Genomic DNA, 57671 nt, shown 5'->3' with positions numbered 1-57671 from the left:
TCGTCGACGAGGGCCTCATCGACATGGACGAGGCGGTCACCCGGGTCACCGGAGACCAGCTCGCCCACCTCATGTTCCCCCGGTTCGCCGCCACGGGCGGCGGTCACCGGCTGACCACCGGCATGAACGCCTCGCCAGGGGCCGCCGCGGGCCGGGCCGTCTTCAGCTCCGAGCGGGCCGTCGAGGTGGCCGGGCGGGGCGAGGCGGTCATCCTCGTGCGACGCGAGACCAACCCCGACGACCTGGCCGGGATGATCGCGGCGCACGGCGTGCTCACCTCCCGGGGCGGCAAGACCTCGCACGCCGCCGTGGTCGCCCGCGGCATGGGCAAGACCTGCGTGTGCGGGGCAGAGGAGCTGGAGGTCGACCCGCACGCCCGCCGTTTCACCGCGCCCGGCGGGGTCGTCGTGAACGAGGGCGACCTCATCTCGATCGACGGCAGCACCGGCGCCGTCTACCTCGGGGAGGTGCCGGTGACCGCCTCGCCGGTGGCCCGCTACTTCGAAAGTGGGCTGGTCGAGGACGAACTGGTCCGGGCCGTCGACCGCGTCATGACCCACGCCGACGCCGTACGCCGGCTGGAGGTGCGGGCCAACGCCGACACCCCCGAGGACGCCGCCCGCGCCCGCCGCTTCGGCGCGCTCGGCGTCGGACTCTGCCGTACGGAGCACATGTTCCTCGGGGAGCGGCGGCGGCTCGTGGAGGACCTGATCCTGGCGCCGGGCGGCAAGGAGCGGCAGGTCGCGCTGGACGCGCTCGAACCGCTCCAGACGGCCGACTTCGCCGGCATCTTCGGGGCCATGCGCGGCCTTCCTGTGACGATCCGGCTGATCGACCCGCCGCTGCACGAGTTCCTGCCCGACCTCACCGACCTCGCCGTCCGGGTCGCCGTGGCGGGCGAGCGGGCCGGCGACCGCGACCGCAGGCTGCTGGTGGCGGTCCGGCGCCTGCACGAGCAGAACCCGATGCTCGGCCTGCGCGGCGTCCGGCTGGGCCTCGCGATCCCCGGACTGTTCGCCATGCAGGTGCGGGCCATCGCCGCCGCGGCCAGGCAGGTCGAGGGCGCGCGGGCGGAGATCATGATCCCGCTGGTCGGCGCCGTGCAGGAGCTGGAGATCGTCCGGGAGGAGGCGACGGGAATCCTTGCGGAGGCGGGCGTGGAGGCGGCGATCGGCACGATGATCGAGGTGCCCCGGGCGGCGCTGACAGCCGGGCAGATCGCCGGGGCCGCCGACTTCTTCTCGTTCGGCACCAACGACCTCACCCAGATGACCTGGGGGTTCTCCCGTGACGACGTGGAGAGCGCCTTCTTCGGCAGATATCTCGACCTCGGGGTCTTCGGCGTCTCGCCGTTCGAGTCGATCGACCGGGACGGCGTCGGCCGGCTGATGCGTATCGCGGCCGAGGAGGGCAGGCGGGCCCGGCCCGGCCTGAAGCTCGGCATCTGCGGAGAGCACGGCGGCGACCCCGACTCGGTCCACTTCTGCCACGAGATCGGGCTCGACTACGTCTCCTGCTCGCCGTTCCGCGTCCCGGTGGCCCGGCTGGAGGCGGGCCGCGCCGCGCTGGCCCGCACGGGTTCCGACAGCCGGTGAGTTGAAATTCCACAGAACATCCGGACTGGTTGTGGAACATCCAGTTCATGATGCGGGTGATTCACCGGGCCGCGCGACACGGTCCGGTGAACGTTGATCCCGGCGGCCTGACTGATCACTCTACGTACCTACCGCAAGGGAGGGCGTGGAGTGAGAAGACGTCTGTACCCGCCGGCGCTGGGGATCGCGGCCGTGCTGCTCGGTGTGGTCCCCGCCGTGCTCGGCGCCGCCGCTCCGCCGGACGCCTCGGCGGCCGGACCGGCCGGATCGGCGAGGGTCGCCCCGGCGGTGCGGGCCGTCGATCCGGCGCCGTCGAGGCAGTACCAGGTGGACGGCCCCGCCGACGTCGCCCAGCGCAGCGCCGTCGCCCGTACGGGCGCCGCCATCGACGAGGTCCACGGCCGGAGCCTGGTCGTCACCGCGACGCCCCGCGAGGTCGCGGCCATCCGGGCGCTCGGGTTCAAGGTCACCGAGCTCGCCCCGCCCGCCGACGAGAGCGGGCCGCAGACCTTCGACTTCCCCTCGGGCGACTCCGGCTACCACAACTACGCCGAGCTCAGCACGCTGGTGGACCAGGTCGTCGCCGCCCATCCCGCGATCGCCCGCAGGTTCAGTTACGGCCGGTCGTACGAGGGCCGCGACATGATCGGCGTCAAGATCAGCGACAACGTGGCCACCGACGAGAGCGAGCCGGAGGTGCTGTTCACCGCGCACCAGCACGCGCGCGAGCATCTCACCGTCGAGATGGCGATCTACCTGCTGCGCCTGTTCACCGACGGGTACGGCAGCGACGCCCAGATCACCGGCCTGGTGAACACCCGGGAGATCTGGATCCTGCCCGACCTCAACCCCGACGGCGGGGAGTACGACATCGCCACCGGCTCCTACCGGTCGTGGCGCAAGAACCGCCAGCCCAACTCCGGCACCTCGAGCGTCGGCACCGACCTCAACCGCAACTGGGCCTACCGGTGGGGCTGCTGCGGCGGGTCCTCCGGCACCGCGTCCAGCGAGACCTACCGCGGCGCGGCGGCCGAGTCCGCGCCGGAGGTCAAGGCGGCCGCCGACTTCGTGCGCGGCAGGGTGGTCGGCGGCGTCCAGCAGATCAAGGCGGCCATCGACTGGCACACCTACAGCGAACTCGTCCTGTGGCCGTACGGGTACACGACGGCCGACACCGGCCCCGGCATGACGCAGGACGACCGGGACGCGCACGCCGCGCTCGGCCGCAGCATGGCGGCCACCAACGGCTACACCCCCGAGCAGGCCAGCGACCTCTACATCACCGACGGCTCCATCGACGACTGGATGTGGGGCACCTACAAGATCTTCACGTACACCTTCGAGATGTATCCCACCGGGAGCAGCCCCGGCTTCTACCCGCCCGACGAGGTCATCGACAGGGAGACCTCGCGCAACCGGGCCGCGGCGCTGCTGCTCACGCAGAACGCCGACTGCGTCTACCGGGTCATCGGCAAGGAGTCCACGTACTGCGGCACCGGCACCCCGTCCACGACCGTCTACTCCGACGACTTCGAGACCGCGACCGGCTGGACGGCGAACGCGGCGGGCACCGACACCGCGGCCTCCGGCGCCTGGGAGCGGGGCCGCCCCGCCGCGACGTCGTCGAGCGGGGCCAAGCAGCTCGGCACGCCGGTCAGCGGGAGCTACGACCTGGTCACCGGCGCGGCGGCGGGCGCGAGCGCCGGGGACTACGACATCGACGGGGGAGTGACGACGATCAGGTCGCCCGCGATCACGCTGCCGTCGTCGGGGACGCTCACGCTGTCGTTCTCCTGGTATCTCGCCCACGGGTCGAACGCCTCGCCGGACGACTACTTCCGGGTGAGGGTGATCGGCGGCACGACGAGCACGGTCGTCGAGCAGCTGGGCGCGGCCGCGAACCGGAACGGCTCGTGGAGCGTCGCCACCGCGTCGCTGACCGCCTTCGCCGGCCAGACCGTACGGATCCAGATCGAGGCGGCCGACCTGTCGGCGGCCAGCCTGGTGGAGGCCGCCGTCGACGACGTGAAGATCACGAAGAGTTAGTGCCGCACCCGACAAGATTTGCCCGGGCGGAGATTGGAGGGAGGGGCACTAGCGCCATTCCCAGCGGACGCCGCGGACGCCCGGCCGGGCGGCGGTGTCCACGACGTGGGCGGTCCCGAACGCGTCGACGCGCAGCTCACCGGCGTCCCCGGGCGGCGCCGACGCGTCCGGGGACCAGGTGTGGAAGCACCGCACCGGCAGCCGCCCGCCCGCGAACCGCACCTGCGTCAGGAACTGCTCGACCGGGTCCCGCAGGTGCAGGTCGTAGCGGTCGGCCGTCGCGGGGAACGCGGTGACGTACTCGACGACGCGGGTCTCGCCGGTGGTCAGGGGATGCGGGAAGATCAGCTCCGTCAGAGTGCCGGGGCCCGCGTCGTCGCTGCGGCCGGGGCGGCAGGACTCGGCCCGCAGCAGCCGGGCGCCTGGGGGATGGGCGACCACGTACCGGTCCACACCCGGCGCCGCGGCCCGCAGCACGACCCGGGCGCTGGCCCGGTTCCGGCGCCGGTCGGCGCCCACGACGACCTGTTCGTGGTGGCTGAGCACGGCGACCGTCTCCGGCCGCCGGCCCCGGGGACGGGGCGGCCCGAGCAGGCCGATCAGCGCGTACTCGGGCAGCGACAGGATCGTCTCCAGCTCCCGGACGGCCGCCAGGGAGGCGGCGCGCTCCGGCCGGGATCGGCCGCGCTGCCAGTAGCTGAGGCTGGACAGGCTGATGGCGACGCCGCGCTCGCGCAGCCGTGAGTGGAGGCGGTCGAGGCTCAGCCCCCGGGCGCGGATCGCCGTCCGCAGGGCCCGCTCGAAGGGTCCCGATCTGAGGACCTCCGCGAGCTCGTTGTCCACCACCTGGGCTCCTCCTCGGCAGCGAAGCCGAGTATCACCCGGCGTCGCGAATCACGGCAAGAGCGGCAATCTTCCTTCGTACTACCGGATCTGTCGTGAAACCCGACCTTCGGGGGTACGCTCCATTCCCCGCCGGATGGGGGCCGGACTCGGCCGGGACACGGCCGGGGCACGGCGGCCAGGCGAGGGCGACAGGGAGGAGGACGCATGGCCCGCTACGACGAGCACGACCAGGCACGATGGGTGCCGGAGCCGCCCGGGAACCCCGAGCGGAGCCCGTTCGAGCGCGACCGGGCGCGCGTGCTCCACAGTGCCTCGCTGCGCAGGCTCGCCGCCAAGACACAGGTGGTGGCCCCCGCCGACTACACCGGCCTGCACAGTCCCCGTACGCGGCTGACCCACTCGCTGGAGTGCGCGCAGATCGGCCGGGAGATGGGCAGGGTCCTCGGCTGCGACCCCGACCTGGTGGAGACCGCCTGCCTCGCCCACGACCTCGGGCATCCCCCCTTCGGCCACAACGGGGAGGCCGCGCTCGACGAGCTGGCAACGCCGTGCGGGGGGTTCCAGGGCAACGCCCAGAACCTGCGGCTGCTGACGCGGCTGGAGGCCAAGGTCATCACCGAGGACGGCCGCAGCGCCGGGCTCAACCTCACCCGCGCCGCGCTCGACTCGGTCTGCAAGTATCCCTGGGCCGGGTCCGCCTGCCGCGTCCCCGGCGTCCCGCTCGCCGGCGAGGGCGGGCCGTACTGCGTCTACCCCGACGACCTCGCGGTTTTCCGGTGGGTGCGGGAGGGCGCGCCCGACTACGCGATCCGCTTCGAGGCGCAGGTCATGGACTGGGCCGACGACGTGGCCTACTCGGTGCACGACCTGGAGGACGCGCTGGCCTGCGGCCACGTCACGACGGCAGAGCTGCGTGACCCGGAGGAGCGGCTGGAGGTGTGCCGACTGACCCGGGAGTGGTACGCCCCCGACGTCGATGTGGACGAACTGGCCGAGACCTTCGCGCGGCTGCTCGCCGAGCCGCTGTGGCCGGCCGACTTCGACGCCGGGCTCGCCGACCTCGCCGCGCTCAAACGGCTCACCAGCACGCTCATCGGCCGCCTCTGCCGCTCGGCCCAGGACGCCACCCGTGAGGCGTACGGCTGCCGTCCCGGGCCCGGGGGGAGAGGGGCGTGCCTGCGCTACGACGCGAACCTGGAGGTGCCGAGGACAGCCCGGCTGGAGTGCGCGCTGCTCAAGGGCGTGACGGCCCGCTACGTGATGTCGCGGGAGTCGCACCACGCCGTGCAGGCCCGGCAGCGCGAGCTCATCGCCGAGCTGGGCGACCTCGTCATGCGGGGCGCCCCCGCGACGCTGGAGCCGGCCCTGCGCCCGCAGTTCGAGCAGGCGGCCGACGACGCGGGGCGGCTGCGCGCGGTGGTCGACCAGATCGCCTCGCTCACCGACGCGTCGGCGATGGGCTGGCACCGCCGCCTGTCGGCCTCCCGCCGTCTCGTCGGCTGACCCCGGCCCACCGGTCATCCGCCACCTGGGCCGGTAGGCCCGCCGACGTGGTCTGAGCCGTTTGTGTGGCTTGCCCGGTCTGCGGCGCGGGTTCTTGTGCGGCGCCCGCCGTCCGGGTCGCCTGCGCGGCGTGCGCGGTCTCCGGGGCCGGCCGGGCTGTCCGCGCCGCTTCCGCGGCGCACCGCACGAACGCGGCCAGCGCCCGCGACCTGCTGCCCTCGGGCCAGGCGAGCACGAGAGTCGTCGGCGGCGCGTCGGCGACGGGCACGCCGACGAGGTCGTGCCGCAGGTTCGCCCGCACCGACTCGGGGACGACGGCCACCGCCCGGCCGAGCGCGATGAGATGCATCAGATGGCCGCTCTCGGCCATCCGGTAGGTGCCGTCGGGGGCGGCCCGCGGCCACCGCGGCAGCGGCTCGCGGTCCAGGTCGGCCAGCGACAGCACGGCCCGGGCGGCCAGCGGGTGCCGCCGGGGCAGCACGGCCACCTGCGCCTCCGTCAGGAGGTCCTCGAAGGCGAGGCCGGTCAGGTCCTCGCGCGGGGCGTGCATCAGGGCGGCGTCGGCCCGGCCGTCCCGCACCATCGCGCCGCGCTCCCAGGCGCTGAAGACGATGTCGACGGGCAGCGCGTCCGGCGTGGCCGCGTACGCCGTGAGGATCACGGGCAGCAGGTCGGCGTCTGCGTCCGGTTTGGCGGCCAGGACGAGGGACGGCTCGCTCCGCCCGGCCCGCCGGGTGCGGCGCACGGCCGCCGACACCGCCGCGAGCGCGGCGCGGCCCTCCCGCAGCAGCGTCTCGCCCGCCTCCGTCAGGGCGACCGTACGGCTGTCGCGATCCAGCAGCCGCGTGCCGAGGCGGCGTTCGAGCCGCTGGATCGCCCGCGACAGGGGCGGCTGGGCGATGCCGAGGCGGCGGGCCGCCCGCCCGAAGTGCAACTCCTCGGCCACCGCCACGAAGTAGGCCAGCTCCCGCGTCTCGACGCCGTCGTCACCAGCGTTCATACCGCGAGGGTATCGCCGGTGACCGAGTCGGTGTTGGGCCGCGCGCGAGGCGGGATGGTGGGCTGGGCCCATGAACGGCACTGACACCGTCGCCCTGGTCACGGGCGCGAACAAGGGAATCGGGTACGAGGCCGCCAGGCAGCTGGGCGCGCTCGGCATGACCGTGCTGCTCGGGGCGCGCGACCCGGAGCGCCGCGACGCGGCGGTCACGGCGCTCCGGGCGGAGAGCCTGGAGGTCCATCCGCTGACGCTCGACGTCGCCGACGACGAGAGCGTGCGCGCGGCCGCGGAGCGGGTGGGCGACCGCTTCGGCCGGCTCGACGTGCTCGTCAACAACGCCGGGATCTCCGGCGACGCCCGGCAGCCGCCCGGCGCGGCCGACCTCGGCGGCGTGCGCGCGGTGTTCGAGACCAACCTCTTCGGGGTCGTCCGGGTCACCGACGCCATGCTGCCGTTCCTGGCGAAGTCGGCGGCCGGACGCGTCGTCAACGTCTCCAGCGGCACGGCGTCCATGACGCACATGAACGACCCGGACCACCACTTCACCGGCATGCCGGGCAACGTGGCCTATCCCGTGTCGAAGACCGCGCTAAACGCGCTGACCGTGCAGTACGCCAAGCACCTGCGCCCGCTGGGCGTCCTCGTCAACGCCGTCGCTCCCGGCGCCTGCGACACCGACTTCGCCAGGGACCTCGGCCTGGCCTTTCCCCGTACGGCGGCGCAGGGCGCGGCGGTCGTGGTGCGGCTCGCGACGCTCGGAGCGGACGGGCCGACGGGCGGCTTCTTCGACGAGAACGGCCCGGTTCCCTGGTGAACGGTCCCCTGGTGAACGGTGCCCTGGTGAACGGCCGGGGCCGGAGGGCTCAGAGGGGGACGACCACCCGGGTGTCCTCGTCGTTGTCCTTCTTCTTGGGCGGCCGGGACTCCTCCGGGGGCGGCGAGGACTGCTGCTGCTTGGAGGCGCACAATTGCGTGCAGGGCGGCGTCGCGCCCAGCCTCTTGCGCAGCGTCAGCATGGCCTTGCGCGGGGAGACCGTGCGGTTGCCGTCGTCCCAGGCGTCGAGGTAGGGCCACGGCGGCACGATGCCCCGGCGGATCCACCAGTTCTGCGGCGCGGTCGGCCAGGAGATGGCGAAGTAGAGGTTGCTCGCGGTGTCGCGGGCGTTGCCGGAGTTGCCCACCCGGCCGAGGAGTTCCCCGGCCTTGACCTTGGCGCCCGGCTTGAGGTCCTCGTCGACCGAGTCGAGGTGGCCGCCGAGGTACAGCACGCCGTCCTCGCCCTTGACGGTGACGTACCGGCCCTCCCGGTCGGCGCCGCGGTCGGTCGAGGGAGCCCACTGGTTCTTGACGTTGACCTCCTGGACCACTCCGTCGACCGGCGACACGAACGCGCACCCCTTCTCCGCCCAGATCGTGGTCTTGGGGAGCACGAGCAGCTTGCGGGAGTACGACACCTTGCATCCCTTGACCGGGAAGGCGTACGTGTAGGGGGACATCTTCGGCGGCGGCATCCGCACGGGCTCGTCGCCCGCGGGGGGAACGGCCTGTCCGGGGTCGGAGGGAGCGGTCGCGGCCGTGATCCCGTTCGCCGGTGGCGTCGCCGGCGGCAGCGTGCTCACACCGGCGACGCCCCCGGGCGCGCCGCAGGACGCCGCGAAGAACGCGGCGCCGGTGAGGGCGGCCAGTCTCCCCGATCGCATGATCTCCACCTGGTCGACGTTACCGAACCTTTCCTTTCTAACGGACCAAGCCGGATATCACGACCGGTTCGGGAAAGTCGTGACATGTCCGCATGCCCGGACGAGGGGCGGCCCGGCCTGTCGGAGGCCGGCACTAGACTCGCCAGCGTGGCAGGGCGAAGTGGGCGGATCAGTGACGAGGACATCGCGCTCGTACGGGAGCGCTCACCGATCGCCGACGTCGTCGGCGAGCACATCCAGCTCCGCAACGCGGGCGGGGGCAACCTGAAGGGGCTGTGCCCGTTCCACGACGAGAAGTCGCCCTCCTTCAACGTGACCCCGGCCCGGGGCTACTACTACTGCTTCGGCTGCGCCGAGGGCGGCGACGTCATCACGTTCGTCCGCAAGATCGACAATCTCACGTTCGCCGAGGCCGTCGAGCGGCTCGCGCAGCGCGCCGGCATCCAGCTGCGCTACGAGCAGGGCGGCTACGTGCCGGGCCGCGAGCAGGGCGAGCGGGTGCGGCTGATCGAGGCGCACCGCGCGGCCGCCGAGTTCTACGCCGAGCGGCTGTCCGGCCCGGAGGCGGGGCCCGGGCGGCGCTTCCTGTCCGAGCGCGGCTTCGAACGGGCCGACGCCGAGCACTTCGGCGTCGGCTACGCGCCGAACGAGTGGGAGGCGCTGTCGCGGCACCTGATGGGCCGCGGGTTCACCTCACAGGAACTGATCAAGGGCGGGCTCGCCCGTGAGGGCAGGCGCGGGCCGGTCGACCGGTTCCGCGGCCGCCTCGTGTGGCCCATCCGCGACATCACCGGCGACGTCATCGGCTTCGGGGCGCGCAAGCTGCTCGACTCCGACGACGGCCCCAAATACCTGAACACCCCCGAGAGCCCGATCTACCACAAGAGCTCGGTGCTGTACGGCGTCGACCTCGCCAAGCGGGAGATCGCGCGGCGGTCGCAGGCCGTGATCGTCGAGGGGTACACCGACGTCATGGCCTGCCACCTGGCCGGTGTGCCGACCGCGGTGGCCACCTGCGGCACCTCCTTCGGCGAGGAGCACATCAAGGTGCTGCGCCGCCTGCTGCTCGACCAGGCCGAGTTCCGCGGCGAGGTCATCTTCACGTTCGACGGAGACTCCGCGGGGCAGAAGGCCGCCCTGCGTGCCTTCCAGGACGAGCAGAAGTTCGTCACGCAGACCTTCGTCGCCGTGCAGCCCGATGGTCTCGACCCCTGCGACCTGCGGGTCAAGCAGGGCGACGCCGCCGTGCGGGACCTGATCGCCGGTCGTGAGCCGCTGTTCGCCTTCGCGGTGCGCAGCGTCCTGTCCCGCTACGACCTCGACACCAACGAGGGCCGGCTGGCCGCGCTCGACGCCGCCGCGCCCATCGTGGCCTCCATCAAGGACCCCGGGCTGCGCAAGGCGTACATGGTCGACCTCGACCGCTGGCTCGGCTTCATGGACGAGGGCTTCGTCATCCGGCGCGTGCAGCAGACGGCCGGCCGGGCGCAGGAGGGCGCACGTACCCCCGGAGGGCGTGCCCAGAACGGGCAGGGCGGGCGTGCCGCGGCCGGGCAGCAGGCGGGGGCGGGACCGGCCGCGAGACCGGGCGCGGCGGGGCCCGACCCGATGGATCCCGCCGTACGGCTGGAGGCCGAGGCGCTCAAGCTCGCCGTGCAGCGGCCCGCCCTGCTCGGGCCCGAGTTCGACGCGCTCGAGCCCGACACGTTCACGCTGCCCGAGCACGTCGCGTTGTTCGGCGTCGTCGCCGCGGCCGGTGGGACCGCCGCCGGCGGCCCGGGCGGGCGCGAGTGGGTGGACCGGCTCCTGGAGCAGACGGAACCCGGGGCGGCGGGCGCGGTGCCCGGCCTCGACCTGAGGTCGCTCGTCACCCGGTTCGCGGTCGAGGCCGTGCGCGCGGACGTGAACGTCGAGGAGCGGTACGGCGCGGCCGTCCTGGCCAAGATCCAGGAGATCTCGGTCGGCCGGGCGGTCGCGCGGGTGAAGTCGCGGTTGCAGCGGCTCAACCCGGTCGACGAGCAGCAGGAGTACAACCGGCTGTTCGGCGAACTGGTGGCGCTGGAACAGCAGCGACGGGTGTTGCGGGAACGCGCGAGCGGAGCCTGAATAAGCCTCCCTTTCCAGACCGCACAGCCGCCAAACATATACTTTGATCTCGATTCGGTATTGACTTTGGCCTTACCTTGGGTGACAAAAATAGGCCTGCCGTTTAGTGGCGCCTTTCCTGCACACTGTGTTGCGTGGGTGCATCGGTGCTGCCAAGCAGGCCGCCATCGGTAGATCAGGTGGCGGACCTCGTCGCGAAGGGAAGAGAACGCGGGAGCGTCACGGTTGACGACGTGGCCGCCGCGCTCGACCGATCCGAGTTGCCGGCCGACGCGCTGGAGCGCGTCGTGCGGATGCTCGCCGAGAACGGGGTTGAGGTCCTCGAACCGCAAGGGGACGAGGAGCCCAGCAAGCCGGACGAGGAGGACGTCGGCAAACGGGCTCCGACGAGTGACCTGGTCAGGATCTACCTGCGGGAGATCGGCAGGGTCCCCCTGCTCACCGCCGAGGAGGAGGTGGAACTGGCCAAGGCCATCGAGGCCGGGCTGTTCGCGGAGGACAAGCTCTGCGAGAGCCTCGCCGCGAGGTTCGCCCGGCCGGAGCTGGAGGACCTCGTCTGGGAGGGCGTGCGCGCCAAGCAGCGGCTCATCGAGGCCAACCTCAGGCTCGTGGTCTCGATCGCCAAGCGATACGTGGGCCGCGGAATGCTGTTCCTGGATCTGATCCAGGAAGGCAATCTCGGATTGATCCGCGCGGTGGAGAAATTCGATTACACGAAGGGTTACAAGTTCTCCACGTACGCGACATGGTGGATTCGCCAGGCGATCACCCGGGCGATCGCGGATCAGGCGAGAACGATCCGCATTCCCGTCCACATGGTGGAGACGATCAACAAACTGGTCCGCGTGCAGCGTCAGCTTCACCAGGACCTCGGCCGGGAGCCGGCCCCCGAGGAGATCGCCGCCGAGATGGACCTGCCCATCGACCGGGTGGTGGAGATCCAGCGCATCGCGCAGGAGCCGGTCTCGCTCCAGGCGCCGATCGGTGAGGAGGACTCCGACCTCGGCGACTTCATCGAGGACGCCGACGCCGTGGTGCCGATGGAGGCGGCCGCCTTCATCATGCTGCAGGACCAGCTCGACGACATCCTGGCCACGCTGTCGGAGCGCGAGCAGCGGATCATCCAGCTCCGGTTCGGCCTCGCCGACGGCCACCCCCGCACGCTGGAGGAGGTCGGCCGCGAGTTCGGCGTGACCCGGGAGCGCATCCGCCAGATCGAGTCCAAGACGCTGGCCAAGCTGCGTCACCCCACCCGGGCGCAGATGCTCAAGGACTACCTGGACTGACGCCGTCGTCACGCGGACGAGCGCCCTCCGGTCCCGGCGGCTTGGGGCCGAGGAGGGCGCTCGTCCGCGTCATGCCCCTTGTGCGAACCGCTCCGGACTCGCTCCCGGCCCCGCGACCGGACGGGGTTCACCCGCCGGATCGGGTCGCTCCCGGCCCTGCGACCGGGACGGGTCCGGCCGCCGGATAGCCTGCGGGTGGTAACGGTCGTCGTCCGCTGGCGGTGTTCCCTTGACTGCATCCAGGCCCTCCCTGTCCCGCCTGTTCGGCTCCCGCCTGCCCCGTGAGGTCCGTACGGCGCTCGCGCTCGAAGGCGGCGAGCGCCCGATCAGCCACGCGCGTACGGCGGAGGGCGGATACGCGGTCGCCACCACCCGGGCGATGCACCTGCCCGGCGGGCCGCGCCTGCCCTGGCACCTGATGGACAAGGCCGTGTGGGACGAGGAGGGCGTCACGGTCACGATGACCGACGGAGCCGCCCACCGGGTCGTCCTGCCCGAGCCCGGGCGGCTGCCGGAGGCGATCCGGGAGCGGGTCACCTCGACGGTCGTCGCGAGCCGCCACGTGACCATCGACGGCCGCGGGGGAGTGCGCCTGGTCGCCCGCCGCGTCCCCGGCTACGACACCCCGCGCTGGGAGTTCATCTTCGATCCCGGGCTCGACGCGACGGATCCGGGCCTGCGCGCCCACGCCGAGCAGGCGCTCGAGGAGATGCGGCGCAGCCTCGGCGTCTGAGGCACATCAGGACGACGAAGCGGCGGCCTCCCGGCAGGTGCCGGGAGGCCGCCGCTTCGTCGTCCGATACCGCCCAGCCGATGGGCGGCCGGTTCCGGGGGAATCCTCGGTGGACTCAGTCGGTGCCGGGCCCCGGCCAGCCGGTTGCCGCGCCCACCCTGTCGGGCCTGTCGGACTCCCAGGTGTCCGTCCTCTTCAGGAACGGCACCTTGTCACCCGCCAGATCCTTGGCCTTGCCCGCCACCTTCGAGGCCTGCGCGCCGACCAGTCCCGCCGCCTCCTGCACCGTGGGGCTGTCCGCGAACCGCTGCGTGAAACGCTTGATCTGCTCGTAGCGTTCGCGCCCGGCCCGCGTGCCGAGGACGTAGCCGACGGCCAGCCCGGTGGCGAACATCGCCTTGTATCGCATCTTCCACCTCCGCGCTCGTGTTCCACGCCCCTCTACCCCGAGGGCCTGTCTCTATCCAACAGCAGAGGTCCCGGCCCTGCTCCAGTGGGCCCCGCGGCCCGGCGCCGCACTCTTTGCCGTACGACGATCAGGAGCGGGGGACACGTGGACGTATTCGATGTGACAGGCACCCCCCAGAGTGCGCTAATCTAGTTCCGCGCCGCAAGGAAAGCCGAAAGGCCGGAACGAGCGGAGCAGAGTTTCGATCCCGTGTAGCTCAATCGGCAGAGCAGCCGGCTGTTAACCGGCAGGTTATAGGTTCGAGTCCTATCGCGGGAGCTCATCACTCCGGAGGCCGGTGATCACAGATCACCGGCCTCCGGTGGTTTTCCGCACCCGTCGTACGGAACGGCGGAGGGCTTGTGGGCAGGGGGTCAGGGCAGGAGCTTGGGCTCGTGCGCCTCGATCAGATCCTTTGGCGCGGTCAGCAGCCACGCCTCGGTGACGAGTTCGAAGAGCTCATCTGGGAATGCGTTGGGCGGCCGCGCTTGCGGTTGCCGAGGCGCCCGCTCGCGCGCATCGTCTTGGAGATCCGGTTTGGTGTCGCTCCTGGCTCGGGGTGGCCGTGACCGGGAGTGTCAGGCGAGGAACTTCTCGATCGTCATGATGAGCTCGTCCGGCTTCTCCATCGCCGCGGCGTGGCCGCAATCCAGTTCCACGTAGTCGCTGCCTGGGATCGCGTCGCGGAACTCGCGGGCGTACCGTACGGGAACCAGCTGGTCCTGCCGCATGCCGAGGACCAGCGTGGGACACTCGATCTTCCGCACGTAGTCGCTGATGTCCAGCCGGTTGATGAGCTCGAGCAGGGCGATCAGTCCCTCGGACGGCATCAGCCCGGAACGCAGCCGGAGCCGCTCGCTCGCGCTCATCGAGTCGATGAACGTGTCCGAGACCACGTGCAGGAGTGTGAACTCGGCGAAGGCGTCCGGGTCCAGTTCGGCCAGGCGCAGCCAGGTGCGCATGAGCAGGCGTTGCCACGGCCGGCGGTAGTGCACGAACCCGCCGAGGACGACCATGCGGCGCACGAGCTCCGGTCGCTTGCCGGCCAGGGCGGCGGCGACGACGGCGCCCGTGGAGATTCCGAAGAGGTCCACCGGGCCGCGCGCGGCGGCCTCTACCACACCCGCCACCTGATCGACCAGCATGTCGACGTCCACCTCGCCCTCGGGGAGCGGGGTGAGGCTGCTGCCCGAGTAGCCCGGTACGATCGCGCTGCGGTGCTGCGTGAAGTGCTCGAGCAGGGTGGCGAAGCTGGTCTCCGGGTGCCCGGTGCCGCCGTGGATGAGGACGAGCTCCGGCCCCGGTCCCTCTCCCGCGACGTGGTAGCCGACGGGGATGCCGGAGACGTCGATACTTCGCTGCGTCGTCGTGGTCAACATGCGCTTTCCATCCCGTTCTCTCGACAGGCGGTCACTTCGCGGTGGTCGCCACCATGCCGGTCTCATCGGCGGCCTGCTCGCCGCCCTCCCGGCCCGCCCGGGACAGCCACCAGGTGAGCAACGCCGCCAGCGCGGCGAAGCCCGCGGCGACCGGCAGGAGGACGGCGGAGCCGGTCGCGGTGAGGAGGCCCGCTCCGATGACGCTGGACAGGAACTGGCCGAGGTATCCGGTGGAGGTGTTCAGCGAGGTCACCAGCGACGTGCCCCCAGGTGGCGCGTACGCGATGATGCGGTGCTGCTGCGGCCCGATGACCGAGTAGGACACGACGCCGCTGAGCGCCTCGGCGATCACCACGAGGACGAAGACGTCCCGGATCGGCAGCATGATCAGGAACACCGCGGCGACGCCCAGCGTGGCGCCGATGACGACGCGGCGCGGGCCGTACCGGTCGGCCAGCGAGCCGGCCGTCAGGTTGCCGGCCGTGGCGGCGATGCCGAACACCAGCAGCAGGAGCGCGAGGCCGGATTCGTGCCCATGGAGCGCCGGCGCGAAGACCGCGCTCATGTACGTGAAGGGCAGGAAGATACCGATGAACGCCAGCAGGGTGACGATCAGGATCCGCAGCACCCGCCAGTCGGTCAGCGGTGTGATGCGCTGCCGCAGCGTTGCCTTCTGATCGAGTTTGATCGGCGGGAGCAGCACGGTGAGGACGATCGCGACGACGGCGGCGACCACGGCGACGAACCAGATCGCCTTCTGCCAGCCCCACGCTCCGCCGATGAGGGTGCCCAGCGGGGCGCCGAGCACCAGCGACAGCGTCGCCCCGGCGGTCACCATTGAGATGGCCCGGCCCCGCTGCTGGTCGCCGGCGAGATGCGCGGCCGTGGCCACGGCGCTCGCCACGAACAGCGCCGCGCCGCACCCGGCCAGCACGCGGGATGCGAGGACCAGACCGTAGACGTGCGCCGACGCGGTCACGGCGTTGCCGACGGCCAGCAGCGCGACACCGGTCACGAGGACCCGGCGCCGGGGCCACAGGCCCGTGAGCGTGGCGAGGATCGGGCCCAGCAGCGCGTAGGAGAAAGCGAAGACGCTGACCAGCTGACCGGCCGCGGCGGTACTGACGTGCAGCGTTTGTTGGATCTTCGGAAGGAGACCCACGATGATGAATCCGTCAGTTCCGACGACGAATGTCCCGAGTGTCAGAACCGCAGTCCGCGCCCGCCAGGGAAGCTCTCCTGAGGTCTTTCCGGTCTCGGTCATCGCGTTATCACACCCAGCGCAGACAATGGCTTTCCTCGTATCACGATCAAACCTTCGTGGACGGCCTTGATGAATCTTACGGTGAACCCTCTTCAAGGGGCGGCCGATTGATTCCGCGAGGCGCGGAATTCCTCGACGCCTGGGGTGGTCACGTCAGCACGGTGGCCATTTCGGGCGGTAAAGGCCGATCCGCCGTGACGGCACTGATCAGCCAGCTCCGCGGCACGCCACGCGCCTCGCGGGGAGGCACGGCGTACGGCCAGCGGCGCTCGCCGGCGCCCGGCTCGCCCGGCTGCCGGAGATCCTCGACGGCCCACCCGTGTGCGGTCAGGAATCCCTCCGGGTCGTCGGTGCCGAACCGCCACGGCGTGCCGTCCTCGCGCAGGCGCCGCAGGAACGACTGCGTCATCGGGTGGCGCAGCAGGGCCGCGCTGGTCATGTCGACGACCAACCGGCTTTCCGGCGGAGAGGCGCCGGCCACCGTCTCGAGCAGCCGTCCGGCCTGCTCCTCGGTGAGGAAGAACAGCAGGCCCTCGGCGATCCACAGGGTGCGCTCGGCTGGGTCGAACCCGCCCGACTTCAGCGCCTCCAGCCAGTCCCCGGCCAGGTCGGCTCTGATCGGCACCGTCGGCACCCGCGGCTCGGCCGCGAGCGCAGCCAGGCGCGCCTGCTTCTCGTCCAGCAACGGGCCGTGGTCGACCTCGTAGACGGTCGTGCCGGCGGGCCAGTCGAGGCGGTGGGTGCGTACGTCCATGCCGTTGGCGAGCAGCACGACCTGCCGGATGCCGGTCTCGCCGAGGATGCGCGTCAAGGCGTCGTCCATGTACCGGGTGCGCACGGCGACGAAGTCGGACACGCCGGCGCCCCGGTATCGGTCGAGCAGTTCGAACCCACGTGGTTCGGCCAGGCACCGAGCGTACTCGTCGCGGAACAGGCCGTCGGAGCGTTCGGTCTCCAGCGCACGGACGGCCGCGGTCCATTGGGCGGTGTAGGAGATGTCATCCACGCGATTGCCTTTCTCCACTCGCGTCGATCAGGTGGCCAGAAAGTGTTTCTCGATGGCGGCGAGCGTGCGAATGTCGCTGATGTTCAGGGTGTCCATGTCGATCTCGACACCGCTCACTTCCTGGATGAGGAACACGAACTCGACGAAGGAGAGCGAGTCGACCAGGCGGCTGTCGACCAGATCCTCGTCGACTCCGACGTCGGTGCGATTCTTGTGCTTGGCGAGGATCCATTCCTTGATCTGATCGATTCGCGCCGTTGTCTGCTGCTGGGTCATCTCAGGAATCCCTCAACTTCTGATCATGGTCGCCGCGACGGCCACGGCGTACGCGCCGTCGTGTGTGACGCTGACTGATATCTCCGACTCCACCCCGGCGGCCTGGGCCAGCTCCGCGGACATCCCGTCGAGCCGGACGACCGGCCATCGGCCCGCTCCGCCGTCGACCTGCAGGCTCTGCCATGGCACCGGCCGGTTCCGCTGGTGAAAGAGCTTGAACACCGCCTCCTTGATGGCCAGGAAGCCGGCCACCGCGCTGGGGTCGAGACGGCCCTGCCGGGTGCAGGCCGCGATCTCCTCCGGCCGGAGCATGTGCGACAGCACCTGCCGGCGCTCCGGCCGCACCAGGTCCTCGGCCCGGGAGATCAGCACGATGTCCACTCCGACCCGCGGCACGCTAGACGAGCTGCCGCTCACGGAGCGCCCGCTCGACCTTCTCGTGGGCGCGCCCGGCCGAGCCGTACCGGCCGACCAGCACGCTTACCCACCGCTCCAATCCGAAGGCGACGCAACCGGTGAAGGCGGTGCCGCCATCGGGCTCGAGGCCGATGCGGCACCGCTCGCCGAAGAAGTTGCGATGCGTGTTGACCGAGGCGATGGCGAGGTCGTCGACCTGGAACTCGTACTTCACCGGCTGCATCCGCTGCAGGAGGGCGCGCGCACCGTCCCGCTGGAAGAACGGGTCGGACGCGGCCTCCACGGTGACGTCGAGCGACAACGCGCCGAGAAGCTCCTCGATCTGGGTCCGGTATCGGGCGATCACGTCCTGTGTGTGCTCGTAAGACCCGATCGCCACAATCTCGCGCATCTGGAAGGTGAGCAGCCGGCGCAGCCCGTCGAAGTGGCTCTCCCCGCGGAAGCAGCGGTTGACCAGCGTCACCAGGGTGTCCGCGGGCACCGTCCGATCCCGGTAGTAGAGGTACGCGCCGAAGCAGGTCGCCGTGGGCAGGCCAAGCCGGGGACCGGCGATCTGCTCCGGTGAGAACCGGCCGCCGGCCGGGCCGGCGACCGGCGCCCGCAGGTCGCCGGCGACGAGAGCGAGATGGGGAAAGTTGACGTAGACGTCGAAGTTCGCCAGCTCGTCCACCGGATAGATCGGCGGGGCGGAGATCTCGCCGCCGCCCTCCTCAACGGCCCACCTGCGGAACGTGTCGTCGAGCAGGCGGAGCAACGCGGTCTCCTCAGGCCCCAGAATGGCGAGGCCGCCGGCGATCCGGCTACCGCTCAGGCCGGTCATCGAACACCCTCGGGCGCCGCCGCCTCGGCCTGGATGAGGCCGTGCTTGGTCAGGAACGAGTGCGTCTTGCGGAACACCTGCGCCTCGAACTCCGGCCGGCGCGGGCCGGTGAGCAGCCGCCGGCGCACCTCCAGCGGGTTCGGGATGCCGGCGTCCTTGTAGACCTGCGGGCTGAACAGCGACTCGAAACTGTAGGCCATGTACCGCTTCAGATAGTCGCTGACCTGGGTGAGCTCTTCCGGCGTGGCGTGCTCGCGGAAGCCTTCGAACAGGATGCGGACAAGTTCCCGCCCGAACGCGATGTGCCGGGACTCGTCCTGATGGTGGATCCGGTTGATCTTCCGGATCGTGTCGTCGAGCCGCTCGTCCAGCGCCATCGTGGAGTTGAAGTGGTCCACCAGCTCCTCGAAGATCAGGATGCGGGCGAAGACCAGCAGGCTCGCCGCGTTGTTCGGCGGGATGGTCTCGGCGCCGCCGCGCGGCTGCTTGTAGATCTTCCCGCCATAGCGCAGGCAGAACTGGGCGAAGAACCACATGTGCTCGTTCTCCTCACCGATGAAGTGGTGGAAGAACTCCGACGGCGTGGCGAACTCGTCGGTGTGTATGCGCCCGGTGACCTCGATGAGCAGCTCGCGGATGCCGTGCACGTTGAGGCTGTAGAAGTTGATGCTCTCGTACTTGGACAGCCGGTAGAGCTGCTCCTGGCTCAGCTCCGCCGCGATCTCGGTGCCGTGCGTCGTGGTCAGCTCGGGGCTCATCCACCACATGTCCTGCGGCAGCGAGTCCGGCCAGTCGAACATCTGGTACGGGTTGTAGTAGTCCTCGATGGACATGGAGCTCAGCCGGTCCAGGATCTCCCGGAGCCGCTTACTGGTGTCGATGAGTGCTGTCGTCATGACGGGCAAACCCTCCTGAGTTCCGCTTGTGCCCGAGCCGGGGCCAGCCGGCGCGCCGACTCGACGGCCAGTCGGCCCAGCCGGTCCGCACGGTCATCGGTACTCGTGTACTGGTCCAGCCGGCGGTTCAGCTGCGTCGTCGTGTAGGCGAAGGCCAGGTCGTCGCCCGGGACGGCGAAGACCAGGGCGCAGTCCTGCCCGTAGTGGCCGAACGAGTCGACCGCCAGGCCCGCCTGGGGCAGGTTGTGGTCGGGCAGCATGAAGCCGAGCGAGTAGGCTCGCTCGCGGACGAAGACCCGGTCGGTTCCGCGCCTCTGCAGCCGGGATGCGCGCAGCAGCGTCTCCTCGCTCCAGAGGCGTGTGCCGTCGACGGGGCCGATGGTCGCGGCGAAGATCCTGGCCAGGACCCGGGCGGAGGAGACGGCGTTGCATCCCGGGACCTCCGCGCCCAGGTACCGCAGGGAGTTCTCCACCCCCATCAGGTTCGGGTTTCGCTGGGACCGGCTCAGGAACGAGGAGTTGTCACCCAGCAGGTGCAGGATGTCCGCGGCCGTACCGGTGCCTGCCGGACGCGTCTGGCGGAACGGCGCGAAGCGCGCCAGGTCGTCGATGCCGATCCGAACCTCGGCGCCGAGCGGCTCGCGGAATTCCTCCCGGAACAGCTCGTCCACCGACTTGCCGGTCGCGCGCCGCAGGAACTCGCCCACGCCCCAGCCGAAGGTCAGGTCGTGATAGCCGTGGTCGGTTCCCGGTTCCCAGTACGGGCGCTGGGCGGCGAGCGCCTCGACCGCCGGGTCCCATTCGAGCACGTCGTCGACGGAGAGCCGGCGGTCGACGCCGATCAGCCCGGCCTGGTGGCTGAGGAAGACGGCCAGGGTGAGCGACGCCTTGCCGGCGGCGGCGAACTCCGGCCAGACCTCGGCGATTGGGCGGTCGATGTCGATTACGCCCCGTTCGTGCAGGGCGTGCGTGACGACCGACAGCAGGGCCTTGCTGACCGACCGCACGTTCTGCAGCTGGTCGGGCAGCCGCCCCGCGGACCGCAGCCGGACCCGTTCCTCGCCTCCGACGTAGACGCAGAGTTCGGCGTTGGAGTCCTGCCCTTCCCGGTGGATCCGGTCGAACTCCGCCACCAGCGGGAGGAACTCCTCCGAGTAGGTGCCGATGACGTGCTCGGAGTACGCGGCCTCGTTTTCCATGTCAGGCCCGCACCTTCCGCATCCGCTGCGCGATGTCGTCGGCGAGCTCGTCGATGGTCGGCCTGTCGAAGCAGATCGACGCCGGCAGCGGCACCGACAGGCGTCGTTGCAGCTTGTTCCGGATGGTGAGCGCGTTCAGCGAGTCCATGCCGACCTTCGTCAGGTTCAGCCCGAGTAGCTCGTCGCCGTCGAAGCCCAGTTCGCGGGCGACGACCTCCTGGCAGCAGGCAAGGACGTCCTCCGAGGTCACCGGCGCCGCCGGGGGCGGATCGGCGGCCGCGGGCGCCGAATCGGCGCCGGTCAGCTCAGCGACCAGAGGATTGGATGCGAGGTGGTGGTCCGGGTCGAGGTCCTTCCAGCGGACGGGCAGCAGTCCGACCTGACCCGAGGGCCGGCCCTCGATCGCGGCGCGCAGGGCCGGACGGCCCGCGGCACTGGAGATCGTACCGATGCCCTGCTCCTCGAGCTGGCGGAGGAAGTCCTCGTTGCCTGCCAGGTAGCCGACGTCCGACCAGGAACCCAGGTTCACCGACAGGCCGGCCAGCCCGACGGCCCGGCGGTGGCCGGCCAGCGCGTCCAGGAACGCGCAGGCCGCGGCGTGGCCGGCCTGCCCGGGATTGCCGAACAACCCGGTGAAGGAGGAGGTCATCACGAACAGGTCGAGGTCGGGCGCGTACTCGGCGGCGCTGCGGTGGAGGTTCCACGCGCCCTGCGCCTTCGGCGCCAGCACCCGCGCGATCCGGCTCCAGTCCGTCCGGTCGATGATGCCGTCGTCGATGACGCCCGCGGCATGGACGACGCCGCGTACGACGGCGTCCCCGGCGCAGTAGCGGGCGAACAGCCGATCGACCTGCCGCGGCGACGAGACGTCAACGGTCTCCGTCCGGATGTCCGCTCCGAACTCCCGGCTCAGCCGCCGTAGCCGCTCGGCGCGCTCCGGACCGGGAGCGGACCGGCCGCACAGGACCAGCCGCCTGGCGCCCAGCTCCAGCAGCGCGTGCGCGCACTCCAGGCCGACGCCGGCCGATCCGCCGATGACCAGGTACCAGGCCGCCGGATCGATGCGGACCCGCCCGGCTCCGGGCGGCACCCGGCCGGGGCGCAGGCGGGGCAGCAGCACGCGGTCGCCACGCAGGGCCAGCTCGGCGTCGCCGGCCGGGAGCGAGCCGATGGCCGCGGCCAGCCGGGGCACCGCCGTAGCGGACCACCGCTGCTTGGTGGCGGCCGCGTCCAGGTCGATGAGGACGTGCCGGACGGTCGAGAACTCCGTGCGCGCGGTACGGGCGATGCCGACGATCGCGCCCTGGGCGGGGATCACGTCGTCCGACGTCAGGATGCGGTGCGCCCCCGACGTCACCGTGCAGACGACGAGGTCGGGCAGGTTCGCCGCGGACACCGCCTGGAAGAGCTGCAGGCCGGCCGCTCCCCCGGCGGCGACGATGTCGTCGGAGGCCGACCCCGTGACGAGCGGAGGTCCGCCGAGGTCGGCCTGGCGCTTGCGTAGGACGGGTACGGCGTTGACGACCGTGTACGGCCGGTAGTCGGTCAGCACCCGCGCGGCGTCCGTCACCGCGTCGTCCGTGAGCACGTGGACCAGCACCTCGGCGCCGAGGCGCTCCAGCTCCAGCTTCAGGTCGGCCGCCGACCCCGTCGAAGGGGCGATGAGCAGGATTCGCCGGCCGGCCGCCTGAGCCGCGGCGGCCGGCGGCGCGTCGATCCAGGTGACCGTGTACTGCGCGGGGGCGCCCGAATCCGCCGGGTCCGCCACGTCGGTGTCGGGGGCTCCTCTGAAGTCGCCGTCGATGCGGCCCGCCGCCGCGTCACCGTTCACCGGGGTCGGCTCGATCCAATGCCGCCGGCGTTGGAAGGGATAGGTGGGCAGGGTGACCGTACGACCACCGGGCGACACGGCCGCCCAGTCCACCGCTACGCCGGCCGTGTACGCCCCGGCCAGCGCCAACCGGGTGGAGGCGATGTCGTTGCGCTCCCAGCGCAGTGTCTCCAGGCACGTCGGCTCGCAGCCCGGATCGTCGCTCAGAGCCAGCTGGGTCAGACCGGCGAGTGTGTTGGCGAGGCCGATCTCCAGGAACACGCCGGGCTCTCCGGAGGCGGCCGCGCGGATCGCGTCGAGGAACCGGACCGGCTGCCGCAGCTGGCGCAGCCAGTACCCGGGCGTCGCGATCTCCTCGGCGACCGGGGCCCCGGTGAGGGTGGAGACCATCGTGTGCGCCGGCGGGTGCAGCTCGACGGACTTCAGAACGGCGGAGTAGTCGTCGAGGATGGCATCGATCTGCGAGGAGTGCCCGGCCCGGCCGATCCGCAGCGGCTTGCAGGCGATGCCGCGCCGCTCGGCCTCCGCGATGACGGCGCGTACGGCGGCTCCGTCGCCGGAGATCACGGTGCGGCTGGGCGCGTTGATCGCCGCGACACCGACCTGTTCGTTGCCCGCCAGCAGCTCACGAACCTGCTGTTCGCCGGTGAAGACGGCGGCCATGGCGCCGGACTCGGGCAGGGTGCTGAACAGCCGGGCGCGTTCGGACACCAGGTAGAGCCCGGTCTCGAAGTCGAACACGCCCGCGCCGTACGCCGCCGCGTACTCGCCGAGGCTGTGGCCTGCGTAGGCGTCCGGCGTGACCCCCCAGCTACGCCACAGGGTCAGCAGCGCCGCCTGCAGCGTGTAGACGACCGGCTGGGCCAGCCGAAAGTCGGCGATGGGCATGCCCCGGCGGGCATCGTCCTGGTAGAGGAACTCCGAGAGGCGGTGGCCGATGTGCTGCCGGTAGAGCGGATCGGCGCGGTCGATGAACTCCCGGAACACCGGCTCGGACAGGTAGAGGTCACGGCACGCCTCCAGGTACTCGGCCCCGTGGCCGGAGAAGAGCGTGGTCAGGCGGGGCGGCGCCCCCCGGACCAGCCCGTACGAGAGGCCGATCTCTCCGTCGAACCCGTCGGACGCCTCCGCCTCACCGTTCGCCACGGCGTCCAGCAGCATGGCGAGCGTCTTGCAGTCCGACCCGACGACCGCCGCCCGGTGGGCGAAGTGCCGGCGTCCGGCGCCGAGGGTGAAGGCCACGTCGACGGCCTCCGGCGCCGCCTCCTCCAGCAGAGCAGCGCCGATCCGGGACGCCAGCTCGCGGAGCGCGGGCTCGGTGTCGCCGGAGATCGGAAGCACCTGCATGCCGGGCTCCGCGGCGGCATCGGGGTCGTTCCGCCTGCCAGGGGGGGCCGGCGCCTCCTCCAGGATCGCGTGGGCGTTCGTGCCGCCGACCCCGAAGGCGCTGACCCCGGCTCGGCGTGGGCCGTCCCCGCGCGGCCAGTCCGCGGTCTCGGACTGCACGAAGAACGGCGAGCCGGCGAAGTCGATGGCCGGGTTGGGCTCGTGGAAGTGCAGGGAGGCGGGCAGCCTCCGGTGCCACAGGGCGAGCGCGGCTTTGATCAGCCCGGCGATGCCCGCGGCCCAGCTCAGGTGCCCGATGTTCGTCTTGACCGAGCCCAGGGCACACGAACCGGGAGCGACCCCGGCGAACGCGTCCGTCAGCGCCGCGATCTCGATGGGGTCGCCGGTCGGCGTCGCGGTGCCGTGCGCCTCGACGTAGGAGACCGAGTCGGCCTCGACGTCCGCGGCGGCGAGCGCCTGGCGGATCACCGCGGCCTGGCCGGCCACGCTCGGGGAGCTGAAGCCAGGCTTGCTCGCACCGTCGTTGTTGACCGCGGTACCCCGGACGACCGCGTACACGCGGTCACCGTCGGCCAGCGCACGGTCCAGCGGCTTGAGAAGGACCGCGCCGACGCCGCTGCCGAAGACCGTTCCCGTGGCTCGAGCGTCGAAGGCGCGGCAGTGCCCGTCCTGGGACAGCACCAGCCCCGGCTCCGGCTGATATCCGTCGATCTGCGGCACCGGCACGTGCGCCGCCCCGGCCAGCGCCAGGTCACACTCGCCGGCCAGTAGCGCCTGGCATGCCAGGTGCAGCGCGTACAGGCCGGTGGCGCACGCCGCCTGGACGCTTACGCTGGGGCCGTCGAGATCGAGCTTGTACGACACCCGGCTGGTCAGGAAGTCGCGTTCGGCGGCCATGGCCAGCTGCAGGTCCTGGGCCGTGTCCAGGAAGTTCGGCAGGGGCCTGCTCGCCTGGCCGCCGAGGTTGTGCATCAGGTACAGGCTGGTTCCACAGCCGCCGTACACCCCGACGTCCGGGGTGCGCTGCTGGCCGGCCGCGCCGCCGTCCTCGAGCGCCTCCCAGCAGACCTCGAGGAACAGCCGGTGCTGCGGGTCGAGCAGGGCGGCCTCGCGGGGGTTGTAGCCGAAGAATCCGGCGTCGAACCGGTCGATGCCCTCCAGGGTCGCAGAGGCGCGCACCCACCCGGCCGGACCGTCGTCCGGGCCGTCCGCGACGGTGATCGACTCCCGGCCGCCGACCAGGTTCGCCCAGAACCGCGCCGGCGTGTCCGCGTCCGGGAACCGGCACGCCATTCCGATGATCGCCACGCCCTGTGAGTCGTCCCGGTACTCGTCAGGGGCCTCGCGCGGCAGGTCTTCCGATCCGTCGTGCTGGTAGCTCACTCGCCGAGTCCTTAATGTCGGTGACGCTGTCTGGTACCGGCTACTTCGCTCGCCGGGCCAGCCGCCGGCGGTCGGCCGCGCTCAGCCGCGCGCCCGGCCGGGCCCGGCCGGCAACCGGTGACCTGGGCGGAACCGGTGCTCGCAGCCGTGCCGCCATCGCGGATATCGTCGGATGCCGATACAGGTCGATCAGCTGCAGGTTCGCCTCTGGGAACGCGGCGCGCAGTCGGGTGAGGACCGAGCCGAGCAGGGCAGAGTTCCCGCCCGCGTCGAAGAACCTCTCGTCGTCGGCGAACGCCTTTTCCATACCGAGGACCGAGCTCCAGATCCCGGCGACGATCTGCTCGTAGCTCTGCTCCGCCAGCCGGGAGGGAGCCGTATCGGGGCCCGGGACCGGCGCGAGTGCCAGGAGCCGATGCTCCAGCGCCTTCCGATCGAGCTTGCCGCTCACGGCGAGCGGCAGCTCCGGCAGGACCCGGACGGTGTGCGGCACGGCGTACCACGGCAGGACCTGGCCGATCCGGGCGGTGATCGCGTCACCGGTGACGCCGTCCGCCGTGGATTTCGCCGCCGCGATCAACCCGGTCACCTGGGTGGCGGAGTCCCGGACGGGGAACACCGCGGCCTCCTCCACCCCGGGTACCGCGCGGATCGCCGCCTCGATCTCGCCCAGCTCGACCCGGAAGCCCCGGACTTTCACCTGGCCGTCAATGCGGCCGTGATACCGGAGGGTCGAGTCGGCGTCGATGCTGACCAGGTCGCCACTGCGGTACCAGCGCCGCCGGTCCTCCCCGTCGCCCAGCACGGGGAACTTGCGGGCGGTGAGCTCCTCGTCGTTGATGTACCCCCGGGCGAGTCCGTGCCCGGCGATCAGCAGCTCGCCGGGCACGCCGAGCGGGCAGTCCCCGCCGTCCTCGTCGACGACCCGAACATCCAGGCCGCGCAGGGCCCGTCCGATCGGCACATACTCCACGTCCCGGTCGGAGCACTCGTGCACCGTCGTGGCCACGGTGGCTTCGGTGGGTCCGTACGCGTTGTAGATGTGCGGCACCGGCCGGAGCCGGCCGATCAGCTCGGGCTGCACGATCTCGCCGCCCAGGATCAGCACCCGCAGCCCGCGGATCGCGGCGGCGAGGGTGTGATCCTGCAGCATCAGCTGGATCAGGGACGGCGTCACGAAGAAGTGGGTGACCCGTCCGCCCGCCAACACGCCGGTCAGGAATTCGGCGCCGTCACTGGACTTCCCGGCCAGGGAGTCCAAGGCGGCGAGCACGATGGGAATCCCCCGGGTCAGCGGCCAGAACAATTCAACGACGGACAGGTCGAAGCAGACGCTGGCCGCGGCCAGCCAGCATTCGTCCGGCCGTTCTTGCGGGGCGGGCAGCACCGCGTCCAGAGCCGCGAACAGATTCGCCACACCGCCGTGTTCGATCGCGACGCCCTTCGGGTCACCCGTCGATCCGGAGGTGTAGATGATGTACGCGAGATCAGAGCCGCCCGGCTCGATCACCGCGGGGCCTGTCAGGTCCGCCGCGCGTTCGGAGGCGCTCACGAGCCGGTAGGGCATCGACGCGAAACGCTCCGCGGTGACCTCGTCGACGAGCACCCCGTCCGCCGCGGACGAGTCGACGATCGAGCGGATCCGGCCGTCGGGGTAACCGGGGTCGATCGGGATGTAGGGCGAGCCGATTCCCATGATCGCGAGCATCGACGCCAGCCGGGTGACCGTCGGCGACATGCACAGACCAATCGGCTGACCGGGCCGGCACCCACGGGCGCGCAGCAGCCGGGCCACCGTCTCCGTTCGGTGCCAGAGCTCCGCGTACGAGACGCGTTCCGTGGCGTCCGAGGCCGCCACCGAGTCGGGCGAGCTCATCGCCCGCCAGCGGAATTGTTCGACTATCGACTGGCGTTTCACGTCCGCCGACATTGAAGGCACAGCACAGATCCTCTGCTACCGAGAACGATCGAATCACTACCTGAGACTTAGCGCAGGATTAGCAGCGAAACGGTTTCGGGGAGCACGTTGAGACACTAACAGAGATCCTTTCCTCATGACAATGATGATTCAATTCATCCAAAAGGATTACGGTGCATCGTTCTCTGGTATTACTCCCGGCCTCCCGGCCGACAGGTGGCGCCACCGGCCGAATGGCGTTCGAAGCAAGTGCGCACACGGTTACCCGCCGTCCCCGGTGGTCGCGGGATGGCGGCCGGCGGGTTCCGCACCCCGTGCTCAGGACCGTTCTTCGGGGGATCCGAGCCGTTGACCACGGCGCGAAAGGCCAGGCATCGGCCGGTCCCTCACCCAAGGTGATCAACCGGCCACACCGGCCCGCCCGCATTGGAATCCTCGCGTTCCGCGCCGTTGGTTGACAGGCCCGATAGCTCTGGTTTTTCATGGTTTCGTCCACGAGCATCCGGGGGTTCTCTTGGCTTCTCATGGCGGTGGCTGTTGGTCACCAGGCATGAATCGTTAACCGGAATTCGACGGTCGCTGGTCACCGCGCCGCATACGATATTCATGGGACTGCTGGAGTCCCGGCCATTGGTGCAGGTGATGTTCCTCAGCCGTTTCCTGGCCGGGGCCGCGCTCACCGGTGGCGCGGGCGCGCACGTTGTCTCGGTCGCCGCCGGAGCCGTGGCGTGGTCCGCCGCCGCCGTCGCCGTCTACGTGTTCAACGGGATCATGGATGTCGCCGAGGACCGGGGCAACGGCTCTCGGCGCCCCATCGCGTCCGGGCGCCTGTCGCGCGCGAACGCGACGGCCTTCACGGGCTGCGCCGCCGCCTTGGCCCTGGCAATCGGCGCGACGGCGGGGATCACCGTCCACGTGCTGCTCTTCCTCGGCCTGGGCTACCTCTACTCCGGTCCCCCGCGGGCGGCCAAGCGGGCGGGGGCGGCCGCCTGCGCCGTGATTGCGGCCCTCGGCCTGGCGACCTTCTGGGCGGGAGCGCGGGCAGCGCACGGACACAGCGCCGCCGTCGTCGTGTTCGGCCTCGTCATGTCCGGCTGGATGGGGTTGGTGGGCGCACTGGCCAAGGACATCGCCGACGTGCCGGGCGACGCTCTGGCCGGGCGTCGCACCTTCGCGGTCCGGTACGGGATCACCCCAGTCGCCCGATGCACCGCCGCCCTCGCCGTCGCGGTCGCGGTGGCGGGTGACGCGGCGGCCGCCCTGACGGCGCCCGTCCTGCTCCCGTCCATGCTGATCCTCACGCTGGGAGCGTGCAGAGTCGCCGGCGACTGCCGCTCTCTCGCGGGTGAGACGCCCCGGAACCCGTACCGCAGTTTCATGGCCACCCAGTACGCGACCATTGCCGCGCTGGGAATCACGTTGTTCACGCGTCATGCCATCTGAGTGAGGATGACCGCGCTTACGCCCGTTGATCTTTCTACCCGCGTCGTAGCAGTGGGAGTCGCGGCCGACGGTGTGGCGCCCTTGACGCTGTGTGACGCCCACCACCGAGAACCACCGATTACCGCGAGATCCGTTATGATCGACACACATCTCCACAAAAGGTTCGGGCCAATGGTCGAATACGCGATCTGTTCGAGGCGAAGAGACATCTGTGACCGGCATCGTCAGCGAGCGCATCGACCAGATCCTCGGCCTCTACGAGAAAGCGCTGCGCGACGCCGACAGCCCGCTCGTCACCACGGCCGACCGCTGGCATCAGGCCCGCCGCCAAGCTGAGGCGATCTTGAGCGAGTGCATACGCGTACTCGATCCCACCGCCACGGAACCATCAGATCCGCACGTCCCGACCCGCGAACTCGGCATCAGCCGGGCGCACGAGCAGATCCTCGTCGCCGACTCCATCCGCGCCGCCACCTTGCTATGGCGCGCGGCCGTTCCGGTCCTGCGCGAGGTCCTGACGACGGAGATCCCCGAAGGCCGCGAGCGCCTCCCGGACGTGCTGGAAGCGCTGTACGAGGCGATCAGCATCCGGCTCTACATCGGCAGCCTGGCGCACGAGCATGTCCGGCTTGCCGGCCGCCCATCCGGCTCCGGGAGAGACCACCGAAGTGTGTCCGGACCCGTCGCCGGCCCGGAGGACATCACGGAGCGCGAACGGGAGGTGCTGAAGTGCGTGAGCCGGGCGCTCTCCAATCGCGAGATCGCGAAGGAGCTCGCGATCAGCGAGGCCACCGTGAAGGCACACCTGCGGAATATCTTTCGTAAGCTCGCCGCCACGTCGCGGGTCGACGCGCTCAACAAGGTCGGCCTCGTACCGCAGCCGCCGCTTGAAGGATGAGATCAGATCAGGCTCAGTGCTTTTTCCCAGGCAGGCGGGGGCCGCTGCGCTCGGGTCGCAGCTTGTCCACATGTGCTCCGGGACGACGCATCATATTGCTCACGGTCTTCCGGAAGCAGCGGATGCGGGAGACTCGGCCGCCGGGTCGCCGAGCCATGACAGGGTCGTCGCGGTAAAGGCGTCCGACTTGGCGGGGTCGTATCGGTAGTGGTGCTCCGGTCGATCCGGGCTCGGCAGCGGTTCCACCAGGTGCGCGGCCCGGCTCAGCGTCGCGCGTCATGCAACTGGACGACGGCGTCACGGATATCGCGGCAGGTGACGGTTGCTACACCTCGTCGCTTTCAGCTCCCGGCGTCGTTGTCGACTTCCTGGAACTCCTCAGGGTGTATGAGGGAAACCCGGTTATGGAAATCGGCACGGGCACCGGGTGGACGGCCGCTCTTCTGTCGCACCGGGCAGGAGAGGGCAATGTCGTCATGCGTCGAGGTCGACAAGTCGGTCCTCGACGTCGCGGCGGACAATCTCGCGAGGGTGGGATCATCGTGTTCCCTGGATGCGGGCATGGCGCGAGTTACATGATGCTGCGAGAGCAACGCCCACCCGGCGGGGAGTACGGAAGCGGCCACCGCGAGAGCAGAGCGACGGCGGAGCCTCGCCGAATTCTCGACGCCGGGGTCGGGCTGGACGTGGCGATCGCCGGACTGATGCCCGGCGTCTCGGCGACCGCCAAGCAGGGCGAGCCGTATGAGCTCACCCTGTGGTCCGGCGAGTCGGCGGCGCACATCTCCGGTGAGGAGGTGACGCAGTACGGTGATCGAAATCTCTGGGATGAGCTGGAAGACGTCTTCTTCAGATGGATCGAGTGGGGAAGCCCCGACCGGACCCGGTTCGGGCTGACCGTCACCACGGAAGGCCAGCATGTCTGGCTCGACCGCCCAGACAACGTCTTCCGGTGAGCAGCGGCCGGTAGGCGACCCCCGTTCCTCCTCGCGATTGCGGCTACTTCCCTTCGGGGACCTGGTCCTTGATCTCGTCGTAGCCGGCCTTGGCGGGCGCCGCGGTCGGCGAGTAGATCACGCGGATCACGCCCGTCGGAAACGCCTCCGTCGCCGTCACTTTCAGGTGGTACGGCGCGTCGCCGTCGTCGAACAGCCTGCGGCCCTTACGCGCCGCCACCGGATGCACCAGGAGGCGCACCTCGTCGACCAGCCCCGCGGCGAGCAGTTGCTGCACGACGGAGATCGACCCGGGGATGAGGATACCTCTGATGCCGGCATCGGCCTTGAGCGCGGCGGCGGCGTCGAGGAGATCGCCCTTGACCAGCTCGGAGTTGCGCCAGGAGAACTCCAGCGGCTGGCGCGAGACGACCACCTTGCGCATGTCCCCGAGTTGCTTGGCGAACGGTGCGTCGACCTCGCCCGCGGTCTCGCGGCCGGGCCAGGCGCCGGCGAAGCTGTCATAGGTCTCGCGCCCGATGAGCAGCACGTCGGCGGTGTCATAGTCCTCGGTGACGGCGCGGCCCATGTTCTCGTCGAAGTACGGGAAGTGCCAAGCGGGGTCGATCTCGGCCACCCCGTCGGCCGAGATGAACAGCGTGGAGATGATTTTCGCCATCGTGACGATCCCTTCAGGTCAGGTGGCGCCGACAGGCAGACCGGCGCAGCCTCCCGAACCTATCGGCCGCGACCGACAACACAAGTTTGTCCGCACCGCCCGACGCTGCCGCATCATCCGCATTCAGGAGGCCGGCAACCACGCCCCGTCCGCCGCCGACCCCCAGCCGCCGACCTACACGACGCCTTCAAGTAGATCCGCGGGCCCGTGCCGCCGATACGGAAGCGACCACCCCACGACCGCACGCGTGGGGGACAGCCTCGCTGCGCTGGAAATCTGAGGACCTGCCGCCCGCAGCGCGGTGTACTACTACCGCGCAGGTCGAACTCGGGCGGAGCTTACAGGCGGCGCGGTGTCGCGGAGCCTGGCCGCGCAGCGGACGAGTGATGCGACCGCCGATGAGCGGCTGCTGGGCGGCCACGCGATCACCGTGGTGACGTCCGGCGCGTCGACGACGGGCACCGCGACGTGTTCGGGCCACTGCCAGGCCCGGCTGGAGGCCGGGATGACGAGCAGTGTCCTGCCGAGCGCCACGAGCTGGGCGAGCTGCGACTGGGTGTGCACCTCCGGTCCGGGCCCGTCCGGGTAGGAGCCGTCGAGCCGGGGCCATCGGGCGATCGGCAGGTCCGGCACGTCGCGGACCTCCGCCATGGTGAGCTGATCGCGGGACGCGAGCGGATGCGCCGCGGGAAGGATCGCGACCTGGCCTTCGACGTGGAGGTCCTCGGTGTCGAACCCGGCGAGATCGTCGTACGGCCGGTGCACGAGTGCCACGTCGGCGCGTCCGTCGCGGAGCAGGCCCGCCTGCTCGCCGACCTCGCACAGGAGGACCTCGACCGGTACCGCGCCGGGCTCTCTCGCGAACGCGTCGAGGAGCCGTTGCAGCAGCTCGTGGGATGCCCCGGCCTTCGACGCGAGCACCAGCGGCCGCTTCGGGTCCCCGGCTCGCCGCGTCCGGCGCGCGGCGGCCGCCACCGCGTCGAGGGCCGTGCCGGCCTCGCGGAGCAGCACCCGGCCGGCGTCGGTCAGCGCCACTCCACGACGGTTCCGATCGAGGAGCCGGACACCGAGCCGCCGCTCCAGTTGGCCGATCGCGCGGGAGAGCGGCGGTTGTGCGATCCCGAGCCGGTCGGCGGCGCGTCCGAAGTGCAGTTCCTCGGCGACGGCGACGAAGTACCGGAGCTCGCGGGTCTCGAGGTCGTCCACGGGCGGAGCCTACCGGCTGATACCTGCCGAGTATCACAGCCCACTCAGACGGTGTTGGACGATGAGCGTGCGGCTCGCGAGCATGGATCGCGTGAACGACAGGAAGACCGCGCTGGTGACCGGCGCGAACAAGGGGATCGGCTTCGCCATCGCACAGGGTCTCGGGGCGATCGGCTTCACGGTGGCGGTGGGCGCGCGCGACGATGTCAGGCGCAAGGAGGCCGTCGAGCGGCTGCGTGCGGCAGGCGTCGACGCGTTCGGGGTCGCGCTCGACGTCACCTCCGATGACAGCGTCGCCGCGGCGGCGGAGACGATCGAGCGCACGGCGGGCCGGCTCGACGTGCTCGTCAACAACGCGGGCATCTCCGGCCGGATGGACGGTGGCGCGCAGGATCCGACGACGCTCGACCTCGACGTCGTGCGCACCGTCCTCGACACGAACGTTTTCGGGGTCGTCCGGGTGACGAACGCGATGCTCCCGCTGCTCCACCGCGCGGACTCACCGCGCATCGTCAACGTGTCGAGCAACATGGGCTCGCTGACGCTGCAGACCGGCCCGATCCTGGCCGCGTACGCGCCGTCGAAGACGATGCTCAACGGCATCACGACCCAGTACGCCCGCCGGCTCGCCGACACGAAGATCATCGTGAACGCCTGCTGCCCGGGCTACGTGGCCACCGACTTCACCGGCTTCAACGCGCCGCGGACGCCCGAGCAGGGCGCCGCGATCGCGATCCGGCTCGCCACCCTGCCGGACGACGGCCCGCGCGGCGGCTTCTTCGACGACGAGGGCGTCGTCCCCTGGTGACCACCCGGTCATCACGCGGCTGGGAGGGTGGCCGGGCCCAGGGTGGTCATCGAATTCGGTCCACATCCACCGCCCTCCCGTGGTGTAGAACCTTGTTCGGGTGAAGGTTCGCGCGCACAGGAGGGTCCGATGGTGGTGCTGTCCGAGGACGACGGTGGTGTGCGGATCCTGACGTTCAACCGGCCGGAACGGCTGAACGCCTGGACCGCCGAGATGGGACGGTGCTACTTCGACCTGCTGGAGGAGGCCGACCGCGACCCGTCCGTACGGGCGATCGTGGTCACCGGGGCGGGAAAGGGCTTCTGCTCCGGGGCCGACTTCGCGGACCTGACGGCCATCCGGTCCGGCGACTACGCGGATGAGCAGGACCCCCGGCCCATCACCTTCCCCACCACCCTGCGTACGCCTGTCGTCGCCGCGGTCAACGGCGCGTGCGCCGGTCTGGGGATGGTCCACGCGCTCGTGTGCGACGTGGTCGTCACCGCCGACGACGCCACGTGGATGACGGCGTTCTCCCGGCGCGGGCTCATCGCCGAGTACGGCCTCGGCTGGATCCTGCCGCGACTGGCGGGACAGGCCAAGGCGATGGACCTGCTGCTGTCCGGCCGGGTCTTCACCGGCGCGGAGGCGTGCGCCATGGGACTCGCCGCACGCGCCGTGCCGGGGGACCGGCTGCTCGTCGAGGCGGTCTCGTACGCGAAGGAGCTGTCCACTCAGTGCTCGCCCGCCTCGATGGCCGTGATCAAGGGGCAGATATGGGGCGGCTGGCAGGCGGGGCTCGACGAGGCCAGGGACGAGGCCGTACGGCTGATGATGGAGTCGTTCCGCCGGCCGGACTTCGCGGAGGGGGTGGCGAGTTTCCTCGAACGCCGGGACCCGCGGTTTCCGCCCCTCACCTGAGCGGGAGCGACGTACCCCGTGTGATGTCAGCGAACGCGGTGGGCGCCGGCGGCGGGGGTGGCCGGCAGGAAGGTCGGCGCCGCCCAGCCGCGTTCGGCGTAGGCCTGCTCGACCGTGGTCCGCACCCGGTCCACCCGGTCGTCGGCGACGAGCGCGATGGCCGAGCCGCCGAAGCCGCCGCCGGTCATCCGCGCCCCCCGCGCGCCGCCGCGGACCGCGCTCTCGACCGCGACGTCCAGTTCCGGGCAGGAGACCTGGTACTGGTCCCGCAGCGACAGGTGCGAGGCGTTCAGCAGGGCGCCGATCTCCTGTACGGCTCCCGCGCGCAGCAGCCCGATGACGGCCTCCACCCGGTGGTTCTCGGTGACGACGTGCTGGGTGCGGGCCCGTTCGTCGCCGCTCAGCCGGGACAGCGCCCCGGCGAGGTCGGTGACGTCCCGCAGCGACGCGACGCCGAGGCGCTTGGCCGCGTTCTCGCAGTCCTGGCGTCGCCTCGCGTACTGCCCGTCGGCCAGTTCGTGGTGGACGCCGGTGTCGATGATGAGGATCTGCAGGCCGTACGCCGACAGGTCGAACGGAACGGCTCGGCTCGCCAGCGAGCGGCAGTCGAGGAACAGCGCGTGCCCTTCCCGGCCGAGCGCGGAGGCCGCCTGGTCCATGATCCCGCAGGGCATGCCGACGAACTCGTTCTCGGCCTTCTGGCACAGTTTGGCCAGCTCCATCGGCTGCAGGCCCAGACCGTACAGGTCGTTCAGGGCGAGCCCGACCGACACCTCCAGCGCGGCGCTGGACGACAGCCCGGCGCCCGTGGGCACGTCGCCGTCGATCATGATGTCCGCGCCGCGGACCGGCAGGCCGGCGCCGCGCATCACCTGGACCACCCCGGCCGGGTAGCGTGCCCAGCCGTCGGCCCGGTCGAGGTCGTCCAGCGCCTGCTCCCCGCCGGGCGCCTGGAGGGACGCGATCCGCACGGTGAGGTCCTCGCGGGGGCGCACGGCCGCGGTGACGCCCCACGGCACCGCGAACGGCAGCACGAAGCCGTCGTTGTAGTCGGTGTGCTCGCCGATCAGGTTCACCCTGCCGGGCGCGTGCCAGATCCCGGCGGGTTGCTCGCCGTACGCCTGGAAAAAAGCACCAGCAACGCCCACAGTCGCACACTCCTCGACATCCTCGGCCTCCCCGTAGGTTAGCGACCTTCGAGGCCGCCGGCGTGCCGGGGCCCGGCTCGGGATGCCGAGCCGGGCCCCTTCCCCCCGTTGTGCGGGTGTCACATGGCGGGCACCTCGGCCCGCTCGTCCGGGACGCAGTGCGTCATTTTCAGGCCGGAGACGTCGCGCGGGCCGTTCTTGCCCAGGCTGGACAGGCGCTGCCTGTCCTCGTCGGTCAGGTCCTGGCTCGCCAGCGGCTCCAGGTGCTTGACGTCGTCCGGCGTGATGCCGAGGCCCTCGCCGACGCGCAGCCCGAGGTCGTCCTCGACCAGCAGCAGGTGCCAGACCATGCGCTCCTGGATGGGACGCACGCACTGCGACAGCATGGTGACGAAGTTCTCCACCAGGTCGTCGCGCTCCCACTGCTCCATGAGCAGGTAGCGCTGGCCCGCCTGCCTGTAGTCGTTGGTCCGCGGGATGCGCTTGCGGGTGAGCCTGCCGACGATCTCCGGGCCCTGCTCGTCGTGCGTCGGGAACCGCGCCTCGCGCAGCCCGCCGGTGATCGAGGGCTCGTAGTTGACGTGCGGGTTCTCGCCCGCCTGGTCCTGCCGGTAGGTCATGAGGCCGTCGCGCTGGTTCGTCCGCACGTTGGCGTTCTTGGCCTGGTTGACCGGCAGCTGCAGGTAGTTCGGCCCGACGCGGTAGCGCTGGGTGTCGCTGTAGGAGAACGTACGGCCCACGAGCATCTTGTCGTCGGAGAAGTCCAGCCCGTCGACCAGGACGCCGGTGCCGAAGGAGATCTGTTCGTTCTCCGCGAAGTTGTTGCTCACGTTGCGGTCGAGGACCATGCGGCCGACGGGCTTGGCCGGGAAGATCTCCTCCGGCCAGACCTTGGTGTCGTCCAGCGGGTCGAAGTCCAGCTCGGGGTGCTCCTCGTCGCTCATCGTCTGGACGAGCAGCTCCCATTCCGGGTAGTCGCCGCGGTCGATCGCCTCGCGGAGGTCCTTGGTCGCGTGTCCCAGCTCGTGGGCCTGGACCCGGGCGGCGTCCTCGGCCGTCATGCTGCGGACTCCCTGCCTGGGCATCCAGTGGTACTTCACGAGGCGGGTCTCGCCCTCGGCGTTCACCCACTTGTACGTGTTGACCCCGAACCCCTGCATGTGCCGGTAGTCCGACGGGATGCCCCGGGGGCTGAACAGGTTGACCAGCATGTGCATGGTCTCGGGCGTCTGCGACATGAAGTCGAAGATGCGGTTCGGCTCCTGCCGGAACGTCACCGGGTCCGGCTTGAGCGCGTGGATCACGTCGGGGAACTTGATGGCGTCACGGATGAAGAACACCGCGAGGTTGTTGCCGACGAGGTCCCAGTTGCCGTCCTCGGTGTAGAACTTCACGGCGAATCCGCGCGGATCGCGGGCGGCCTCCGACGAGTCCCGCCCCCCGATCACCGTCGAGAACCGCACGGCCACGTCGGTGCGCTTGCCGGCCTCCTGGAACAGCTTCGCCCTCGTGAACCGGGCGATCGGCTCGTCGCCCCACGTCCCGTACGCCTCGAAGAAGCCGTACGACGTGGCGCCGCGCGCGTGCACCACCCGTTCCGGGATGCGCTCCCGGTCGAAGTGGCTGATCTTCTCCAGGAACTGGTAGTTCTCGAGGGTGGCCGGGCCGCGTGCGCCGACCGTCCGCTGGTTCTGGTTGTCGTAGACCGGGTGCCCTTGACGGTTGGTCAGCACCGGGCGCTCGTCTCCGGGCTCCGGCCCCCTGCTCGACACGTCCGTCATGGGACGGCTCCTCTCAGATCACGTTTGAACTGTTAGTCCTTGTCAATGCCTCCATATCCGGTTTTCGACTGGGTATTCACGGGGACGGAGATCGGTCCGGCCCCGCCGGGTAGTACCCGGCGGGGCGGCGGAGAGTGGTCAGCCCTTCACGCGCGGCTCGCCGCGGTAGGTGCCGAACGACCACAGGTTGTCCTCCGGGTCGCGGACCACGAAGTCGCGGGACCCGTAGTCGGTGTCGTACGGCTCCTGGACGACGCGCGCCCCCGCGGCGGTCGCCCGGGCGAACAACGCGTCCGGCTCGTCGGTCACGACGTACGCGCCGAACGTGCCGGGGGTGAGGTTCCACTTGTCGTCCGGCGTCTCGCGGACGCTGCCCAGCATGATCCCGCCGCCGGGCGGCCAGGAGAGCTGGGCGTGGCCGACCCGGTCGCCCTCGCCGTACACGGCGGTCTCCTCGAAGCCGAACGCCTCGACGAGGAAGGCGATCAACGCGCGGGCGTCCCTGGCCCGCAGCGTGGGCCAGACCTGAGGTGCTGGTGTGGTGTCGTTCATGCCGCCGAGTCTGGCCGTCCGTCCCCGGCCAGGGCTTGGACGTTTCGGAACGGCACCCCCTCTTCGGCCAGCCACCGGCTGGGGGAGCATCCGGCGAGGCTCCGGAACTCGCGGGCGAGGTGCGCCTGGTCGTAGAACCCGCACTCGGCCGCCGCGTCGGCCAGCGTGAGCCGCCGCCCGGACGCCGCCGCGCTCTGGAGCAGGCGGCGGACCCGGTCGAACCGGACGACCCGCGCCGCCTCCTTGGGGGACAGGCCGATCTCCTCCCGGAACCGGCCGTTGAGGTGACGGGTGCTCCAGCCCGCCTCGCTGGCGAGACCGGACACGGTGACCCGGCCGCCGGCGGCCAGCATCCGCCGCCACGCCCAGGTCACCTCGGACGGCCGCTCCCGCGTGGGACGGGTGTGCCGGGACAGGACCGCGTCGAGGGCCGCGAAGCGCCCGTCCCAGCCGGGCGCCTCCAGCAGGCGCTCGCGCAGTTCGCCCGCGAGTGCGCCGAGGACGTCGGCGCCGTCCAGGTCGAGCCCGGACAGCTCCCCGGCCGGCAGGCCGAGCAGGGCCCGCGCGCCGAGCGGCGTGAGGGCGAGCTGGACCCCCGACTGCCGCCCGTCGTGCGTGACGATCGCCGGAGCGGTGTGCAACCCGCCCACCAGCGTGTCGTACGACCTCGCCGGAGTGCGGGGATCGGGATGCGCCGCGACGACGAGCGGGTCGTCGAGCGTGACGATCATGGTCAGGTACGGCGAGGGCAGGCCGCGATGGGTCCCGGGCGGGATGCCGGCGTCGCGGTAGCCGCTGTACCACGCGACCAGCGGACGCAGCGGGGGAGCCGGTCGCCGCCGGACGTACCGCGCCTCCTCCCGCTCGCCGCGTTTCTCGCCGGGGTCCGCTGTCAGCCGTGCCGATGCCGCCATCCGCAGCTCCTCCCTCCCGCGCCCCAGTCTCCCCGAAGGGGAGCGCGTCAGCCATCGGCGCGTACGGCGGGCACCCCTGCGGAAGTGCGGCGCGGGAGGGTGGCCCCACCCGTCGTTCAGGTGAAGCGGGCCCCGGCCTAGGCGGCGCCTTCGGCGTCGAGGTCGCGGGCCAGCAGGTCCGCGAGGGCGGTGAGGGCCTCCTCCGCTCCCGGCCCTTCGGCCTCCAAAGTAACCTCCGCGCCGTGCCTGGCCCCGAGCGTCAGCACGCCCAGCATGCTGTTGGCGGGGACGGCGTCGCCGTCGCCGACCCGGATGCGCACGGGCGCCGGCTGCCGCGCCGCCGCCTCGACGAAGATCTTGGCGGGGCGGGCGTGCAGGCCGGAGCGCGAGGCGACCGTCACTGTCCTTTCCGGCATCGCATTCCTTCCATATAGCTCGGTTTCAGGTCAGAGCTTGAGGGCTCGGCTTCAGGGCTCGATGGTGACTTTGATCGCGGCGCCGCGGGCGACGACGTCGATGGCGTCCATGACCTCGTCCAGGCCGAGGCGACGGGTGATCAGGTCGGCGACCGGCACCGCTCCGTCGGCGATGAGCCGCAGGGCGCGGGCGTTGTGCGCCGGGCTCGATCCGTTCGCGCCGACGATGGTCAGCTCCCGGTAGTGCACGAGGTTGGAGTCGCAGGCGATGATCGGGTCGTCCTTCGGCAGCCCGCCGAAGAAGCTGATCCGGCCCTGCCGCGCGGCCATCTGCAACGCCTGCTGCTGGGCCGCCCCGGAGGCCGCCGCCGTGATCACCACGTCGGCGCCCCGGCCGCCGGTCAGCTTGAGCACCTCGTCCACGACGTCGGTCTCTCCCGAGCAGATCGCCGCGTCCGGCCGTACGAGCCCGGCGGCCATGGCGAGACGCTCGGCGTTCAGGTCGGCGAGGAACACCCGGCCCGCGCCGCGGGCGCGGGCGAGCCGCACGTGCAGGCAGCCGATCGGGCCCGAGCCGACGACGACCACGTCGTCTCCCTCGCCGACGCGGGCCAGTTCCTGCCCGTTGAGCACGCAGGCGAGCGGCTCGGCGAGGGACGCCTCGGCGAACCCCACTCCGTCGGGGACGCGGTTGAGCCCGTCCACGGCGAGCACCTTGGCCGGCACGACCATGTACTGCGCGAAGCCGCCGTCGTAGTGGTAGCCCATCGACTCCTGATTCGGACAGACCGTGCGGTGGCCCCGGCGGCACTCCTCGCACTCGCCGCAGGGGATGGCCGCGATCACCTGCACCCGGTCGCCCGGGCTCCAGCCGGTCACGCCCTCGCCGAGCTCCACGATCTCTCCGGCGATCTCGTGGCCCATCACCCGGGGCGGCCTGATGTGGTGGTGCCCGAACCGGTAGATCTTCACGTCCGTGCCGCACGTCGAGCAGTTGCGCACGCGGATCTTGACCTCGCCGGGGCGGGCGACGGGCTCGGGCACCTCCTCCAGCCGGATGTCTCCGGGGGCGTGGAATCGGGCGACTTTCACTCCGGGTCTTCCTCTCCGTCCGGTTGCAGCAGGCCGATGACCTCGTCGACCTCGGTCGCCGCGCGCAGGGCCGCGGCGCGGTCCGGGTCGAGCAGGATGCGGGCGAGCGACGACAGCAGCCGCAGGTGGCCGTCCCCGCGTGCGGCGATGCCGACGCACACCGTCACGCGCTCGCCGTGCCAGTCGACGCCCTCGGGGAAGCGCAGCACGCAGACGGCGTCGTGGCGGACCGCCTCCTTCGACGTCAGCGTGCCGTGGGGGATGGCCACGCCCTCGCCGACGTACGTCGAGATCGACCGCTCGCGTTCGAGCATGGCCTCGGCGTAGGTCCCGTCCACCGCGCCGACCTCCTGGAGGACCGCTCCGCACTGCCGGACGGCATCCTCGACGTCCGCGGCGGCCGCGGCCGTCCGTACGGCGCGGGGGTCGAGGGGGAGCGGGGCCGTGGCCCGGTCAGCCATCGATCGTGCCCCCGTTCCTGATCGCGTCGACGACCCGCGTCACGGCCGGGTCGCCGATGAAGACCTGGAACGGCACGAGCGCGACGCCGGGGGCGCTCGCCCTGGCCCGGTCGGCGAGCCCGGCGTGGCAGACGACCACGTCGGCGTCCCCGGGGATCGAGTTGACCGGGGTGTGCTCCACCGTGACCTCGGTGCCCTTGAGCTGCCTGCGCAGGGTGCTCGCGAGCATGACGCTGCTGCCCATGCCCGCGTCGCACGCCACGATGAGCTTGCGGACGTCCTTGCCCTGGATGCTGGACACGTTCTACGCCTCCTTGGTGGCGGGCACGCTCTCGGCCGCCGTCTCGCCGGTTGGGTCGCGCTTCTCGGTGCTCGTGCCGTCGATGTCGTCCGGGTGGCTGTCGTCCACGTGGCCGGTGTCGCCCGCGTCGGTCCGGATCGCGTCCGGTGCCGGTCCCTGGTCGCCGTTGGCGCGGCCGAAGCCCAGCAGGGCGGCGGCCACGGCGAAGGAGACGGCCGTCGCGACCACGATCCCGGCGATCACCCCGAACCAGCCGCCCTTCGGGGTCACCGCCATGTAGGCGAAGATGCTGCCCGGCGACGGCGTCGCCACCAGGCCGGCCCCGGTGACCAGGAAGGTGAGCACACCGGAGGCGCCACCGGCGATCACCGCGAGGATCAGGCGCGGCTTCATCAGCACGTACGGGAAGTAGATCTCGTGGATGCCGCCGAAGAAGTGGATGATCATGGCGGCGGGGGTGCTCGGACGCAGGGACCTCGGGCCGAACAGCAGGTAGGCGATCAGCAGGCCGAGGCCCGGGCCGGGGTTGGACTCCAGCATGAACAGGATCGACTTGCCGTGCTTGACCGACTCCGCGACGCCCAGCGGCCCGAGCACGCCGTGGTTGATCGCGTTGTTGAGGAACAGCACCTTGGCCGGCTCGATGATGACCGACGCGATCGGCAGGAGCGAGTGGGAGACGAGCCACGACACGCCGTCGCCCGCGACCTCGGTGACCTTCTCCACGATCGGGCCGATGGCGAGGACCCCGGCGATCGCCATGACCGCGCCGACGATGCCGGCGGTGAAGTTGTCGACCAGCATCTCGAAGCCGGCCCTGGTCCGTTCGGCGGTGAACCGGTCGGCGTACTTCAGGACCAGCGCGGCCAGCGGGCCGATGACCATCGCGCCGAGGAACATCGGCACGTCCGCCCCGACGACGACGCCCATGGTGGCGACGGCGCCGACGACCGCGCCGCGCTGGGCGTGGACCATCCGGCCGCCGGTGTAGCCGATGAGGACGGGAAGGAGGGTGCCGATGATCGGGCCGACCAGTTCGGCGAGTGTCTTGTTCGGTATCCACCCGGTCGGGATGAACAGGGCCGTGATGAGGCCCCAGGCGATGAACGCCCCGATGTTCGGCATGATCATTCCGGCGAGATGGCCGCCGAAACGCTGGATCGTGGCCCGCACACCGGTGCCGTGGACGGTGGGGGTATAGGGCGTGGCCATGGACATGCTCCTTCCGGGCGACCGGCCTGGCGGGCCGGCTGGGGGGTTCTCGGGTCGCCGTCGTCCCCGGGCGAAGCGAGTGGATCAGCAGGGGCAGAGTGGGCGGAGCGGGCGGGTCGGCGGGGCCGATGCGGTGGGCGCGGGTTCGGTGGAGGCGGGTTCGGTGGAGGCGGTCAGTAGGGGCAGAGCTGGCGGGCCGGGTCGGGGGAGCCGATCCGGACGTGCGTGCGGTCGATGTCGGCCGGACCGGGCATCCGGCTGCCGGGCAGCCCCACGGCCGCGCCGGCCCAGGCCAGGCCCTCGGCGAGGGCGGTGCCGCCGCGGGCCCCGGCAGCGAGGAAGCCCGCCAGCAGCGCGTCTCCCGCGCCCACGCTGCTGCGTGGCTCCTCGACCGCGCATTCGCCGTACCAGACCCGGTCGTCGTCCTCGACCAGCAGTGCGCCGTCGGCGCCGAGGCTGGTCAGGACGGATCGCGCGCCCATCGCGCGCAGCTTGCCGACGGCGTCGAGCACGTCGCCGACGTGGGCGATCGACGTGCCGGTGGCCTCGGCGAGCTCGTCGCGGTTGGGCTTGACCAGGGCCGGGCCGGCGCTCACGGCGGACACGAGGGCGGGGCCACTGGTGTCGACCGCGAGGTTGATGCCGGCGCCGGCGAACCGGCGGCCCAGCCCGGCGTACACGTCGATCGGGACGCCCGGCGGAAGGCTGCCCGAGGCGACCACCCAGTCGGCCGACCGGGCGGCGTCGAGCACCGCGCCCGCCAGCGTGTCCAGTTCGGCGGGGGTCAGCGCGGTCCCCGGCTCGTTCACCTTGGTGACCGTGCCGTCGGGCTCGGCGATGGCGACGTTCGACCTGGTGGGGCCCTCGACCGGGACGGGGACCATGTCGATGCCCTCCGCGGACAGCAGGTCGAGGAGCCGGCGCCCCTCGCTGCCGCCGTACGGGATGACCGCGCAGGACCGCACGTCGTTGGCCAGCAGGGCGCGTGAGACGTTGACGCCCTTGCCGCCGGGGTCGAGGTGGGTGGCGGCGGCGCGGATGACCGCGCCGCGGGTGAGCGCGCCGACCTCGATCGTGCGGTCGAGGCTCGGATTCAGGGTCAGCGTGAGGATCACGCGCGAACCACCTCCGGTCCGGCGGCGGCCAGCGCGGCGGCGAGGTCGGGGTCGATCCCGGTGTCGGTGATGACGACGTCGATCTCGCGGAGCGTCGCGAAACGCGCGAGGTAGGTGGCGGAGAACTTCGTGTGGTCGGCCAGCAGGACGGCGCGGTCGGCGCAGGCGATCATCGCCCGTTTGATCGCCGCCTCGGCCGGGTCGGGGGTCGTCAGGCCCTTGGCCACCGAGCAGCCGTTGGTCGCCATGAACGCCACATCCACGTTGAGCTGCGACAACTGCTGGATGGCCCAGTCCTCCACGGTCGCCAGCGTCCGGCCGCGCACCCGGCCGCCCAGCATGAGCACGGTCAGGTTGGGACGGGTCGCCAGCATGGTGGCCAGTGGAGGCGAGTTCACGACGACGGTGAGCTCGCGGTCCGGCGGCAGCGCCTGCACGAGCCGGCTCGTCGTGGAGCCCGCGTCGAGGACCACGGCGCCGTCCTGCGGAAGCTCGGCCAGGGCGGCCTTGGCGATGCGTTCCTTCTCGGCCGTCATCACCTCGTCCCTGGCGGCCAGGGCGGGCTCGAACCCCAGGCGCTCGACCGGGATGGCGCCGCCGTGCACGCGCCGCAGGACGCCCGCGCGCTCCAGGGCGGTCAGGTCGCGGCGGATCGTCTCCGTCGTGACGCCGAACCGGTCGGCCAGCGTCACCACGTCGACCCGGCCGGCGTCCCGCGCCACCCGCAGGATCTCCTGCTGCCGCTCCTCGGCGTACATCGTGTTGGTTCACCGCCGTTTCGATGTTGTTTCGTATTTGTTTATACCCGCCTGTGTTGGAAGGTCAAGAGTGGTGCAGATCACGAAAAGGGCAATAGGCGGAGAAGTCCCCTGCGTGTCGGCCTCTCCGGCGGCCTCGCACCCCTGGCCGCCCGTGTCACGTCTCGTGCCTCCGGCGCGTCTCTATAGGGGAGGCGGAGACAAGGAGGCCAGATGCCCGCGGTGACCGAGGGGCAGCCCGCGCCGGTCGCCAGTTTCGAGAGCAGCCGCGAGCTGCTCTTCGGGGTGGCGTACCGGGTGCTGGGCAGCGTGACCGACGCCGAGGACGTCGTCCAGGAGGCGTGGCTGCGGTGGGACCGCGTCGACCACGCCAGGATCGCCGACCCACGGTCCTTCCTCGTTCAGATCACGACGAGGCTCGCCCTCGACCGGCTGCGGTGGGCGAAGGCCCGCAGGGAGGCGTACGTGGGGCAGTGGCTGCCCGAGCCGCTGCCGACCGGCCCCGCGATCGAGGACGGCGCGGAGATCGCCGACTCGGTCTCCGTGGCCATGCTCGTGGTGATGGAGACCCTCTCCCCGCTGGAGCGGGTGGTGTTCGTGCTCCGGGAGGCGTTCGACTTCTCCTTCGCCGACATCGCGGTGATGGTCGGCCGGTCCGAGGCCGCGGTGCGGCAGCTCGCCCGCCGCGCCCGCTCGCACGTACGTGAGAGGCGGCCCCGGTTCCGGCAGGACCACGACGTCCGCAGGCGGGTGACGGAGCGCTTCCTGGCCGCCTGCCTGGGCGGCGACCTGCGGGCGCTGCTCGATCTGCTCGCGCCCGAGGTCACCTTGTGCATCGACGGGAACGGCCGCCGCGGCGTGGCCAGGAACCGGGTCGAGGGCGCGGAGAAGGTCGGCCGTCTGCTCGTCCGCGGTCTGCGCCGGGTCCTGCGCCCGGAGAGCGCCGCGGTCGCGGAGACCGACGACATGGGGGACGACATCGGGAGCGGATCCGTCGTGGACGTCAACGGCGGGCCCGCGGCGCTCATCACCGCGGGGGACGAGCCGATCGCCGTGATCGTGGTCGACGTCGACCTCGCCGCCGACCGCGTCACCCGGATCTGGATCATCGCGAACCAGGACAAGCTCGGGGGCGTCGAGGGCCGGCGACCCGGAAGACCCAGGCCTGTCCGCGCCGCGGGCTGACGGGCCGCGAGAGAAGCGACTTTCGTCATGACGGACAACGAGCACGAGACCGGACGTCCGGAGGGGTGGCCTGAGGGGCGCCCGCGCCCGGACCGGCGGACGCCCGCCCGCGTCCTCGGCACCCCCTTGACCGACGCTCCCTCAACCGGCGCCCCCTTGCCCGGTGCTTCGTCCGGCGCCGCGTCCGCGCGTCCGGACGCGGCGGACGAGGGGACCGACCTTCCCGCCGTTCCCGGCGTCGTCGGCGTCGTTCCGCAGGACGAACGGACGGCCCGCAGGGCGGAGCGCATCGCGGCGCTGTGCTTCCTGCTGGCGTTCGCCGCCCTCGTGGCCTTCCTCGTGACCTACGTCCGGCTCCAGGTCGGCGGCCTGAGCGCGACGGGCTCCTCGCACGTCGCCCTCGGCGGGACGCTGACGCTGGCGCTGCTGGCGCTGGCCTCGGGGATCGTGATCTGGGTACGCCAGATCATGCCGAAGTACGAGCTGGTCCAGCGGCGCCACCCCATGGCCTCACCCGAGGAGGTGCGGGCCGAGGTCGCGGCCACGTTCGTGCGCGGCGCCGCGGAGAGCGGCATCGTCAGGCACCGCCTGCTGCGCCGCACCCTGCTGCTCGCGGCGGCGCCGCTGGGCCTGGCGCCGCTGGTGCTGCTGCGCGACCTCGACACCACCGGCGCGCCCGCCGCGCAGCTCCACCGGAAGCTGCGGCACACGGTCTGGGGAGAGCGGACCGAGGACGGCAAGCCGCTGCGCCTCGTCGTCGAGGGCACCGGACAGCCAATCCGCGCGGCCGACTTCAACTCGCCCGGAGGCATCCTGTCGGTCGTCCCCCAGGGCTACGAGCACGACCTGAACGTCCTCGCCAAGGCGACGGTGATCCTAATCAAGTTCCGTCCGGAGGAGCTGAAACCCGGCACCGATCCGAACTGGACCCACGACGGGATCGTCGCCTATTCCAAGATCTGCACGCACGTGGGCTGCCCCGCGGCGCTGTACGAGCAGACCACCCACCACATCCTGTGCCCGTGTCACCAGTCAACCTTCGACGCCGCCGACGGGGCCAGGGTCGTGTTCGGCCCCGCCGCCCGGCCGCTGCCGCAGTTGCCGGTCGGCGTCGACGAGGAGGGCTACCTCGTCGCACTGGGCGACTTCGCCGCCCCGGTCGGCCCCAGCTACTGGGAGCGCGGCGACGCGGAGGCGCGGGCCAGGGAGAACGGAGGCCACCTTTGAGTGAACTGAGAACCGTGCCCGAGCGCATCGCCGGGCCGGCCACATTCCTGGACGACCGCCTGGGCGCGGGCGGCTTCGCCAGACGCAACCTGCGCAAGATATTTCCCGACCACTGGTCCTTCCTCCTCGGCGAGATCGCGCTGTACTCGTTCGTCATCCTGCTGCTTACGGGCACCTTCCTGACGTTCTGGTTCAAGCCGAGCATGGGGGAGATCGTCTACAACGGCACGTACGCCCCGCTCAAGGGGGTGGCGATGTCCGAGGCGTACGCGTCCACGCTCGACATCAGCTTCGAGGTCCGGGGCGGCCTGCTCATCCGGCAGATCCATCACTGGTCCGCGCTGGTCTTCATCGGCGGCATGATGGCGCACGCGCTGCGGGTCTTCTTCACCGGCGCCTACCGCAAGCCGCGCGAGCTCAACTGGATCATCGGCGTGGTGATCCTCTCCGTCGCGCTGTTCGAGGGCCTGACCGGCTACTCCCTGCCCGACGACCTGCTGTCCGGCGCCGGCCTCCGGGTCACCCAGGGGGTGGTCATCGGACTGCCGGTGGTCGGCACCTACCTCAACTTCTTCCTGTTCGGCAGCGAGTATCCGGGTGAGGACGTCATCTCCCGCTTCTACTCGATCCACATCCTGCTCCTGCCCGGCCTGATCCTGGCGCTGGTCACCGCGCACCTGATCCTGATGTGGGTGCAGAAGCACACGCAGTTCCCCGGCAAGGGGCGGACCAACCGCAACGTGGTCGGCGCGCCCTTCTACCCGGCCTTCATGGCGAAGTCGGGGGCGTTCTTCCTGTTCACGTTCGCCGTGATCGCCGGGCTCGGCACGTTCGCGCAGATCAACCCGGTCTGGCTGTACGGGCCGTACACCCCCGCCGACATCTCGGCCGGCTCGCAGCCCGACTTCTACCTGGCCTTCCTCGAAGGGGCGCTGCGCATCATGCCCGCCTGGGAGGTCAACCTCTTCGGCACCTCGCAGGCCGGCACGGTCCCGCTCAGCGTGGTCATCCCCGCGCTGGTGCCGCTGGGGATCATCGTCGTCGGAATGGCCCTCTACCCGTTCCTGGAACGGTGGATCACCGGTGACCACCGCGAGCACCACCTCGCGGACCGGCCGCGCGACAACCCGCACCGCACCTCGATCGGCATGGCGGCCATCGCGTTCTACGGCGTGCTGTGGCTGTTCGGCGGCAACGACATCATCTCCGCGAACTTCCGCGTGAGCCTCTACACGACGACCTGGGCCGGACGGATCCTCGTGTTCGTCGCGCCCGCCCTGGCCTACGCGGTCACCTACCGCATCTGCCTGGGCCTGCAGCGCTCCGACGTCGCGGTGCTCACGCACGGCGTGGAGTCGGGGGTGATCAAACGAATGCCGGACGGCCGGTACGTCGAGGTCCACTCGCGGCCGGCGGAGGACATCGAGGCGCACCTGCGCGGCCGGGAACCGGTGCCGGTGCTGCCGTACGACGAGGCCGTGCCTCCCAGGGGCCTGCGCGGGCCGATCGGCCGACTGCGCCTGCGGATGTCCAGGGCGTACGGCGGGGAGAAGGTTCCGATAGCGAACGGCGGCCCGCACGGCGAGGACGGGCAGGCCGCACTTCCGGACGCTCTTCCGGACACTCTTTCGGACGGGCAGAACCGCGCTCTGACGCGCTGACCCGTCTTCAGGACCGATGTGGTCCGGGCCGGCCGGCCCGGACCACATTCGGCTGCCCAAGGGTCCTGTTCAGCAGTCCCGCTGCTCCGGCACCGGCCACCGCGGCTCGGGCGGGTCGGCCGGGCGGATCTCGGTGAACAGCTTGAGCGTCACCGGCCGCAGCCGCTGCCACGCCTCGGCCGGCCAGCGCAGGCTCACCGAGGGGAACACGGTCTCCAGCACGATCTTCAGGTAGGAGCGGCCGGTGTGGGCGACCGGGACCTCCGTGCACAGAGCGGACACGGTCGCGGAGGTCTCCCGCCTGCCGAGCCGCAGCCGGGCGTTCCCCATGACCTCGTTGGGGGCGTGGCCGGTTTCGAGGTCCACCGACTCCCAGAAGAGCACGGGGGCCTCGTCCTCCTGCAGCCACGACGGATAGACCGGCAACGGCAGCTGCAGCGTGAAGCCCGCCAGCAGCCCGGGAGGGCTCAGATAGAAGGAGCCGTGGAAACAGGGCAGTTCGTGCAGGAGCCGGGGCCCCTTCGACGTCGTCATCGACAGCGTTCCCTCACTGGCGTCCATGGCGATCCGCCACGCGCTCGGATCGGCGTGGGACGCGTCCGGGACGAAGACCATCAGTTGTTCACCTCGCTGTGCGGCCGGAAGGCGGCACGGTGGGGAGCGGAGAGGTTCCGCCGGTTCGAGCCGCCAAAAGAATGACGTATCCCGAGGGCCGGAACGTGACATGCGCATTGCGCCGGTAATTCACCGCGTGTTCGCGTGTCACATTCCGCGGGCCGCGTTCGTCTTAATGGGAAAGAAGCGGTCCGGCGCTCCCGCGGGCCCCGCCGGGGCCGTCTGCAAAGGAGTGCCGGCCAAGGGGAGCCGGCAAAGGAGAGGGGGAGTAATTCTGGGCGTGGCGGTTCCGCCGGTGTAAATTGCGGGCGACGAGGAAATCGTCGAATCGGGCGGCGCAGGGGGTTGCGGCGCCGCGCGAAAAGGTGTCCGGCAGGGCGGGCCACGGGCGGCGACGTACGGTTATCGGCCCCGTGGGCGGCGTCCGGAGATCGGACCACGACTGCGAGGAGAGCGCATGGAGCGTAATCCGGATGGGCCGGCCGAAGCGGACTGCGCGTTCCAGGCGTTCGAGGAACACGCCGCTCTGCTCCACGCGGTGGCGCGCAGCATGCTCGGCGACGGCGGGGAGGCCGCACGCGTGGTCGAGGAGACCCGGGCCCGCTGGCTGGCCGGTCAGGGCGACCGCTCGGCGGGGTTCCCGAACGCGCTCATCGGGCTGGTCGCCGTGCTGGCGCTGACGCGCCTGCGGGTCGCGCAGGCCAACGGCGAGGAGCACATCGGCCCCTGGCTGCCGGAGCCGCTGCGGGGCGAGCCCGATCTGCAACTGGCCGAGTCGGTCACGGCGGCCCTGTCGGCCGTACTCGGCATGCTGGACCGGGACGAGCGGACGGTGTTCCTGCTGCGCCATGGTTTCGGGCTCTCGTACGCCGACATCGCCGCGGTGACCGGGCTCACGGAGGAGGCGGTGGGCGTGATCGACGCCAGGGCCAGGGCGCGGGTGCGCTGCGAGGTGCGCCCGCTCCGGCGGGAGGCCGGCGGCTGAACCGCACCGAGGGGGCGGGCGGGGTGTGCAACTGAGGAGAACCCACAGTTACCACCCGCGCCCCTGCCACCCGCGGTCAGCGGCCTCGCTCCGTCAGCCCGTACAGGTTGCCGTCGTGGCCGCGGATCTGCGCCCACCGGCCCCCCTCCCGCCAGGGAGTGGCCTCCGGCGCCACGACGATCTCCACGCCCCGTGCCCGCAGGTCCCGGCAGGTGGCGTCGACGTCGTCGCAGTCGAACCAGCCGTGCGTCATCCGTCCGGCGCGGGCCTCCAGCGCCTCCAGGATCTCGGGCTCGACGGCGGCGAGGGCCACGCAGGTCTGCGCGCCCGGCGGGCGCACCTCCACCCAGCGGCGCCCCTCCCCCTGGGGGACGTCCGCCGCGATCTCGAAGCCCAGCGTCCCGGTGAGGAACTCCAGGGTCCTGCTCTGGTCGCCGACGTAGAGCACGGCGAGCCGCGGGTTCACGATCACGATGCCTCCCGGCAGTCTTCGGGCGTCACGCGCTCTGCGCCGAAAGCTGGCGCCGTACGGACGACGCGGCCACGGCCGGGGTGTCGGCGAGACCGAGCCGGACCTCCTTCAGGCGAACGGGGTCACCGATGACGTCGACGGATGCGATGCGGTCACCGGAGAAGGCGAACTCGAGGACGAGCTGGAGGCGTCCGTACGGAGCGACCACCGCCCCCACGGCGCCGTTGACGAGAGCGGGCGAGGCGAAGCGCGCCCTGCGGATGTTGGTACGCGTCTCCTCGGCGACCGCCCGCGCGCCCCGCACCTCCGCCTGCGCCCTGGCCTGTCCGCGCAGGGCGACGGCGTCCGCCCGGCGTACGACGTCGGGAGCCAGCACCGCGAGCAGGGCGTCGATGTCGCCGGCCCGGGAGGCGGCCAGGAAGGCGTCCACCACCACACGCTGCCTGACCAGGTCGGAGGAGGGGACGTCGGCCGTGTCGTGCACCCGGCGACGGGCACGGCTGGCCAGCTTCTTCGCCGCCGCCGGCGAGCGTTCCACGATCACGGCGATCTCGTCGAACGGCACGGCGAACAGGTCGTGCAGCACGAAGGCGGCGCGCTCTGCCGGGCCGAGCGTGTCGAGGACCACGAGCAGCGCGAGACCGACGGAGTCGGCCAGCACCGCCTCGTCCGCCGGGTCGGCGGTCTCCTCGTGGGGGGCCAGCATGTCGAGTTCGGTCAGGTCGGCGAAGTCCTCACGCCGGCGGCTGCGTGAGCGCAGCATGTCGAGACAGACCCGCCCGGTGATCGTCGTGAGCCAGGCGGTCAGGTTGTCGACGGAGCCGGAGTCGGCCCGGCAGGCGCGCAGCCAGGTCTCCTGCACCGCGTCGTCGGCCTCGTCCGCGCTGCCCAGCATGCGGAACGCGACTCCGCGCAGATGCCCGCGGGATCGGTCGAAGTGCTCGGCCAATTGGGCCTGGTCGTTCATCGGTCACCTTTCACCGTCGCGGTTCGTCGTATAGGTGGGGAGATGGAGAACGCACGTTTGACAAGGAGACGTCAGTGCCCGTACTGATTATTCTCGCCGGTTCGTTTGAACCAACGTGACGGGGAGGGGCACCGCGGGTGACCTCTCCGGCCGTGAAGCGCACCGGCCGGCTGCCGCCCGAGGTGCATACTATCCTCGCATCGACCGCTCATACTTTCGCGCCGTGCCGAAAATCGAGCACGGTGTCCGAAATCGGTGGCCGGTGAGACGCTGAAAGTTGTGTACCAGGGGCCCGCCGGGTCGTCCGGGGCCCTGCGCTCGGGTCTCGGCACGCTTATCGAAACGGTCATCCCTTACGGCAGGTACGGCTCTATGACGTTGGTCATGCCGTGCCATGCTTTTCGTTATATGTCGTGATTGCGATACCTCGACGACTTTTCCTGGTCCCGTCGCGGGCGGGCAGACCGATATCCAAATTATGGATGACTTGTCATGAATCTGTTCCCTCTGCTCTGGTATGGCAATCATCCGAACCATAAGCTGAGCGCAGTTGAGCTCCTGTGAAGAATTCGCCCCTGCCCTTGTTCCTTCATAGGAAGGCCCCGCAGTGACACTTCACACCGCAGCCGACACCGATCGCGAACTTGGAACTCGCCTTCCCGATGTGGCGGATCTGCGCCACCTGCCGTGGGAGATCGTGTCCGTCCGCGATCTCACCTCCTCGCTGTCGCCGCGGAAGCGACGTGAGGACCCGGCGCACGTCCGGATGCTCGCGGAGATGGATCGCGCCTTCGATCCGCTCCTCGTTCACCGGCCGACGATGCGGGTCATCGACGGCATGCACCGGTTGCGCGCCGCCGTGCTGAAGGGCAGGAACGAGATCGCGGTCCGGTTCTTCGACGGAAGCGAGGCCGACGCGTTCGTCCTGTCGGTCCGGCTCAACGTCGGCCACGGGCTGCCGCTGACGCTCGACGAGCGAAAGGAGGCGGCCGGGCGGATCATCGCCTCCCATCCGCACTGGTCCGACCGGATGGTGGCCGAGAGCGCGGGGCTGAGCGCCAAGACCGTCGGCGTCCTGCGCCGGCGGCTCGGCGGGCAGGCGCAGTTCAGCCGCGTCGGCCGGGACGGGAAGTCCAGGCCGATCAGCAGCGTCGAGGGGCGTCGCAGCGCTGCCGCCCTGCTGGCGGCCAACTCGGAGATCTCCCTCCGGGAGCTGTCCAGGAAGACCGGGCTCTCCCTGGGGACCGTCCGGGACGTACGCGAGCGGCTCGACCGCGGGCAGGACCCGATCCCGGATCGGCTGCGCGCGAGGGAGGAGACCGGCGGCGGCTCGCGAAGCGAGACGGCGCCGGCCCAGGACGCGGCGCCGCGGACCGGAGTGGTCTCGCGGGCGGCGCAGTCCCGTCGCCCCCGCGTGGAGAGCCGGCGCAGGGGCGAGCCGAGGCAGCCGGGCTGCCCGGCGGGGGAGGCGGTGGAAACGGCGTCCGTGCTGCGCAAACTCGCGCGTGATCCGTCCCTGCGGGCGACCGAGTCCGGGCGGCTGCTGCTGCGGATGCTCCTGGCCACGGAGGTGGGCCCGGCCCAGTGGAAGGAGATCGCCGAGGCGGTTCCGGCCCATTGCATGCCGCTCGTGCGCGCCGTCGTGCTCAGGAGATCAGAGGAGTGGGAAAGCCTGGCGAACATGGTGCGCAGGGGTTTCCCGGGGTGATCGGAAAAGCAACGGAGGTGCTTCTGCGGAGAAGGCACAGGGTGAAATATCGCCATTAATCAGCATTGGTTTGGAGGGTTCATCGTGTCAGAGACGACTCACTTTCCGGGAAGCGACACGGAGGCCGAACTCCGGAAAATCAACCGGGCGACGGTCGAGCAGTACATGAACACCAGAGGCGAGGATCGGCTGCGGCGGCACCTGCTGTTCACCGAGGACGGCGTCGGTGGTCTCTGGACCAACGACACCGGGCAGCCGATCGCGATCCGCGGGCGTGACCGCCTCGGCGAGCACGCCGTCTGGTCGCTGAAGTGCTTCCCCGACTGGGTCTGGACCAACATCCAGATCTTCGAGACGGACGACCCGAACTTCTTCTGGGTGGAGTGCGACGGCGAAGGCGCCATCCGCTTCCCCGGCTACCCCGAAGGCCACTACCGGAACCACTTCCTGCACTCCTTCCAGCTGGAGAACGGGAAGATCAAGCTGCAGCGCGAGTTCATGAACCCGTTCGAGCAACTGCGCGCGCTGAACATCCCCGTGCCCGAGATCAGGCGTGAGGGAATCCCCACCTAGGTCACATCCGCCGCGTGATCGTCAGCGGCTGCCAGGCAACCCCCCCAGCCGTCCCCGGCCGGGCGACGACGACGGCGCCGAGAGCGCCTCGACCCCATGGAGAACCGTGGATGACGTGATGCCCGCCATCCGGCTGAGCGCCGCGCTGCAGCAGCCGGAGTGGAGCGATGTCTCGCAGGTCCAGCGCGTCAAGGAAGTGCTCGCCTCCCGCCCCTCGCTCGTCAGGCCGGCGGACGTGCGCGCCCTGCGCGCCCTCCTGGCGGAGGTCGCCGCAGGAAACTCCCTGGTCGTGCAGTCGGGGGACTGCGCGGAGAACCCCGAGGAATGCACGCCCGAGCACGTGAGCCGCAAGTCCGCGGCCCTCGACGTGCTGGCCGGCGCGCTCAAGATGATCACGCACAAGCCCGTGCTGAGGGCCGGCCGCATCGGCGGCCAGTTCTCCAAGCCGCGTTCGAGCTCCACCGAGAAGGTCGGCGACCTCACCCTCCCGGCGTACCGGGGACACATGGTCAACGGCCCGGAGCCGACCGCCGAGAGCAGGCAGCCCGATCCGCTGCGGATACTCACCGGATACATGGCGGCCAGCGACATCATGGAGCACCTCGGCTGGCGCGGATCGTCCACCCGATCCCGGATAGACCCGCCCGTGTGGACCAGCCACGAGGCGCTGCTGCTCGACTACGAGGTTCCGATGCTCCGCAGGGACGCGTCGGGACGGCTGATCCTCGGCTCCACGCACTGGCCCTGGATCGGCGAGCGGACGCGGCAGGTGGACGGCGCGCACGTCGCCCTGCTGGCCGAGGTCGCCAACCCGGTCGCCTGCAAGGTGGGCCCGAAGATGAGCAAGGACGAACTGCTCGGCCTGTGCGAGCGGCTCGACCCCGAACGCGAGCCCGGCCGGCTCACCCTCATCTCCCGGATGGGCGCCGACCAGGTGGCCTACGCCCTGCCGCCGCTCGTCGAGACCGTGAGATCCGCCGGACACCCCGTCATCTGGCTCTGCGACCCCATGCACGGCAACACGCGGGTCACCCCGTCGGGCCACAAGACCCGCCTCGTGCCGGCCCTGCAACAGGAGGTCCGGGAGTTCGTCACCGCGGTCGAGAGCGCGGACGGCGTCCCCGGCGGCCTCCATCTGGAGACCACGCCCGACGACGTGACCGAATGCGTCGCCGACGAGAGCGGCTTCGCCCAGGTGGGCGACCGCTACACGAGCTTCTGTGACCCCCGGCTGACCCTCTGGCAGGCGGTCTCGGTCATCTCCGCCTGGGGCGGCTGACGCGACGGCTACCTGAAAGGACTTCCATGTCCGGCATACCCGCAATCAAGCCCTACCCCCTTCCGGCGGCGGGCGAGCTGCCTCCCAACGCCGCCGGATGGACGCCCGATCCCGCTCGTGCCGTACTCCTGATCCACGACATGCAGCGATACTTCGTCAGGCCGTTCGCCGACCCGACGAGGCACGAACTCGTGCAGAACGTCGCGCTGCTGCGGGACCGGAGCGTGGCGCTCGGCGTCCCGGTCGGCTACACGGCGCAGCCCGGCGACATGAGCGAGGAGCAGCGCGGACTCCTCAAGGACTTCTGGGGGCCCGGCATGCGCCGCGCCCCCGAGGACCGGCTCGTCGTCGACGAACTCGCCCCCGCCCCCGGCGACTGGATGTTCACCAAGCTGCGCTACAGCGCGTTCTTCCGGTCCGACCTGCTGGAGCGCATGCGGCGCGCCGGCCGCGACCAGCTCGTGGTCTGCGGGGTGTACGCCCACGTCGGGGTGTTGATGACGGCGGTCGACGCCTTCACCAACGACCTGCAGACCTTCCTGGTCGCCGACGCCGTCGCCGACTTCACCGCCGCCTACCACCGCATGGCGGTCGAGTACGCGGCCGAGAGGTGCGCGGTCGTCCTGACGGCCAAGGAGGTGTTCTCGTGAGCGGCCTCGAAGGCGGCCTCGGGAGCGGCTCGGACACCGGCGGAGGCGGCCTGCTCGACGCCGTGCTGGACCTCCGGGCGCCGGCCTTCGCGCTGCTGCACCGGCCGGAGGCGACCGGCCCGGGCCTGCTGGACGTCCTGATCGGCGAGGTCGCGCACCTGAGCGAACTCGCGGACATCCCGCTGCCGGAACAGGGGGAGCCGGGGGCGGGAGACCGCCACCACGCGCTCGTCGTCGTCCCCTACCGGCAGGTCCGGGAGCGTGGCTTCGCCTGCGCCGACGACGGCGCCCCGCTCATCGCGATGACGGTGACGCGGCAGGCCACCCTGCCGGTCGGCGCGGCCCTGGACCGGATCCCCGACCTGCCCTTCGCGGTCTCCGGCGGGCACTTCGACGTGGACGACGACGACTACGCCGAGCTCGTCCGCAGGGTCGTCAAGGAGGCGATCGGCGAGGGGGAGGGGGCGAACTTCGTCATCAAGCGGTCCTTCGTCGCCGACATCGGGAACTACACGCCCGCCTCCGCCCTCTCCTTCTTCCGGCGGCTGCTGGAGGTCGAGTCGGGCGCGTACTGGACCTTCGTGGTCCACACCGGAGAGCGGACGTTCGTGGGCGCCACTCCGGAACGGCACGTGACGCTGCGGGACGGCGTCGCGACCATGAACCCGATCAGCGGCACGTACCGGTATCCGGAGTCCGGGCCGTCCCTGCACGGGGTGATGGACTTCCTCGCCGACCGCAAGGAGTCCGACGAGCTCTACATGGTCCTCGACGAGGAACTCAAGATGATGACGCGGATCTGCGAGCCGGGCGTCCGCGTGACGGGCCCTCGGCTCAAGGAGATGGCGCGGCTCGCGCACACCGAGTACTTCATCGAGGGCGACACCGCCTGGGACGTGCGCGACATCCTCCGCGAGACGATGTTCGCCCCGACCGTCACCGGCAGCCCGGTGGAGAACGCCTGCCGGGTGATCGACCGGCACGAGCCGCACGGCCGGGGGTACTACAGCGGAGTCGTCGCCCTGATCGGGCACGACGAGGCCGGCCGGCAGACCCTCGACTCCTCCATCCTCATCCGGACCGCCGACATCGACGACACCGGCCGGGCGCGCATCGGCGTCGGCGCCACACTCGTACGCCACTCCGACCCGATGTCGGAGGTGGCGGAGACCCGGGCGAAGACCGCCGGCCTGCTCGCGGCGCTCGACACCGGCGATAGCGGCAGGCTCAGGACCCGCCCGGAGGTCCGCGAGGCGCTGGAGCGGCGCAACGAGAACATCGCCGGTTTCTGGCTGGGCAGGCGCGGCTGCGGCACGGCCGCCCTGCCGCGGCTGGCCGGGGTGCGGGCGCTGGTCGTCGACGCCGAGGACACCTTCACGTCGATGCTGGACCACCAGATGCGCAGCCTGGGCATGGCGGTGACCGTGCGCCGCCACGACGAGAGGCCGTCGCTGGACGGGTACGACCTCGTGGTGCTGGGGCCCGGCCCCGGCGATCCCCGGGACGACGCCCACCCCAAGATCGCTTATCTGAGGGCCGCCGCGGACGCCCTCCTCGCCGGGCGGCGCCCCTTCCTCGCCGTCTGCCTCAGCCACCAGGTCCTCTCCACCCGGCTCGGCTTCCCGCTGCAGCGCCGCGACGTGCCCAACCAGGGGCTGCAGAAGGAGATCAGCCTGTTCGGCGCGCGGGAGCGCGTCGGGTTCTACAACACGTTCGCCGCGCGCGCCGAGGCGGACCGTGCCGAGATCGACGGCCTCGGCACGGTCGAGATCTGCCGTGATCCGGCAACCGGCGAGGTGCACGCGCTGCGCGGCCCGCGTTTCGCCTCGATCCAGTTCCACGCCGAGTCGGTGCTCACCGAGAACGGCCCCCGCATCCTGGGCTCTCTGATGGAGGGACTGCTGCCATGACGGTCACCGGCCAGTCCGTGCTGGAAGGGGCGCGTCCGTACGTGGTCGTCGACGCGTTCACCGACACGCCGCTGCAGGGCAACCCGGTCGCGGTCTTCTTCGAGGCCGAGGACCTCTCCGCCGAACGCATGCAGCGCATCGCCAGGGAGATGAACCTGTCGGAGGTCACCTTCGTCCTCCCGGCCCGGGAGGGGGGCGACGCCCGCATCCGCATCTTCACGCCGGTGAACGAGTTGCCGTTCGCCGGGCATCCGCTCCTCGGCACCGCCATCGCGCTGGGCGAGGGGCGCAGGGAGGACCGGCTCCGGCTGGAGACGGCGATGGGGGTCATCGCCTTCGACCTGGAGCGCGTGGACGGGAGGGTCGTCGCCGCGGAGATGGGGCAGCCCATCCCGACGTGGGAGGAGTTCGACCGCGCCGGCGAACTCCTCGCCGCGCTCGGCCTGACCTCCTCCACGCTGCCCGTCGTGATCTACCACAACGGTCCCCGGCATGTATACGTCGGGCTGGAGAGCATCGCCGCGCTGTCCCGGGTCGACCCCGACCAGCGCGCGCTGGCCGCCTTCCCCGACATGGCGACCAACTGCTTCGCCGGTTCCGGCCCGACCTGGCGCAGCCGGATGTTCTCGCCCGCCTACGGCGTGGCCGAGGACGCGGCCACGGGGTCGGCGGCCGGTCCGCTGGCCGTCCACCTCGCCCGGCACGGGCAGATCGGGTTCGGGCAGTGGATCGACATCCACCAGGGCGTCGAGATGGGCCGCCCCTCGCTCATGCGGGCCCGCGCCGACGGCGCCCCGGAAGCCGTCACGTCCGTACGGGTC

Annotated in this window: 52 protein-coding genes and 1 tRNA gene (2 of these 53 cut by a window edge); 23 read left to right on the top strand and 30 right to left on the bottom strand. The window is 71.2% G+C overall.

Annotated elements, in window-relative coordinates:
- Positions 1-1595, top strand: partial view of a pyruvate, phosphate dikinase gene (gene ppdK, locus FED44_RS17775; protein ID WP_138461349.1) — the 3' portion only. Its footprint begins 1042 nt before the window's first position; 1595 of the gene's 2637 nt are visible here — the last part of the coding sequence; its start codon lies off the left edge, out of view; the stop codon is at positions 1593-1595.
- Between the two features lie 150 nt (positions 1596-1745).
- On the top strand, positions 1746-3641 hold the full coding sequence (locus tag FED44_RS17770; protein ID WP_244302030.1) for a M14 family zinc carboxypeptidase: 1896 nt from the start codon (positions 1746-1748) through the stop codon (positions 3639-3641).
- Between the two features lie 48 nt (positions 3642-3689).
- Here FED44_RS17770 and FED44_RS17765 read toward each other — a convergent pair whose 3' ends face one another.
- On the bottom strand, positions 3690-4487 hold the full coding sequence (locus FED44_RS17765) for a hypothetical protein (RefSeq protein ID WP_138461348.1): 798 nt from the start codon (positions 4485-4487) through the stop codon (positions 3690-3692).
- Positions 4488-4691: 204 nt separating this feature from the next.
- Here FED44_RS17765 and FED44_RS17760 point away from each other — a divergent pair, with 204 nt between their 5' ends.
- The gene (locus tag FED44_RS17760; protein WP_138461347.1) at positions 4692-5990 is read left to right on the top strand and encodes a deoxyguanosinetriphosphate triphosphohydrolase; all 1299 of its coding nucleotides are present in this window, start codon (positions 4692-4694) and stop codon (positions 5988-5990) included.
- Here the strand turns inward: FED44_RS17760 and FED44_RS17755 are convergent.
- Positions 5926-6990, bottom strand: coding sequence for a LysR family transcriptional regulator (locus FED44_RS17755; protein WP_138461346.1), 1065 nt, complete (start codon positions 6988-6990; stop codon positions 5926-5928). The two genes, FED44_RS17760 and FED44_RS17755, sit on opposite strands and share 65 nt — an antisense overlap.
- 70 nt (positions 6991-7060) lie before the next feature.
- Here FED44_RS17755 and FED44_RS17750 point away from each other — a divergent pair, with 70 nt between their 5' ends.
- Entirely contained in the window at positions 7061-7804 is a 744-nt protein-coding gene (locus tag FED44_RS17750) for an SDR family oxidoreductase (protein ID WP_111700832.1), read from the top strand.
- A gap of 49 nt (positions 7805-7853) precedes the next feature.
- Here FED44_RS17750 and FED44_RS17745 read toward each other — a convergent pair whose 3' ends face one another.
- The gene (locus FED44_RS17745; RefSeq protein WP_138461345.1) at positions 7854-8690 is read right to left on the bottom strand and encodes a M23 family metallopeptidase; all 837 of its coding nucleotides are present in this window, start codon (positions 8688-8690) and stop codon (positions 7854-7856) included.
- A gap of 84 nt (positions 8691-8774) precedes the next feature.
- On the opposite strand from FED44_RS17745, the gene dnaG reads away from it, so the two are divergent.
- The 3 genes from dnaG to FED44_RS17730 all read left to right on the top strand — a co-directional run bounded on the left by dnaG (position 8775) and on the right by FED44_RS17730 (position 12815).
- Entirely contained in the window at positions 8775-10796 is a 2022-nt protein-coding gene (gene dnaG / locus FED44_RS17740; RefSeq protein WP_138461344.1) for a DNA primase, read from the top strand.
- 146 nt (positions 10797-10942) lie between these two features.
- Positions 10943-12082 carry an RNA polymerase sigma factor RpoD gene (gene rpoD / locus FED44_RS17735; RefSeq protein WP_204283337.1) on the top strand — a complete coding sequence of 380 codons (1140 nt, stop codon included), beginning with the start codon at positions 10943-10945 and terminating at the stop codon, positions 12080-12082.
- 229 nt (positions 12083-12311) lie between these two features.
- Positions 12312-12815, top strand: a complete 504-nt coding sequence (locus FED44_RS17730; RefSeq protein WP_244302028.1) for a hypothetical protein — start codon at positions 12312-12314, stop codon at positions 12813-12815.
- A 115-nt stretch (positions 12816-12930) separates the two neighbouring features.
- Here the strand turns inward: FED44_RS17730 and FED44_RS17725 are convergent, their stop codons facing one another.
- Positions 12931-13224, bottom strand: coding sequence for a YtxH domain-containing protein (locus tag FED44_RS17725; RefSeq protein WP_117410106.1), 294 nt, complete (start codon positions 13222-13224; stop codon positions 12931-12933).
- A 245-nt stretch (positions 13225-13469) separates the two neighbouring features.
- Here FED44_RS17725 and FED44_RS17720 point away from each other — a divergent pair.
- Positions 13470-13542: transfer RNA gene (locus tag FED44_RS17720), tRNA-Asn, on the top strand.
- Positions 13543-13841: 299 nt separating this feature from the next.
- On the opposite strand, the gene FED44_RS17715 is transcribed toward FED44_RS17720, so the two are convergent.
- The 10 genes from FED44_RS17715 to FED44_RS17670 all read right to left on the bottom strand — a co-directional run bounded on the left by FED44_RS17715 (position 13842) and on the right by FED44_RS17670 (position 27011).
- The gene (locus FED44_RS17715; RefSeq protein WP_117410108.1) at positions 13842-14642 is read right to left on the bottom strand and encodes an alpha/beta fold hydrolase; all 801 of its coding nucleotides are present in this window, start codon (positions 14640-14642) and stop codon (positions 13842-13844) included.
- A gap of 31 nt (positions 14643-14673) precedes the next feature.
- A complete protein-coding gene (locus FED44_RS17710; RefSeq protein WP_138461342.1) occupies positions 14674-15906 on the bottom strand; it encodes an MFS transporter in 1233 nt (410 codons plus the stop codon).
- A gap of 148 nt (positions 15907-16054) precedes the next feature.
- The gene (locus FED44_RS17705) at positions 16055-16912 is read right to left on the bottom strand and encodes a class I SAM-dependent methyltransferase (protein WP_138461341.1); all 858 of its coding nucleotides are present in this window, start codon (positions 16910-16912) and stop codon (positions 16055-16057) included.
- Positions 16913-16939: 27 nt separating this feature from the next.
- Positions 16940-17188, bottom strand: a complete 249-nt coding sequence (locus FED44_RS17700) for a phosphopantetheine-binding protein (RefSeq protein ID WP_117410111.1) — start codon at positions 17186-17188, stop codon at positions 16940-16942.
- A gap of 12 nt (positions 17189-17200) precedes the next feature.
- Positions 17201-17569: a holo-ACP synthase gene (locus FED44_RS17695; protein ID WP_165900898.1), complete on the bottom strand. Its 369-nt coding sequence runs from the start codon at positions 17567-17569 to the stop codon at positions 17201-17203.
- 16 nt (positions 17570-17585) lie between these two features.
- Positions 17586-18425 (bottom strand): class-II aminoacyl-tRNA synthetase family protein, encoded by an 840-nt coding sequence (locus FED44_RS17690; protein WP_138461340.1) that lies wholly within the window; start codon positions 18423-18425, stop codon positions 17586-17588.
- Positions 18422-19321, bottom strand: a complete 900-nt coding sequence (locus FED44_RS17685) for a diiron oxygenase (RefSeq protein WP_117410114.1) — start codon at positions 19319-19321, stop codon at positions 18422-18424. Before FED44_RS17685 ends, FED44_RS17690 begins: the two co-directional genes overlap by 4 nt.
- Positions 19318-20520, bottom strand: a complete 1203-nt coding sequence (locus tag FED44_RS17680) for a serine hydrolase domain-containing protein (protein WP_117410115.1) — start codon at positions 20518-20520, stop codon at positions 19318-19320. Before FED44_RS17680 ends, FED44_RS17685 begins: the two co-directional genes overlap by 4 nt.
- A 1-nt stretch (position 20521) precedes the next feature.
- Complete coding sequence (locus FED44_RS17675; protein ID WP_138461339.1) at positions 20522-25081, bottom strand: type I polyketide synthase; 4560 nt, start codon at positions 25079-25081, stop codon at positions 20522-20524.
- 40 nt (positions 25082-25121) lie between these two features.
- Entirely contained in the window at positions 25122-27011 is a 1890-nt protein-coding gene (locus FED44_RS17670; RefSeq protein WP_262367225.1) for a non-ribosomal peptide synthetase, read from the bottom strand.
- A gap of 594 nt (positions 27012-27605) precedes the next feature.
- On the opposite strand from FED44_RS17670, the gene FED44_RS17665 reads away from it, so the two are divergent.
- From FED44_RS17665 to FED44_RS17650, 3 genes are all read left to right on the top strand, one after another.
- Entirely contained in the window at positions 27606-28442 is an 837-nt protein-coding gene (locus tag FED44_RS17665; protein WP_138461337.1) for a UbiA family prenyltransferase, read from the top strand.
- Between the two features lie 211 nt (positions 28443-28653).
- Positions 28654-29340: a helix-turn-helix transcriptional regulator gene (locus tag FED44_RS17660; protein ID WP_244302027.1), complete on the top strand. Its 687-nt coding sequence runs from the start codon at positions 28654-28656 to the stop codon at positions 29338-29340.
- A 278-nt stretch (positions 29341-29618) separates the two neighbouring features.
- Positions 29619-30296: a methyltransferase domain-containing protein gene (locus FED44_RS17650; RefSeq protein WP_138461336.1), complete on the top strand. Its 678-nt coding sequence runs from the start codon at positions 29619-29621 to the stop codon at positions 30294-30296.
- A gap of 43 nt (positions 30297-30339) precedes the next feature.
- Here FED44_RS17650 and FED44_RS17645 read toward each other — a convergent pair whose 3' ends face one another.
- Both FED44_RS17645 and FED44_RS17640 read right to left on the bottom strand, forming a co-directional pair.
- On the bottom strand, positions 30340-30954 hold the full coding sequence (locus tag FED44_RS17645; RefSeq protein WP_117410120.1) for a dihydrofolate reductase family protein: 615 nt from the start codon (positions 30952-30954) through the stop codon (positions 30340-30342).
- Between the two features lie 309 nt (positions 30955-31263).
- On the bottom strand, positions 31264-32160 hold the full coding sequence (locus FED44_RS17640; protein ID WP_138461335.1) for a LysR family transcriptional regulator: 897 nt from the start codon (positions 32158-32160) through the stop codon (positions 31264-31266).
- An 82-nt stretch (positions 32161-32242) separates the two neighbouring features.
- On the opposite strand from FED44_RS17640, the gene FED44_RS17635 reads away from it, so the two are divergent.
- Positions 32243-32968 carry an SDR family oxidoreductase gene (locus FED44_RS17635; protein ID WP_138461483.1) on the top strand — a complete coding sequence of 242 codons (726 nt, stop codon included), beginning with the start codon at positions 32243-32245 and terminating at the stop codon, positions 32966-32968.
- Between the two features lie 129 nt (positions 32969-33097).
- Complete coding sequence (locus tag FED44_RS17630) at positions 33098-33868, top strand: enoyl-CoA hydratase-related protein (protein ID WP_138461334.1); 771 nt, start codon at positions 33098-33100, stop codon at positions 33866-33868.
- A gap of 26 nt (positions 33869-33894) precedes the next feature.
- Here the strand turns inward: FED44_RS17630 and galK are convergent, their stop codons facing one another.
- The 11 genes from galK to FED44_RS17575 form a co-directional block, all read right to left on the bottom strand.
- The gene (galK, locus tag FED44_RS36485; protein ID WP_138461333.1) at positions 33895-35016 is read right to left on the bottom strand and encodes a galactokinase; all 1122 of its coding nucleotides are present in this window, start codon (positions 35014-35016) and stop codon (positions 33895-33897) included.
- Between the two features lie 119 nt (positions 35017-35135).
- Positions 35136-36797, bottom strand: coding sequence for a catalase (locus FED44_RS36480; protein ID WP_138461332.1), 1662 nt, complete (start codon positions 36795-36797; stop codon positions 35136-35138).
- 138 nt (positions 36798-36935) lie between these two features.
- Positions 36936-37349: a VOC family protein gene (locus FED44_RS17615; RefSeq protein WP_117410126.1), complete on the bottom strand. Its 414-nt coding sequence runs from the start codon at positions 37347-37349 to the stop codon at positions 36936-36938.
- Positions 37346-38263, bottom strand: coding sequence for a helix-turn-helix transcriptional regulator (locus tag FED44_RS17610; RefSeq protein ID WP_138461331.1), 918 nt, complete (start codon positions 38261-38263; stop codon positions 37346-37348). The genes FED44_RS17615 and FED44_RS17610 overlap by 4 nt, the downstream gene beginning before the upstream one ends.
- Before the next feature lie 137 nt (positions 38264-38400).
- Entirely contained in the window at positions 38401-38679 is a 279-nt protein-coding gene (locus FED44_RS17605; RefSeq protein WP_138461330.1) for an HPr family phosphocarrier protein, read from the bottom strand.
- Between the two features lie 51 nt (positions 38680-38730).
- Complete coding sequence (locus FED44_RS17600; protein WP_138461329.1) at positions 38731-39771, bottom strand: zinc-dependent dehydrogenase; 1041 nt, start codon at positions 39769-39771, stop codon at positions 38731-38733.
- Positions 39768-40232 carry a PTS mannitol transporter subunit IIA gene (locus FED44_RS17595; RefSeq protein WP_117410130.1) on the bottom strand — a complete coding sequence of 155 codons (465 nt, stop codon included), beginning with the start codon at positions 40230-40232 and terminating at the stop codon, positions 39768-39770. Before FED44_RS17595 ends, FED44_RS17600 begins: the two co-directional genes overlap by 4 nt.
- Complete coding sequence (locus FED44_RS17590) at positions 40225-40533, bottom strand: PTS sugar transporter subunit IIBC family protein (RefSeq protein WP_138461328.1); 309 nt, start codon at positions 40531-40533, stop codon at positions 40225-40227. The genes FED44_RS17595 and FED44_RS17590 overlap by 8 nt, the downstream gene beginning before the upstream one ends.
- Positions 40534-40536: 3 nt before the next feature.
- Positions 40537-41745 carry a mannitol-specific PTS transporter subunit IIC gene (mtlA, locus tag FED44_RS17585; RefSeq protein ID WP_138461327.1) on the bottom strand — a complete coding sequence of 403 codons (1209 nt, stop codon included), beginning with the start codon at positions 41743-41745 and terminating at the stop codon, positions 40537-40539.
- Positions 41746-41918: 173 nt separating this feature from the next.
- A complete protein-coding gene (gene pfkB, locus FED44_RS17580) occupies positions 41919-42860 on the bottom strand; it encodes a 1-phosphofructokinase (RefSeq protein ID WP_138461326.1) in 942 nt (313 codons plus the stop codon).
- On the bottom strand, positions 42857-43618 hold the full coding sequence (locus FED44_RS17575) for a DeoR/GlpR family DNA-binding transcription regulator (RefSeq protein WP_117410132.1): 762 nt from the start codon (positions 43616-43618) through the stop codon (positions 42857-42859). Before FED44_RS17575 ends, pfkB begins: the two co-directional genes overlap by 4 nt.
- Positions 43619-43831: 213 nt before the next feature.
- Between FED44_RS17575 and sigJ the strand changes: the two genes are divergently transcribed.
- The 3 genes from sigJ to qcrB are packed head-to-tail and all read left to right on the top strand — an operon-like array spanning position 43832 to position 47691.
- Positions 43832-44803, top strand: a complete 972-nt coding sequence (gene sigJ, locus FED44_RS17570) for an RNA polymerase sigma factor SigJ (protein WP_138461325.1) — start codon at positions 43832-43834, stop codon at positions 44801-44803.
- A gap of 27 nt (positions 44804-44830) precedes the next feature.
- Positions 44831-46030 carry a cytochrome bc1 complex Rieske iron-sulfur subunit gene (gene qcrA / locus FED44_RS17565; protein ID WP_138461324.1) on the top strand — a complete coding sequence of 400 codons (1200 nt, stop codon included), beginning with the start codon at positions 44831-44833 and terminating at the stop codon, positions 46028-46030.
- Complete coding sequence (qcrB, locus tag FED44_RS17560) at positions 46027-47691, top strand: cytochrome bc1 complex cytochrome b subunit (RefSeq protein ID WP_396698511.1); 1665 nt, start codon at positions 46027-46029, stop codon at positions 47689-47691. Before qcrA ends, qcrB begins: the two co-directional genes overlap by 4 nt.
- 69 nt (positions 47692-47760) lie before the next feature.
- Here the strand turns inward: qcrB and FED44_RS17555 are convergent, their stop codons facing one another.
- Positions 47761-48306 (bottom strand): hypothetical protein, encoded by a 546-nt coding sequence (locus tag FED44_RS17555; protein ID WP_117410135.1) that lies wholly within the window; start codon positions 48304-48306, stop codon positions 47761-47763.
- 457 nt (positions 48307-48763) lie between these two features.
- On the opposite strand from FED44_RS17555, the gene FED44_RS17550 reads away from it, so the two are divergent.
- Positions 48764-49291 (top strand): sigma factor-like helix-turn-helix DNA-binding protein, encoded by a 528-nt coding sequence (locus FED44_RS17550; protein WP_138461323.1) that lies wholly within the window; start codon positions 48764-48766, stop codon positions 49289-49291.
- Between the two features lie 76 nt (positions 49292-49367).
- Here FED44_RS17550 and FED44_RS17545 read toward each other — a convergent pair whose 3' ends face one another.
- Both FED44_RS17545 and FED44_RS17540 read right to left on the bottom strand, forming a co-directional pair.
- Positions 49368-49763, bottom strand: coding sequence for a VOC family protein (locus FED44_RS17545; RefSeq protein WP_165900900.1), 396 nt, complete (start codon positions 49761-49763; stop codon positions 49368-49370).
- A gap of 25 nt (positions 49764-49788) precedes the next feature.
- The gene (locus FED44_RS17540; RefSeq protein ID WP_138461321.1) at positions 49789-50730 is read right to left on the bottom strand and encodes a sigma-70 family RNA polymerase sigma factor; all 942 of its coding nucleotides are present in this window, start codon (positions 50728-50730) and stop codon (positions 49789-49791) included.
- A gap of 664 nt (positions 50731-51394) precedes the next feature.
- On the opposite strand from FED44_RS17540, the gene FED44_RS17535 reads away from it, so the two are divergent.
- From FED44_RS17535 to FED44_RS17510, 6 genes are all read left to right on the top strand, one after another.
- Entirely contained in the window at positions 51395-52438 is a 1044-nt protein-coding gene (locus FED44_RS17535) for a ParB/RepB/Spo0J family partition protein (RefSeq protein WP_244302026.1), read from the top strand.
- 84 nt (positions 52439-52522) lie between these two features.
- Positions 52523-53011 carry a PhzA/PhzB family protein gene (locus FED44_RS17530; protein WP_117410140.1) on the top strand — a complete coding sequence of 163 codons (489 nt, stop codon included), beginning with the start codon at positions 52523-52525 and terminating at the stop codon, positions 53009-53011.
- A gap of 106 nt (positions 53012-53117) precedes the next feature.
- Positions 53118-54290 carry a 3-deoxy-7-phosphoheptulonate synthase gene (locus tag FED44_RS17525; protein WP_117410141.1) on the top strand — a complete coding sequence of 391 codons (1173 nt, stop codon included), beginning with the start codon at positions 53118-53120 and terminating at the stop codon, positions 54288-54290.
- A gap of 26 nt (positions 54291-54316) precedes the next feature.
- Positions 54317-54940 carry an isochorismatase family protein gene (locus FED44_RS17520; RefSeq protein WP_117410142.1) on the top strand — a complete coding sequence of 208 codons (624 nt, stop codon included), beginning with the start codon at positions 54317-54319 and terminating at the stop codon, positions 54938-54940.
- Positions 54937-56850 carry an anthranilate synthase family protein gene (locus tag FED44_RS17515; RefSeq protein ID WP_279633882.1) on the top strand — a complete coding sequence of 638 codons (1914 nt, stop codon included), beginning with the start codon at positions 54937-54939 and terminating at the stop codon, positions 56848-56850. The genes FED44_RS17520 and FED44_RS17515 overlap by 4 nt, the downstream gene beginning before the upstream one ends.
- Positions 56847-57671, top strand: partial view of a PhzF family phenazine biosynthesis protein gene (locus tag FED44_RS17510; RefSeq protein WP_138461320.1) — the 5' portion only. 45 nt of this gene lie beyond the right edge of the window; the window shows 825 of its 870 coding nt (coding positions 1-825); its start codon is at positions 56847-56849; its stop codon lies off the right edge, out of view. The genes FED44_RS17515 and FED44_RS17510 overlap by 4 nt, the downstream gene beginning before the upstream one ends.

Origin of the sequence: Microbispora triticiradicis (assembly GCF_005864065.1) — a bacterium.
GTDB classification, from domain to species: domain Bacteria; phylum Actinomycetota; class Actinomycetes; order Streptosporangiales; family Streptosporangiaceae; genus Microbispora; species Microbispora triticiradicis.
The sequence above is the reverse complement of the archived record's forward strand: the minus strand, read 5'-3'. Positions and strand labels throughout refer to the sequence as shown.

Bases quoted from the DNA above. Each gene is read 5' to 3' on its own strand.
- FED44_RS17760 (WP_138461347.1), top strand. From the start codon at position 4,692: ATGGCCCGCTACGACGAGCACGACCAGGCACGATGGGTGCCGGAGCCG.
- FED44_RS17755 (WP_138461346.1), bottom strand. From the start codon at position 6,990: ATGAACGCTGGTGACGACGGCGTCGAGACGCGGGAGCTGGCCTACTTC.
- FED44_RS17750 (WP_111700832.1), top strand. From the start codon at position 7,061: ATGAACGGCACTGACACCGTCGCCCTGGTCACGGGCGCGAACAAGGGA.
- FED44_RS17745 (WP_138461345.1), bottom strand. From the start codon at position 8,690: ATGCGATCGGGGAGACTGGCCGCCCTCACCGGCGCCGCGTTCTTCGCG.
- dnaG (WP_138461344.1), top strand. From the start codon at position 8,775: ATGTCCGCATGCCCGGACGAGGGGCGGCCCGGCCTGTCGGAGGCCGGC.
- FED44_RS17725 (WP_117410106.1), bottom strand. From the start codon at position 13,224: ATGCGATACAAGGCGATGTTCGCCACCGGGCTGGCCGTCGGCTACGTC.
- FED44_RS17715 (WP_117410108.1), bottom strand. From the start codon at position 14,642: ATGTTGACCACGACGACGCAGCGAAGTATCGACGTCTCCGGCATCCCC.
- FED44_RS17710 (WP_138461342.1), bottom strand. From the start codon at position 15,906: ATGACCGAGACCGGAAAGACCTCAGGAGAGCTTCCCTGGCGGGCGCGG.
- FED44_RS17700 (WP_117410111.1), bottom strand. From the start codon at position 17,188: ATGACCCAGCAGCAGACAACGGCGCGAATCGATCAGATCAAGGAATGG.
- FED44_RS17690 (WP_138461340.1), bottom strand. From the start codon at position 18,425: ATGACCGGCCTGAGCGGTAGCCGGATCGCCGGCGGCCTCGCCATTCTG.
- FED44_RS17685 (WP_117410114.1), bottom strand. From the start codon at position 19,321: ATGACGACAGCACTCATCGACACCAGTAAGCGGCTCCGGGAGATCCTG.
- FED44_RS17680 (WP_117410115.1), bottom strand. From the start codon at position 20,520: ATGGAAAACGAGGCCGCGTACTCCGAGCACGTCATCGGCACCTACTCG.
- FED44_RS17670 (WP_262367225.1), bottom strand. From the start codon at position 27,011: ATGTCGGCGGACGTGAAACGCCAGTCGATAGTCGAACAATTCCGCTGG.
- FED44_RS17665 (WP_138461337.1), top strand. From the start codon at position 27,606: ATGGGACTGCTGGAGTCCCGGCCATTGGTGCAGGTGATGTTCCTCAGC.
- FED44_RS17650 (WP_138461336.1), top strand. From the start codon at position 29,619: ATGCAACTGGACGACGGCGTCACGGATATCGCGGCAGGTGACGGTTGC.
- FED44_RS17645 (WP_117410120.1), bottom strand. From the start codon at position 30,954: ATGGCGAAAATCATCTCCACGCTGTTCATCTCGGCCGACGGGGTGGCC.
- FED44_RS17635 (WP_138461483.1), top strand. From the start codon at position 32,243: ATGGATCGCGTGAACGACAGGAAGACCGCGCTGGTGACCGGCGCGAAC.
- FED44_RS17630 (WP_138461334.1), top strand. From the start codon at position 33,098: ATGGTGGTGCTGTCCGAGGACGACGGTGGTGTGCGGATCCTGACGTTC.
- FED44_RS36480 (WP_138461332.1), bottom strand. From the start codon at position 36,797: ATGACGGACGTGTCGAGCAGGGGGCCGGAGCCCGGAGACGAGCGCCCG.
- FED44_RS17615 (WP_117410126.1), bottom strand. From the start codon at position 37,349: ATGAACGACACCACACCAGCACCTCAGGTCTGGCCCACGCTGCGGGCC.
- FED44_RS17610 (WP_138461331.1), bottom strand. From the start codon at position 38,263: ATGGCGGCATCGGCACGGCTGACAGCGGACCCCGGCGAGAAACGCGGC.
- FED44_RS17605 (WP_138461330.1), bottom strand. From the start codon at position 38,679: ATGCCGGAAAGGACAGTGACGGTCGCCTCGCGCTCCGGCCTGCACGCC.
- FED44_RS17595 (WP_117410130.1), bottom strand. From the start codon at position 40,232: ATGGCTGACCGGGCCACGGCCCCGCTCCCCCTCGACCCCCGCGCCGTA.
- mtlA (WP_138461327.1), bottom strand. From the start codon at position 41,745: ATGGCCACGCCCTATACCCCCACCGTCCACGGCACCGGTGTGCGGGCC.
- FED44_RS17575 (WP_117410132.1), bottom strand. From the start codon at position 43,618: ATGTACGCCGAGGAGCGGCAGCAGGAGATCCTGCGGGTGGCGCGGGAC.
- sigJ (WP_138461325.1), top strand. From the start codon at position 43,832: ATGCCCGCGGTGACCGAGGGGCAGCCCGCGCCGGTCGCCAGTTTCGAG.
- qcrA (WP_138461324.1), top strand. From the start codon at position 44,831: ATGACGGACAACGAGCACGAGACCGGACGTCCGGAGGGGTGGCCTGAG.
- FED44_RS17555 (WP_117410135.1), bottom strand. From the start codon at position 48,306: ATGGTCTTCGTCCCGGACGCGTCCCACGCCGATCCGAGCGCGTGGCGG.
- FED44_RS17550 (WP_138461323.1), top strand. From the start codon at position 48,764: ATGGAGCGTAATCCGGATGGGCCGGCCGAAGCGGACTGCGCGTTCCAG.
- FED44_RS17540 (WP_138461321.1), bottom strand. From the start codon at position 50,730: ATGAACGACCAGGCCCAATTGGCCGAGCACTTCGACCGATCCCGCGGG.
- FED44_RS17520 (WP_117410142.1), top strand. From the start codon at position 54,317: ATGTCCGGCATACCCGCAATCAAGCCCTACCCCCTTCCGGCGGCGGGC.